General features: G+C 74.7%; 51 protein-coding genes, 1 tRNA gene and 1 pseudogene (1 of these 53 cut by a window edge). 39 read left to right on the top strand and 14 right to left on the bottom strand.

Annotation, left to right across the window (positions count from 1 at the left end):
* Together IEW07_RS15510 and IEW07_RS15505 are read left to right on the top strand one after the other, a co-directional pair.
* A protein-coding gene (locus IEW07_RS15510) for an NAD(P)H-dependent glycerol-3-phosphate dehydrogenase (protein ID WP_188538857.1) crosses the window boundary here: on the top strand, positions 1-927 show its 3' portion. The gene continues 189 nt to the left of window position 1, outside the view; the window shows 927 of its 1,116 coding nt (coding positions 190-1,116); its start codon lies beyond the left edge, outside the window; its stop codon occupies positions 925-927.
* Complete coding sequence (locus IEW07_RS15505) at positions 924-2,072, top strand: D-alanine--D-alanine ligase family protein (RefSeq protein WP_188538855.1); 1,149 nt, start codon at positions 924-926, stop codon at positions 2,070-2,072. Before IEW07_RS15510 ends, IEW07_RS15505 begins: the two co-directional genes overlap by 4 nt.
* A 56-nt stretch (positions 2,073-2,128) precedes the next feature.
* Here IEW07_RS15505 and IEW07_RS15500 read toward each other — a convergent pair whose 3' ends face one another.
* Entirely contained in the window at positions 2,129-2,425 is a 297-nt protein-coding gene (locus tag IEW07_RS15500; protein ID WP_188538853.1) for a hypothetical protein, read from the bottom strand.
* Positions 2,426-2,572: 147 nt separating this feature from the next.
* On the opposite strand from IEW07_RS15500, the pseudogene IEW07_RS15495 reads away from it, so the two are divergent.
* A pseudogene (locus IEW07_RS15495) lies at positions 2,573-3,292 on the top strand (SDR family NAD(P)-dependent oxidoreductase); the annotation flags it as partial.
* 185 nt (positions 3,293-3,477) lie between these two features.
* Here IEW07_RS15495 and IEW07_RS15490 read toward each other — a convergent pair.
* Positions 3,478-3,975: a DUF3515 family protein gene (locus IEW07_RS15490; RefSeq protein WP_188538851.1), complete on the bottom strand. Its 498-nt coding sequence runs from the start codon at positions 3,973-3,975 to the stop codon at positions 3,478-3,480.
* A gap of 64 nt (positions 3,976-4,039) precedes the next feature.
* On the opposite strand from IEW07_RS15490, the gene thiL reads away from it, so the two are divergent.
* The 6 genes from thiL to IEW07_RS15460 all read left to right on the top strand — a co-directional run bounded on the left by thiL (position 4,040) and on the right by IEW07_RS15460 (position 11,296).
* Positions 4,040-5,170, top strand: coding sequence for a thiamine-phosphate kinase (gene thiL, locus IEW07_RS15485; RefSeq protein WP_188538849.1), 1,131 nt, complete (start codon positions 4,040-4,042; stop codon positions 5,168-5,170).
* On the top strand, positions 5,160-6,146 hold the full coding sequence (locus tag IEW07_RS15480; RefSeq protein ID WP_308738236.1) for a DAK2 domain-containing protein: 987 nt from the start codon (positions 5,160-5,162) through the stop codon (positions 6,144-6,146). The genes thiL and IEW07_RS15480 overlap by 11 nt, the downstream gene beginning before the upstream one ends.
* Before the next feature lie 12 nt (positions 6,147-6,158).
* On the top strand, positions 6,159-8,450 hold the full coding sequence (locus IEW07_RS15475) for an ATP-dependent DNA helicase RecG (RefSeq protein WP_188538847.1): 2,292 nt from the start codon (positions 6,159-6,161) through the stop codon (positions 8,448-8,450).
* A gap of 13 nt (positions 8,451-8,463) precedes the next feature.
* Positions 8,464-9,051, top strand: a complete 588-nt coding sequence (rsmD, locus tag IEW07_RS15470; RefSeq protein WP_188538845.1) for a 16S rRNA (guanine(966)-N(2))-methyltransferase RsmD — start codon at positions 8,464-8,466, stop codon at positions 9,049-9,051.
* A gap of 147 nt (positions 9,052-9,198) precedes the next feature.
* Complete coding sequence (locus tag IEW07_RS15465; RefSeq protein ID WP_188538843.1) at positions 9,199-10,563, top strand: UDP-glucose dehydrogenase family protein; 1,365 nt, start codon at positions 9,199-9,201, stop codon at positions 10,561-10,563.
* Between the two features lie 94 nt (positions 10,564-10,657).
* Positions 10,658-11,296 carry an FMN reductase gene (locus IEW07_RS15460; RefSeq protein ID WP_188538841.1) on the top strand — a complete coding sequence of 213 codons (639 nt, stop codon included), beginning with the start codon at positions 10,658-10,660 and terminating at the stop codon, positions 11,294-11,296.
* 151 nt (positions 11,297-11,447) lie between these two features.
* On the opposite strand, the gene IEW07_RS15455 is transcribed toward IEW07_RS15460, so the two are convergent.
* The gene (locus IEW07_RS15455; RefSeq protein ID WP_229741896.1) at positions 11,448-12,674 is read right to left on the bottom strand and encodes an aminotransferase class I/II-fold pyridoxal phosphate-dependent enzyme; all 1,227 of its coding nucleotides are present in this window, start codon (positions 12,672-12,674) and stop codon (positions 11,448-11,450) included.
* 51 nt (positions 12,675-12,725) lie between these two features.
* On the bottom strand, positions 12,726-14,006 hold the full coding sequence (locus IEW07_RS15450) for a wax ester/triacylglycerol synthase domain-containing protein (RefSeq protein WP_188538838.1): 1,281 nt from the start codon (positions 14,004-14,006) through the stop codon (positions 12,726-12,728).
* Between the two features lie 94 nt (positions 14,007-14,100).
* On the opposite strand from IEW07_RS15450, the gene coaD reads away from it, so the two are divergent.
* From coaD to mutM, 5 genes are all read left to right on the top strand, one after another.
* Positions 14,101-14,568, top strand: a complete 468-nt coding sequence (gene coaD, locus IEW07_RS15445) for a pantetheine-phosphate adenylyltransferase (protein ID WP_188538836.1) — start codon at positions 14,101-14,103, stop codon at positions 14,566-14,568.
* Between the two features lie 182 nt (positions 14,569-14,750).
* Complete coding sequence (locus IEW07_RS15440) at positions 14,751-15,263, top strand: YceD family protein (RefSeq protein WP_308738235.1); 513 nt, start codon at positions 14,751-14,753, stop codon at positions 15,261-15,263.
* A gap of 2 nt (positions 15,264-15,265) precedes the next feature.
* Positions 15,266-15,469: a 50S ribosomal protein L32 gene (rpmF, locus tag IEW07_RS15435; protein ID WP_162459331.1), complete on the top strand. Its 204-nt coding sequence runs from the start codon at positions 15,266-15,268 to the stop codon at positions 15,467-15,469.
* A gap of 5 nt (positions 15,470-15,474) precedes the next feature.
* Positions 15,475-16,173 carry a ribonuclease III gene (rnc, locus tag IEW07_RS15430; protein ID WP_188538832.1) on the top strand — a complete coding sequence of 233 codons (699 nt, stop codon included), beginning with the start codon at positions 15,475-15,477 and terminating at the stop codon, positions 16,171-16,173.
* Positions 16,174-16,180: 7 nt separating this feature from the next.
* Positions 16,181-17,122, top strand: coding sequence for a bifunctional DNA-formamidopyrimidine glycosylase/DNA-(apurinic or apyrimidinic site) lyase (gene mutM / locus IEW07_RS15425; RefSeq protein WP_188538830.1), 942 nt, complete (start codon positions 16,181-16,183; stop codon positions 17,120-17,122).
* A gap of 12 nt (positions 17,123-17,134) precedes the next feature.
* On the opposite strand, the gene IEW07_RS15420 is transcribed toward mutM, so the two are convergent.
* The 3 genes from IEW07_RS15420 to IEW07_RS15410 form a co-directional block, all read right to left on the bottom strand.
* Positions 17,135-18,304 (bottom strand): NAD-dependent epimerase/dehydratase family protein, encoded by a 1,170-nt coding sequence (locus IEW07_RS15420; protein ID WP_188538828.1) that lies wholly within the window; start codon positions 18,302-18,304, stop codon positions 17,135-17,137.
* Positions 18,301-21,018, bottom strand: a complete 2,718-nt coding sequence (locus IEW07_RS15415; RefSeq protein ID WP_188538875.1) for an alpha/beta fold hydrolase — start codon at positions 21,016-21,018, stop codon at positions 18,301-18,303. The genes IEW07_RS15420 and IEW07_RS15415 overlap by 4 nt, the downstream gene beginning before the upstream one ends.
* A 132-nt stretch (positions 21,019-21,150) precedes the next feature.
* Positions 21,151-22,176 (bottom strand): 3-oxoacyl-ACP synthase III, encoded by a 1,026-nt coding sequence (locus IEW07_RS15410; protein WP_188538826.1) that lies wholly within the window; start codon positions 22,174-22,176, stop codon positions 21,151-21,153.
* Positions 22,177-22,407: 231 nt separating this feature from the next.
* Here IEW07_RS15410 and IEW07_RS15405 point away from each other — a divergent pair, with 231 nt between their 5' ends.
* On the top strand, positions 22,408-26,136 hold the full coding sequence (locus IEW07_RS15405) for a chromosome segregation SMC family protein (RefSeq protein WP_188538824.1): 3,729 nt from the start codon (positions 22,408-22,410) through the stop codon (positions 26,134-26,136).
* A 47-nt stretch (positions 26,137-26,183) separates the two neighbouring features.
* On the opposite strand, the gene IEW07_RS15400 is transcribed toward IEW07_RS15405, so the two are convergent.
* The gene (locus tag IEW07_RS15400; protein WP_188538822.1) at positions 26,184-27,464 is read right to left on the bottom strand and encodes an MFS transporter; all 1,281 of its coding nucleotides are present in this window, start codon (positions 27,462-27,464) and stop codon (positions 26,184-26,186) included.
* A gap of 91 nt (positions 27,465-27,555) precedes the next feature.
* Here IEW07_RS15400 and ftsY point away from each other — a divergent pair, with 91 nt between their 5' ends.
* The 20 genes from ftsY to IEW07_RS15300 all read left to right on the top strand — a co-directional run bounded on the left by ftsY (position 27,556) and on the right by IEW07_RS15300 (position 46,167).
* Positions 27,556-28,701 (top strand): signal recognition particle-docking protein FtsY, encoded by a 1,146-nt coding sequence (gene ftsY / locus IEW07_RS15395; RefSeq protein ID WP_188538820.1) that lies wholly within the window; start codon positions 27,556-27,558, stop codon positions 28,699-28,701.
* Positions 28,702-28,975: 274 nt separating this feature from the next.
* The gene (locus IEW07_RS15390; protein WP_188538818.1) at positions 28,976-30,292 is read left to right on the top strand and encodes an ammonium transporter; all 1,317 of its coding nucleotides are present in this window, start codon (positions 28,976-28,978) and stop codon (positions 30,290-30,292) included.
* Between the two features lie 46 nt (positions 30,293-30,338).
* Positions 30,339-30,677 (top strand): P-II family nitrogen regulator, encoded by a 339-nt coding sequence (locus IEW07_RS15385; protein WP_188538816.1) that lies wholly within the window; start codon positions 30,339-30,341, stop codon positions 30,675-30,677.
* Between the two features lie 213 nt (positions 30,678-30,890).
* Positions 30,891-32,477 carry a signal recognition particle protein gene (gene ffh / locus IEW07_RS15380; protein ID WP_188538814.1) on the top strand — a complete coding sequence of 529 codons (1,587 nt, stop codon included), beginning with the start codon at positions 30,891-30,893 and terminating at the stop codon, positions 32,475-32,477.
* Positions 32,478-32,484: 7 nt separating this feature from the next.
* Positions 32,485-32,970 (top strand): NUDIX domain-containing protein, encoded by a 486-nt coding sequence (locus IEW07_RS15375; protein ID WP_188538812.1) that lies wholly within the window; start codon positions 32,485-32,487, stop codon positions 32,968-32,970.
* Between the two features lie 84 nt (positions 32,971-33,054).
* Positions 33,055-34,344: a hypothetical protein gene (locus IEW07_RS15370; RefSeq protein ID WP_188538810.1), complete on the top strand. Its 1,290-nt coding sequence runs from the start codon at positions 33,055-33,057 to the stop codon at positions 34,342-34,344.
* Positions 34,345-34,526: 182 nt separating this feature from the next.
* The gene (gene rpsP / locus IEW07_RS15365; protein ID WP_188538808.1) at positions 34,527-34,961 is read left to right on the top strand and encodes a 30S ribosomal protein S16; all 435 of its coding nucleotides are present in this window, start codon (positions 34,527-34,529) and stop codon (positions 34,959-34,961) included.
* 2 nt (positions 34,962-34,963) lie between these two features.
* Positions 34,964-35,209, top strand: a complete 246-nt coding sequence (locus IEW07_RS15360) for an RNA-binding protein (RefSeq protein WP_188538806.1) — start codon at positions 34,964-34,966, stop codon at positions 35,207-35,209.
* A gap of 129 nt (positions 35,210-35,338) precedes the next feature.
* Positions 35,339-35,965, top strand: coding sequence for a ribosome maturation factor RimM (gene rimM, locus IEW07_RS15355; protein ID WP_188538804.1), 627 nt, complete (start codon positions 35,339-35,341; stop codon positions 35,963-35,965).
* Complete coding sequence (gene trmD, locus IEW07_RS15350) at positions 35,965-36,816, top strand: tRNA (guanosine(37)-N1)-methyltransferase TrmD (RefSeq protein ID WP_188538802.1); 852 nt, start codon at positions 35,965-35,967, stop codon at positions 36,814-36,816. Before rimM ends, trmD begins: the two co-directional genes overlap by 1 nt.
* 198 nt (positions 36,817-37,014) lie before the next feature.
* Entirely contained in the window at positions 37,015-37,404 is a 390-nt protein-coding gene (gene rplS / locus IEW07_RS15345; RefSeq protein WP_188538800.1) for a 50S ribosomal protein L19, read from the top strand.
* Positions 37,405-37,418: 14 nt separating this feature from the next.
* Positions 37,419-38,099: a signal peptidase I gene (gene lepB, locus IEW07_RS15340; RefSeq protein WP_188538798.1), complete on the top strand. Its 681-nt coding sequence runs from the start codon at positions 37,419-37,421 to the stop codon at positions 38,097-38,099.
* 71 nt (positions 38,100-38,170) lie between these two features.
* A complete protein-coding gene (gene lepB, locus IEW07_RS15335; RefSeq protein ID WP_229741895.1) occupies positions 38,171-39,088 on the top strand; it encodes a signal peptidase I in 918 nt (305 codons plus the stop codon).
* Positions 39,078-39,839, top strand: coding sequence for a ribonuclease HII (rnhB, locus tag IEW07_RS15330; RefSeq protein WP_188538796.1), 762 nt, complete (start codon positions 39,078-39,080; stop codon positions 39,837-39,839). The genes lepB (IEW07_RS15335) and rnhB overlap by 11 nt, the downstream gene beginning before the upstream one ends.
* Positions 39,836-40,180, top strand: a complete 345-nt coding sequence (locus tag IEW07_RS15325) for a DUF2469 domain-containing protein (RefSeq protein WP_188538793.1) — start codon at positions 39,836-39,838, stop codon at positions 40,178-40,180. Before rnhB ends, IEW07_RS15325 begins: the two co-directional genes overlap by 4 nt.
* 173 nt (positions 40,181-40,353) lie before the next feature.
* Entirely contained in the window at positions 40,354-40,722 is a 369-nt protein-coding gene (locus IEW07_RS15320) for a YraN family protein (RefSeq protein WP_188538791.1), read from the top strand.
* Positions 40,723-40,830: 108 nt separating this feature from the next.
* Positions 40,831-42,306 carry a hypothetical protein gene (locus IEW07_RS15315; protein ID WP_188538789.1) on the top strand — a complete coding sequence of 492 codons (1,476 nt, stop codon included), beginning with the start codon at positions 40,831-40,833 and terminating at the stop codon, positions 42,304-42,306.
* Between the two features lie 218 nt (positions 42,307-42,524).
* A complete protein-coding gene (locus IEW07_RS15310) occupies positions 42,525-44,060 on the top strand; it encodes a YifB family Mg chelatase-like AAA ATPase (RefSeq protein WP_188538787.1) in 1,536 nt (511 codons plus the stop codon).
* 60 nt (positions 44,061-44,120) lie between these two features.
* Entirely contained in the window at positions 44,121-45,335 is a 1,215-nt protein-coding gene (gene dprA / locus IEW07_RS15305; RefSeq protein WP_188538785.1) for a DNA-processing protein DprA, read from the top strand.
* A 328-nt stretch (positions 45,336-45,663) separates the two neighbouring features.
* Positions 45,664-46,167 (top strand): DUF3145 domain-containing protein, encoded by a 504-nt coding sequence (locus tag IEW07_RS15300; protein WP_188538783.1) that lies wholly within the window; start codon positions 45,664-45,666, stop codon positions 46,165-46,167.
* Between the two features lie 153 nt (positions 46,168-46,320).
* Here the strand turns inward: IEW07_RS15300 and IEW07_RS15295 are convergent, their stop codons facing one another.
* The 6 genes from IEW07_RS15295 to aceE form a co-directional block, all read right to left on the bottom strand.
* Positions 46,321-47,580, bottom strand: a complete 1,260-nt coding sequence (locus IEW07_RS15295; RefSeq protein WP_188538781.1) for a beta-ketoacyl-[acyl-carrier-protein] synthase family protein — start codon at positions 47,578-47,580, stop codon at positions 46,321-46,323.
* 113 nt (positions 47,581-47,693) lie between these two features.
* Positions 47,694-47,939, bottom strand: coding sequence for an acyl carrier protein (locus IEW07_RS15290; protein ID WP_017833742.1), 246 nt, complete (start codon positions 47,937-47,939; stop codon positions 47,694-47,696).
* A 198-nt stretch (positions 47,940-48,137) separates the two neighbouring features.
* Positions 48,138-49,205, bottom strand: a complete 1,068-nt coding sequence (locus IEW07_RS15285; protein WP_188538779.1) for a beta-ketoacyl-ACP synthase III — start codon at positions 49,203-49,205, stop codon at positions 48,138-48,140.
* Positions 49,206-49,322: 117 nt separating this feature from the next.
* Positions 49,323-50,237 carry an ACP S-malonyltransferase gene (locus tag IEW07_RS15280; protein WP_188538777.1) on the bottom strand — a complete coding sequence of 305 codons (915 nt, stop codon included), beginning with the start codon at positions 50,235-50,237 and terminating at the stop codon, positions 49,323-49,325.
* Positions 50,238-50,315: 78 nt separating this feature from the next.
* Positions 50,316-51,605 (bottom strand): PucR family transcriptional regulator, encoded by a 1,290-nt coding sequence (locus IEW07_RS15275; protein WP_188538775.1) that lies wholly within the window; start codon positions 51,603-51,605, stop codon positions 50,316-50,318.
* A gap of 158 nt (positions 51,606-51,763) precedes the next feature.
* On the bottom strand, positions 51,764-54,502 hold the full coding sequence (gene aceE, locus IEW07_RS15270; RefSeq protein WP_188538774.1) for a pyruvate dehydrogenase (acetyl-transferring), homodimeric type: 2,739 nt from the start codon (positions 54,500-54,502) through the stop codon (positions 51,764-51,766).
* A 436-nt stretch (positions 54,503-54,938) separates the two neighbouring features.
* On the opposite strand from aceE, the gene IEW07_RS15265 reads away from it, so the two are divergent.
* The 4 genes from IEW07_RS15265 to IEW07_RS15250 all read left to right on the top strand — a co-directional run bounded on the left by IEW07_RS15265 (position 54,939) and on the right by IEW07_RS15250 (position 57,052).
* Positions 54,939-55,355, top strand: coding sequence for a DUF3052 domain-containing protein (locus IEW07_RS15265; RefSeq protein ID WP_188538772.1), 417 nt, complete (start codon positions 54,939-54,941; stop codon positions 55,353-55,355).
* 107 nt (positions 55,356-55,462) lie between these two features.
* A complete protein-coding gene (locus IEW07_RS15260) occupies positions 55,463-55,921 on the top strand; it encodes a peroxiredoxin (RefSeq protein ID WP_188538770.1) in 459 nt (152 codons plus the stop codon).
* Positions 55,922-55,946: 25 nt separating this feature from the next.
* Positions 55,947-56,849: an NAD-dependent protein deacetylase gene (locus IEW07_RS15255; RefSeq protein ID WP_188538768.1), complete on the top strand. Its 903-nt coding sequence runs from the start codon at positions 55,947-55,949 to the stop codon at positions 56,847-56,849.
* Between the two features lie 130 nt (positions 56,850-56,979).
* Positions 56,980-57,052, top strand: a tRNA-Val gene (locus IEW07_RS15250).
* The last annotated feature ends 96 nt before the right edge of the window (positions 57,053-57,148 follow it).

The following is a 57,148-nucleotide window of genomic DNA, read 5'->3' as shown; positions in this document are numbered from 1 at the left end:
GCGATGGACCACGCCGCACGGACCCACGTCAACGACCGCTACGTCCCCGGGATCCGCCTGCCCGAGCGGCTCGTGATCACCTCGAACCTCGCCGCCGCCGTCACCGGGGCGGCCCTCGTGGTCCTCGCCGTGCCCGCCCAGTCCCTGCGCTCGCAGCTGCCCGCCGTGGCCGAGCACCTCGGGCGCGACGCCGTGGTGCTCTCCCTGGCCAAGGGCCTCGAGCAGGGCACGGGGCTGCGGATGAGCGAGGTCGTCGCCGAGGAGCTCGGCCGCGCCACCGGCCTGGGCCCGGAGCACTGGCAGGCGCGCACCTGCGTGCTCTCCGGCCCGAACCTGGCCATGGAGATCGCCGAGGAGCAGCCCACCGCCTCCGTCGTGGCCGCCCCCGACGCGGAGCTCGCCACCTGGGTGGCGCGCGCCTGCCGCACCGGCTACTTCCGCCCGTACACGAACACCGACGTGGTGGGCACCGAGATCGGCGGCGTGGTCAAGAACGTCATCGCCCTGAGCGTGGGCATCGCCGACGGCCGCCACTTCGGGGAGAACTCAAAGGCGTCCATCATCACCCGCGGCCTGGCCGAGACCACCCGGCTGGCCCTCGCCCTGGGCGGGAAGCTCGAGACCCTCTCCGGCCTGGCCGGGATGGGCGACCTCGTGGCCACCTGTTCCTCGCCGCTGTCCCGCAACCGCACCGCGGGGCGGCTGCTGGGCCTGGGCAAGTCCCTCGCCGAGGTGCAGGAGGAGATGACGCAGACGGCCGAGGGGATCAAGTCCGCCCCGGCCGTGCTGGCCCTCGCCCGCCGGCACGACGTCGACATGCCCATCACGGAGGCCGTGGTGGCGATCCTGCAGGAGAAGATCGACGTCGACGACCTGGCCCCGCTGCTGCTGGGCCGCGAACTCAAATCGGAAGGGACCGACTCATGACCCCCCGCGACACCCCGGTCCAGGACGCCCCCGCCCGGCCCTGCGTCGCCGTCCTGTTCGGCGGCCGCTCCAGCGAGCACTCCATCTCCCTGATCACCGCCCGCGGCGTGCTGCAGGCCATCGACCGGCAGCGGTGGGACGTCGTGACCGTGGGCATCTCCACCACCGGCGAGTGGTTCCTGTACCCCCAGGACGAGCTCGAGGCGCTGCTCGAGGAGAACCCCATCGCCGAGCTGCCCGTCGGCGAGGAGCTCGTGAGCCTGCCCCTGAAGGTGGGGGAGAGCGAGCTGATCGTGCGCCGGGACGGGCCCTGCGGCGAGACCGTCACCCGCGACCGGCACGTCGACGTGGTCCTGCCCCTGCTCCACGGCCCCTTCGGGGAGGACGGGACCCTGCAGGGCCTGCTCGAGCTCGCCGACCTGCGCTACGTGGGCTGCGGCGTGACGGCCTCCGCCGTGGGCATGGACAAGCACTTCATGAAGCTCGCCTTCGAGGCCGCCGGCCTGGAGGTCGGGCCCTACACCGTGGTCACCGACCGCCAGTGGGCGCTCGACCCCGCCGGCGTGCGCGAGCGCATCGCCGGCCTGGGCTTCCCCGTCTTCGTGAAGCCCGCCCGGGCCGGGTCCTCCTTCGGGATCACGAAGGTGGACGAGCCCGAGGGCCTCGACGCCGCGATCCGCACCGCCCGGGAGTTCGACCGCAAGCTCGTGGTGGAGGCCGGGATCCAGGGCCGGGAGATCGAGTGCGCCGTCCTCCAGGGCCGCGGCACCGACCCCGCCCGCACGTCCATGCCGGGGGAGATCGAGATCGTGGACGAGCACGCGTTCTACGACTTCGAGGCCAAGTACCTCTCGCAGGCCTCCGCGCGGCTCAGCTGCCCCGCGGACCTCCCGCAGGAGGCGACCGACGCGATCCGCGCCGGCGCCGTCACCGCGTTCGAGTCGCTCGACGGCGAGGGCCTGTGCCGCGCCGACTTCTTCTACACCCCCGACGGGCGCGTGGTGATCAACGAGGTCAACACCATGCCCGGGTTCACGCCCATCTCGATGTACCCGCGGATGTGGGCCGAGTCCGGCCTCGACTACGGGGAGCTGATCGACGAGCTGCTCACCCTCGCGCTGGAGCGGCCGGTCGGCCTGCGCTGAGCGAGGGGCACGAGCACGGCACGACGAGCACGGCACGACGACGGCACGCCGGCTGCTCAGCGGGCGGGCCCCGGCTCCTCGCCGCCGGCCTCGCGCCGCATGAGGTCGGTGGTGAACGGCGCCCAGAGCTGGAACCGGTGGTCCAGGAGCGCGTTGGCGGCCTGCGCCAGGAGGTCGCGCTCGGCGGGCGAGAGCCTCAGACAGCGGTAGAGGTAGGCCTCCACCTCGAGGGGGCCGAGGGCCCCGCCGAGGCCGGCGTAGTGCGACCACAGCCGCCGGGGCGGGATCCCTGCCCGCTCGAGGGCCCGGTGCAGCAGGCGGGCCTGCTCGTGGCCCAGTGCGTCGTCGTTCATCGCCGTCTCTTCCGGGCAAAGGATCGGTGGTGCCGGGGCGCGCTCAAAGGAGCTTTCCCGCGGTCCGGCGCCGGGCCGCGGGCCTGCTTGCCAGACACGGTAGGACGGCGGCCCCGGGATGACAAGAGGGGTCGTCGCGGCGCGGCCATGTGTCCTCCACCGTGTCCTCTACGGACGATGCTCCTGCATGGATCCTTGCCGCCCGCGCCCCGGTCGGTGATCCTTTCAGCACGGCGGGGTCCGGGACGGACCCCCGGGGCGGCGCGGGGGTCCGGGATGGGACGTGTGGAGGGGAAGGTGGCGCTGGTCACCGGCGCGGCGCGGGGCATCGGGGCGGCCATCGCCGTCCAGCTCGTCGAGGAGGGCGCCCGGGTGATGCTGGCGGACGTGCTGCCGGAGACGGACGTCCGGCCGGCGCTGGGCAGCCACGCCGAACGGGTGCACCTGGACGTCACCGACGCCGGGGGCTGGGCCCGCGCCGTCGCCGCGACCGAGGAGGCCTTCGGCGGGCTGGACGTCCTCGTCAACAACGCCGGGATCGTGGACTTCGCCGGCGTCGCCGACTGCTCGCGGGAGTCCTGGGACCGGGTGCTGGCCGTGAACCTCACCGGGGTGCTCCTCGGGATCCAGGCGGTGGTGCCCGTCATGCGCGCCCGCGGGGGAGGGTCGGTCGTGAACATCTCCTCCATCGCGGGGCTACGGGGCTACGAGCGGCTCGCGGCCTACACGGCCGCCAAGTTCGGCGTGCGCGGGCTCACGAAGGCCGCGGCCCTGGACCTCGCGCCGGACGGCGTCCGGGTCAACTCGGTCCACCCCGGGTTCATCAGCACGCCGATGACCGAGGGCCTGAGCCCCGACGTCGACCACGTCGCCCTGGCCCGCGCGGGCCGCCCGGAGGAGGTCGCGGCCATGGTGCTGTACCTGGCCCTCCGAGGAGTCCGCCTTCGTGACCGGCGCCGAGTTCGTCATCGACGGCGGCGAGACCGCGGGAACGGCCCACAACCCGGTCACGGCGTGAGCCCCTCCGCCCGGCGCAGCCGGCGCCGGCGCGCTCAGAGGCCCTCGACGACGTCCTCGAGGTCCAGGCACTGCCGCTCGGCCGGGATCTGCTCCACCGGGGAGCCCAGCTCCACGAGCAGCGTCGAGGACGCGATCGCCGTGCTGTCGAAGACCACCTCGACCGCGGGGTCCCGCCCGTAGGTCGTGGCGGTCCAGGTGTTCTCCTCCTCCGGGTCCTGGCGGAGCAGCCAGTCCACGCCGTTGACCGACGAGCACGGGTCCGTGGTCGGGCCCGGCGGGGTCACGCCGCAGCGCACGACCGCCGCCGTGGGTTCGCCGTAGGCCGTCGTGGCCTGGCTCGTGGTCTCCCGCCGCTCGTGCTCGCCGATCGTCTCCGGCATCGCGACCATCGCCGGTGCGCAGCCGGGGTCCGCGGCGTTCTCGGCGGGCTCCACGGTCACCGCGGGCGTGCACCCGGTCAGCGCCGTGGCCAGCGCTCCGGCGGCGAGCAGGGTGCGGGCGGGACGGGGAAGGAGGGGGAGCGAGGGCATGCCCCCAGCGTAATCCGGGGGCGCACCGGTCACGGCGTCCGGGCCCCTCGTTAGGATGGGCGGCATGAGCCGGCCCCCCTCGGACGTTCCCCCGACCACCCCTGCCGCGCCGCAGCCCGCGGCGCACCGGCCGGCACAGCCCGGGGACCCGCGCGCGGGGACCATCGTCGGCGACCTCTCCGAGGCGGAGCTGCTGGAGCGGTTCCTGCCCCTGCTGGCCCGGCCCGGGGCCGAGCACGTGCTCCTGGGCCCCGGGGACGACTGCGCCGTCGTCGCCGCCCCGGACGGCCGCTTCGTCATCACCACCGACACCCAGGTCCAGGACCAGGACTTCCGCACGGCCTGGCCCAGCGGGGTCGTCCCCACCGGCTTCGACACCGGCGTCAAGTGCGCCGCGCAGAACCTCGCCGACGTCGCCGCGATGGGCGCGGTGCCCACCGCCGTCGTCGTCTCCCTCACCCTGCCCCCCGGGACCCCCGTGGCCTGGCCGGAGGACTTCGCCCGCGGTCTCGTGGCCGGCTTCGAGGACATGGGCGCCGCGCGCTGCGCGGTGGTCGGCGGGGACCTCGGCGCCGGGCGGGAGCTGTCGGTCACCGCCACCGTGACCGGGGACCTCGAGGGCCGGGAGCCGGTGCGCCGCTCCGGCGCGCGGGAGGGCGGCGTCGTCGCCCTGGCCGGCACCACCGGGCGCGCCGCCGCGGGGGTCGCCCTGCTCGACGACACCCGGTACCGGCCCGGCGCCGACCCCGCCCTCGACGAGCTCGCGCGGGCCCAGCTGCGCCCGTGCGCGCCGGTGCCCGCCGGGCCGGTGGCCGCCCGCGGCGGCGCCACCGCCATGATCGACCTCTCCGACGGGCTGCTGCGCGACGCCGGCCGGGTCGCCGCCGCGAGCGGGGTCGTCGTCGACCTCGACGCCGGCGCCGTCGCCGCGCTCGCCGAGCCGCTGCTCCCCGCCGGCCTCCTGCTCGGCACGGACCCCCGGGACTGGGTGCTGGGCGGCGGGGAGGACCACGGGCTGCTCGCCGTCTTTCCACAGGGCGTCCCGCTGCCCGCCGGGTTCCGTGCGATAGGCTCGTGTGCGCCCGCACCACCCGCGCACGACGGCCCCCACCCCCGGGTGCTGCTCGACGGACGAGCGCCGCACCTCGCCCTCGGGCACCCGGTCGGCGAAGGATGGGATCACTTTGAACCATAGGATCGGATCGAACGCGGCCGTCATGCGGCGGTGGCTCGACCTGGCCCACCGCGAGCTCGTCCGGCACAGCCCCGTCCTCAACGCCCTCAACGTCTTCCCGGTCGCCGACTCCGACACCGGGACGAACCTGGCCCTGACCGTCCGCGCCGCGTCGGAGGCCGCCTCGGTGATCGAGACCGGCGACGTCGGGGAGCTGCTGGCGCTGGCCGGCCAGGCCGCCCTGGAGGAGGCCCGCGGCAACTCCGGCACCCTCTTCTCCGTCTTCCTCACCGCGGTCGGCCAGTCCCTCGAGGGCCGGACGCGGATGACCGCGGACACCGCGAAGACCGCCCTCCACGCCGGGCACGTGCGGGCCTGGAGCGTGCTCACCGACCCGGTGGCGGGCACCATGCTCTCCGTCCTGGAGGCGGCGGCCGACGTCCCGGTCCCGCACGACGTCGAGGACGGGTCCAACCAGCAGCTCAAGGAGTTCCTCAGGGACGTCGGCCGGGCGGCCCGCGCCGCCGTCCTCGCCACCACCGAGCAGCTCGAGGTGCTGCGCGAGACCGGCACAGTGGACGCCGGGGCCCTGGGCATGCTCGTCGTCTTCGACGCCCTCGCCCGCACGGTGGGCGGGGACGACCTCGAGGAGGACGCCGCGCTGGAGCTGCTGATCGCCGCCGCCGCCGCGCAGGCCCCCCGGCCGCTGGACGCGCCCCACGCCGTGCACGGCGGCGTCGAGGTGATGTGCACCGTGGAGCTGTCACCGCTGGACGCCGCCGAGCTGCGCCACGAGCTCAGCGAGGTGGGCAGCAGCGTGATCATGAGCGCCGTCACCGAGCGGGGCGAGGCCTACCGGTGGCGCGTGCACGTGCACGTCGCGCGCTCCGAGGACGCCCTCGCCGTGATCGGTGCCCGCGGGAAGCCCGTCAACCTGACCGTGACGTCCCTGGCCGAGGCCTCCGGGGCTTCCGGGGCCGACGGGCACGCCGGTTGAGGACCGCCTGAGATGATCCGCTCCCACGGCGGGGCGTTCCCCGACGCGGTCCCCGAGCTCGACCAGCCGCTCGCCCGGCTGCTGGGCCGGACCACCGCGGACCAGCTCGCCCGGCAGCTGGACGTCACCACGATCGGGCAGCTGCTCGACTACTTCCCCCGCAAGTACATGCCCCGCGGGGAGCTCACGCCGTTCTCGGAGCTGAGCATCGACCAGCAGGTGACCATCGTGGCCGAGGTCGTCCACGCCTCCACCCGCCAGATGCGCTCCCGCCGCGGGTCCATCACCGACGTCGTGATCACCGACCGCGTCTCCGCCGACCCGCACCGGCTCTTCGAGGACGGGGACCCGGGGCCCGGGCGGACCATGCGGCTGAGCTTCTTCAACGCCTGGACCGCGGCCAAGGACCTCCCGCCGGGCACCCACGCCCTGTTCTCCGGGAAGGTGGGCCTCTACAACGGGTCCGTCACCATGACCAACCCGCACTACGCCATCCTCGACCCGGACGCCCCGGAGGCGGGGGAGTCCGCGGAGGAGCGGGCGGGCCGGCCCATCCCCATCTACCCGGCCACGGCCAAGCTGACCACCGACAAGATCGCCCGCGCCGTGCACTCGCTGCTGCCCGTCGTGGACTTCGGCGCCGTCCCGGACCCGCTGCCGGACGGCATCCGCGAGCGGGAGGGGCTCATGGGCCTCGAGGAGGCGTACTGGCAGGTGCACCGCCCCCGGGACACGCGCGCCCACGGCGAGGCCCGCCGCCGGTTCCGCTACCAGGAGGCGTTCCTGCTCCAGTGCGCGCTCGCCCGCCGCCGGATCGAGCTGGCCGCCCACCCCACCACCGCCCGCCCCGGCGCGCCGGACGGGATCCTGGCCCGGTTCGACGCCGCGCTGCCCTTCGAGCTCACCGCCGGCCAGCGGAGCGTCGGCGAGGAGCTCGCCGCCGAGCTCGCCGGCACGCACCCCATGAACCGGCTGCTGCAGGGCGACGTCGGCGCCGGCAAGACCCTCGTGGCGCTGCGGGCCATGCTCCAGGTCGTGGACTCCGGCGCACAGGCGGCCCTGCTCGCGCCCACCGAGGTCCTCGCCGCCCAGCACCACGGCTCCGTCGTGCGCTCCCTCGGCCCGCTCGCGGAGGGCGGCCGGCTCGGCGGCGACCCGGACGGCACCCAGGTGGTCCTGCTCACCGGCTCGATGGGCGCCGCCGCCCGCAAGCGCGCCCTGCTGAAGATCGCCTCGGGGGAGGCCGGGATCGTCATCGGCACCCACGCGCTGCTCTCGGACGTCGTGCAGTTCGCCGACCTCGGCCTGGTCGTGGTGGACGAGCAGCACCGCTTCGGCGTGGAGCAGCGCGACGCCCTGCGCGACAAGGCCGGGCGCCCCCCGCACCTGCTCGTCATGACGGCCACGCCCATCCCGCGGACCGTGGCGATGACCGTCTTCGGGGACCTGGACGTCTCCGTCCTCGACCAGCTGCCGGCGGGGCGCAGGCCCATCCAGACCCACACCGTGGGGCTCGTGGAGCACCCCGCGTGGGAGCAGCACCTGTGGCGGCGGGCCCGCCAGGAGATCGACGCCGGCCGCCAGGTCTACGTGGTGGCGCCCAAGATCGGCGACGACGACGAGCCCCCGCCCTACGGATCGCTCGCCGAGAGCGCCCGCGCTGCGTCGGAGGACGAGGAGTCCGAGGCCTCGATGGCCTCCGTGACCTGGGTCGCGGAGCTCGTCGGGCGGCAGCCCGTGCTCGAGGGCGTGCGCGCGGAGATCCTCCACGGCCGGCTCGACCCGGACCGGAAGTCGCGGGTGATGCAGGAGTTCGCCGAGGGCGCCGTCCAGCTGCTCGTGTGCACCACGGTGGTCGAGGTCGGCGTGGACGTCCCCAACGCCACCCTCATGATCATCGTGGACGCCGACCGGTTCGGGATCTCCCAGCTGCACCAGCTGCGCGGGCGGATCGGCCGCGGCGGCCACGCCGGGACCTGCCTGCTCGTGACCCGCCGCCCGGCCGAGCACCCCTCGCGGGAGCGGATCGAGGTGGTGGCGGCGTCCACCGACGGCTTCGAGCTCGCCCGCGCGGACCTGGAGCTGCGCCGCGAGGGCGACATCCTGGGCGCGGCCCAGTCGGGCGGCCGGTCGACCCTGCGGCTGCTGCGGGCGCTCGACGACGCCGAGCTGATCGAGCGCGCCCGCCGGGACGCCGTGAGCATCCTCGGGGAGGACCCGCAGCTGCTCGAGCACCCGGAGCTCGCCGAGACCATCGAGCGCTACCTCGACCCGGACGCCGAGGCGTTCCTGGACCGGGGCTGAGAGGAGCCGCGCCGTGAGCAGGATCATCGCCGGGGCCGCCGGCGGGCTGCGGCTGCAGTCCGTGCCCGGCCAGGGCACCCGCCCCACCACCGACCGCGTCAAGGAGTCCCTCTTCGCCCGCCTCCAGGCGTGGGGGATGCTCGACGACGCCCGGGTCCTCGACCTGTTCGCCGGCTCCGGGGCCCTCGGCTGCGAGGCGGCGAGCCGGGGCGCCGCCGCGGTGACCCTCGTGGAGCGGCACGCGCCGGCGGTCCGGGTCTGCCGGGCCAACGCCGCGGTCGTGCACCGGGCGCTGGGCCGCGACGACGTCGTGCAGGTCCGGCAGGGATCCGTCAACGGCTATCTCGCGGACCCCGCCGTGGGCCCCTGGGACCTCGTGCTGGCCGATCCGCCCTATCCCCTGACCGAGGCGGAGCTCGCCGAGACGCTCGCGCTGCTGGCTGGGCGGCTGCGGGAGGGCGGCGTCGTCGTCGTCGAGCGCTCCTCCCGGTCCCCCGAGCCGCGCTGGCCGGCGGGGCTGCGCCGCTTCGAGCACAAGCGGCACGGGGAGACCGTCACCTGGTTCGCGGAGCCGGACGCCACGGAACCGACCCCCGACTGACCCCGGACGCCACGGACCGGTTCCTCACGAGAAATTCATCCGGCTGTTCCACACTGGTGCCCGGGACGAGCCGCGGCACGCCGCATGCTCGTCCTGCACGCTCGCATCGCACGACGGGCCGCGCGCCCGGGAGAACGGAGGACGTCCATGAGGATCACGGTGCTGGGGACGGGGTATCTGGGGGCCACGCACGCCGCGGCGATGGCGGAGCTGGGCTTCGAGGTGCTGGGCGTGGACGTGGACCCGGTCAAGGTCGACGCGCTCTCCCGTGGTGAGCTGCCCTTCCACGAGCCGGGCCTGCCCGAACTGCTGCGCAAGCACACGGGCACCGGGCGGCTGCGCTTCACCACCTCCTACGAGCAGGCCGGGGCCTTCGGGGACGTGCACTTCGTCGGGGTGGGCACCCCGCAGCGGCCCGGCTCCCAGGCCGCGGACATGTCCTACGTGGAGGCGGCGGTGACCGCGATCGCGGCCGCGGCCACCAGGGACTGCGTGATCGCCGGGAAGTCCACCGTGCCGGTGGGCTCCGCCCGCCGCCTGGCCGCCCTGGCCGCCGAGCACGCCCGGGACGGGGTGTCGGTGGAGCTGGTGTGGAACCCGGAGTTCCTGCGCGAAGGGTTCGCCGTGGCCGACACCCTGTCCCCGGACCGGATGGTGCTGGGGATCGCCGACGACACCGGCGGGGCGGCCGCCGAGGCCGTGCTGCGCCAGGTCTACGCCCGGCAGCTGGGCTCCGGGGTGCCGCTGATCGTCACCGACTACGAGACCGCCGAGCTGGTCAAGGTCGCAGCCAACGCGTTCTTGGCCACGAAGATCTCCTTCATCAACGCCCTGTCGGAGATCACCGAGACCGCCGGCGGGGACATCCGCACCCTGGCCGATGCGATCGGGATGGACGAGCGGATCGGGCGGAAGTTCCTCAACGCCGGGGTCGGCTTCGGCGGCGGGTGCCTGCCCAAGGACATCCGCGCCCTGCGGGCACGGGCCGCCGAGCTCGGGGTCGGGGAGTCGGTGCGGTTCCTGGCCGAGGTCGAGGACATCAACACCCGCCGCCGGGAGCACACCGTGGCCACCGTCACCGAGATGCTCGGCGGGTCGGTCGTGGGGGCGCAGGTGGCGGTGCTGGGGGCGGCGTTCAAGCCCGACTCCGACGATGTGCGCGACTCCCCGGCCCTGGACATCGCCGCGCGCCTGCACTCGATCGGCGCCGAGGTCGCCGTGGTCGACCCGCAGGCCAACGCCAACGCCGCCGCCCGGTACCCGCGCCTGGACTACGTGGAGTCCCTGGAGGCGGCGGTGGCCGGGGCCGAGGTCGTGGTGCTGCTCACCGAGTGGGCCCGGTTCAAGGCCATGACCCCCGAGGAGCTCGCCCCGCTGGTGGCGGAGAGGCGGATCCTCGACGGGCGCAACGTGCTGGACCCGGCCCGGTGGACCGACGCCGGCTGGGACTACCGCGCCCTGGGCCGCCGGGCCACCCCCGCCGGGGTGCCCGAGGCCGTGCTGCAGGAATAACGGCGGGCCATGCCGCCTTCTACCGGATAGTGATGTATCAACATCCTCGGTGGCGGGCCCTCCGTCGCCGCGGTACGCACGCAGGAGGCGCAGCATGGACCGGACCGATCACACCTACACCCTCGCCGTGGTGAGCGCGGGGCTCGGGGAGCCCTCGAGCACCCGGATGCTCGCGGACGCCCTGGCGGCCGCGACCGAGCAGGCCCTGCGCGAGCGCGGTCACGAGGTGCGCACCGAGGTGGTGGAGCTGCGGGAGCGGGCGGTGGACATCGCCCACAACTTCGTGACCGGCTTCGCGGCCCCGCCCCTGCAGGCGGACCTCGACACCGTGGTGGGCGCCGACGGGATCGTGGCGGTCACCCCCGTGTTCAGCGCCTCCTTCTCGGGACTGTTCAAGTCCTTCTTCGACGTCGTGGAGCACCGCGCGCTCACGGGCAGGCCCGCGGTCATCGGGGCCACCGGCGGCAGCGAGCGCCACTCGCTCGTGCTGGAGCACGCCGTGCGCCCGCTCCTGTCCTACCTGCGGGTGCTGGTCGTGCCCACCGCCGTCTACGCCGCCCCCGGCGACTGGGGCAGCGGCGGCGCCGGCGACGGCGACCTCCAGGCCCGGGTGCGCCGGGCGGGGACGGAGCTGGCCGAGCTGATGGTCGCCCGCGGGCCCGCCCCGGCTGTGGACACCGTGGGGGAGTCGCTGCCCTTCGAGCAGCTCCTCGCCGGGGTCTTGGCCGGCTGACCCGCCCGGCCCCCTGCGGCGTGAGGTCTCCTTCCGCCGACCCCCAGCGCCGGAGGAGTCGCTTCCTGCCGGAACTCCGCGCACATTCCGGCACGACGCGACTCCTCGGCGGTTGCCGGGGTCGAGCGCGGCCTTCGGGCGGCTGCGCAGCTCAGCCGGCCAGGCGCCCCATGGCCTGCTCGAGCACGTCGGTGCGCTTGCAGAACGCGAAGCGCAGCCAGTCCCGGTAGACGTCCTGCTGCGGGGCCGGCACGAAGGCGGTGACCGGGATCGCGACCACCCCGGCCGCCTCCGGGAGCACCCGGGACAGGGCCGCCGCGTCCGGGACCCCGTGCCGGGCGCAGAGCGCGCCGACGTCCGCGACCACGAAGAAGCTGCCCTGCGGCTCGAACGCCTCCGCGCCCGCGGCGGCCAGGCCCGCCAGCAGCACGTCCCGGCGCCGCCGGTAGTCCTCCAGCAGCCCCGCGTAGAACGCGTCCGGCAGCGCGAGCGCGGCGGCGGTGGCGGCCTGCAGGGGAGCCGCGGCGCTGTGCGAGAGGTACGCCTTGGTGGCCTGCACCGCGCGCAGCAGAGGGGCCGGCCCGGTCACCCAGCCCACCCGCCAGCCCGTGGCGGAGAAGGTCTTGCCCACGGAGGACACCGTCAGCGTGCGCTCCGCCGCGGCGGGGCGGCACGCCAGCGGACGGTGGGCGCCGGTGTAGCGCAGGTGCTCGTAGACCTCGTCCGTCACCACCACGCAGTCGTGCTCCTCGGCGAGCTCGGCCACCAGCTCGAGCACGGCGTCGTCGAGCACGGCTCCGGTGGGGTTGTGGGGGTCGTTGAGGATCACCATGCGGGTGCGCGGGCCGAAGGCCGCGCGCAGCCCGTCGGGGTCGGGGGCGAAGGCCGGCGGCAGCAGCGGGACCGTCACGAGGCGCGCGCCGGCGAACTCGACGACCGCCCCGTAGGCGTCGTAGTGGGGCGCGAAGGTCACGACCTCGTCGCCGGGCTCCAGGAACGCCAGGAGGCTCGCGGCGAGGCCCTCCGTGGCGCCCGCCGTGACGACGACCTCGGAGGCCGGGTCCAGCCCGATCCCGTAGAACCGGCGCTGGTGCTCGGCGACCGCCTCCCGGAGCACGGGCAGCCCGGCGATGGGCGCGTACTGGTTCACGCCCCCGCGCAGGGCCGCGGCGGCGGCCTCCAGCATCTCGGGCGGGCCGTCCACGTCCGGGAAGCCCTGGCCGAGGTTCGTCGCGCCGGTGCGGGCGGAGAGGAAGGACATCTCCTCGAACACGGTGGAGGACAGCTCCCCGGCGGCGTCGAGGAGGCCTCCGCCGTGCGCCATCCGCTCCCAGGGGAGGGCGGGGAGCGGGGGTGCTGCGGGGTGGTGGGTGTCCATGGCGGCCAGTCTAGGCGTGCGGCACCCGTCCGGGGCCGCGGCCAGGTAGCGTCACGGCCCCGTGGCGCCGAGCCGGTCGAGGGCCTCCGCCGTGCCCGCCGCGAAGACCGCGACGTCCGGGACCGCCTCGGCGTCGGCCACCACGTCGAGGTTCAGCGCCCCGGCGTAGGACAGGACGCCCACGCCCAGCGCCAGGTTGCCCTGGACGGCGCCCACCTGGAAGAGCTCCCGCACCCGTGCCCCCGCGAACTCCAGCGGGCGCTCCGGGCCCCGCAGGTTGCTCAGGAGCAGGTTCACGAGCCGCTGGCGGTCCATGACGTGCACCATCCACCGCTGCGCCACCCGCCCGCCCGGACGGTAGGGCGGGCGGCGGCGCTGCGCGGAGGTCGTCGCCGCGATCCGCCGCAGCCGCTCGTGCGGGTCCGGCTCCCAGACCGGCACGGGCACCACGCGCACGCCCACGCGGTTGCCGCCGCCGGCGTCCCCGGGGGGCCGCAGGGAGACGGCCACGGAGACCTTGAGCACCGTGCCGGGGCCCAGCTCCCCGCGAGCGGCCAGCAGCCGGCGGGCGCCGCCGGCCACGGCGGCGAGCACGACGTCGTTGACCGTCCCGCCGTGGCGGTGGGCGACCTCCTTCGCGGCGGCGAGGTCGGCGCGCAGCAGCACCAGCCGGCGGTGCGGGCCGACCGGGCGGTTGAAGGACACCTGCGGGGCCCGCCCCTCGCGCGCCGCCGCGACCAGCTGCCGGAGGGGCGCGGTGACGAGCGCCCCGACCCCCGGCCGGGGCGCGCCGGGCGAGGCCGGCGGGGTGGCCGGGGGTGCGCCGGCCGGCTGGTCGAACAGCGGCGCGAACAGGGCCAGGGCCGCGAGGCCGTCGGCCACCACGTGGTGCCAGCGCAGGAGCAGGCCCACCCGCCCGTCCGCGAGGCCCGGCAGCAGCCACAGCTCCCACAGCGGCCGGTCGCGGGCGAGGGGCCGCTCGTCGAGCGCGCAGCACTCCCGGAGCAGCGCGTCCTCGTCGCCCGGGGCGGGCACCGGACGGACGTGCACGTGCCGGGCGGGGTCGAAGCCGGGGTCCTCGCGCCAGCGGAGCCGCCGCCCGGGGCCGGCGGGGACCAGGACCTGGCGCAGCCGGCCGGCCGGGATCCGCGCCCCGACGTGCTCCCGCAGGGCGGGCAGGCGCAGCTCGCCCCGGGCGTCGCGCAGCGGTGCGCCGTCGACGAGCGCGAGTGCGGCCACGTGCATGGGAACGCCCCGCTCCTCGACCCGCAGGTTGCTCAGGTCCAGGGCGCTGAGCCGGTCGGCGCGCCCCGGACGCCGGGTCCTGGCCATCCGCCACCTCCGGTGCGACCGTGTTCTCCTGAGGGGCATGCTACGCCGGTGGGCCGGCGCCGCGCCCCGGGATCGCGCCCCTAGGATGGGGCGCATGCACCGAGCGATCTGCCCCGGCTCCTTCGACCCGATCCACCACGGCCACGTGGAGGTCGTCGCGCGCGCCGCGGCGCTCTTCGACGAGGTCGTGGTCGCCGTGTCGACCAACCCGCGCAAGCGCTACCGCTTCGACGAGGCGCAGCGCCTGGCGCTGGTGGAGGAGAGCCTCGCCGGGATCGGCGGCGTCGTCGTCGAGCCGATGGGGCAGGGCCTGCTCGCCGAGTACGCGGCGCGCCGCGGCGCCGTGGCGCTGGTCAAGGGCCTGCGCTCGGGCGAGGACTACGAGTACGAGGTGCCCATGGCCACCATGAACCGGCACCTCAGCGGCGTGGAGACCGTCTTCCTGCCGGGGGACCCGCGCTTCCTGCACGTCTCCTCGACGCTCGTCAAGGAGGTCCAGGGCCTCGGCGGGGACGTCTCCCCGTTCGTCCCCGAGCCGGTGCTGCGGGCCTTCGGCGGCTGACCCGCCGCGGGCTCGCCGCGACCCCTCCCCGCCGCGCCGGAAGCCGTCGCGGTTGAGAACGCGCGGCCGGGCACGCTAACATGGCCTGTCGGCCAGAATTTCACCAGGAGATCGTCATCAGTCGCGAGAACAGTTCGCCCCTCATCATCGATGTCAGGGACCTCGAGCACCGCCCGGGGACGATGCGACGACTGGAGAAGGTCGTGCCCGTGCCGAAGGACTTCGGCAACGCACTCATCGGCGCCCCGGAGGGCTCGGACATCGAGCTGGACCTCCGGCTGGAGTCCGTCCACGACGGGATCCTGGTGTCCGGCACGGCTGCCGTGGACATCCACGGCGAGTGCAGCCGCTGCCTCGACCCGATCGACTACGATCTGGACGTCGACGTGCAAGAGCTGTACCTCTTCGACGCCACCACCGCCGGTGGGGAGGACGTCGAGGACGACCAGATGTATGAAGTTCAGGACGAGACGATCGACCTCGAACCCATGCTTCGGGACGCAGTGATCACTCAGCTGCCGTTCCAACCGGTGTGCCGGGAGGACTGCCAGGGGTTGTGCGCCCAGTGCGGCGCGCGCCTGGAGGACGACCTGGGACACCACCACGAGGTGCTCGATCCTCGCTGGAGCGCCCTGTCGGGGCTGCTCGAGCAGGACACCTCGGAGAAGACGACCGATACGAGAGAAGAGAGATAGCCGTGGCTGTTCCGAAGCGGAAAATGTCCCGTGCCAACACCCGTGCACGCCGTGCGCAGTGGAAGGCGACCGCGCCAAAGCTGGTCAAGACCGTCGAGAACGGCAAGGTCACCTACAGCCTGCCGCACCAGGCCAAGGTCGTGACCGACTCCGCCGGGACCGCGCTGTTCCTGGAGTACAAGGGCCGCAAGGTGGCCGACGCCTGAACACGGTGAACACCACCGCGAACCGTCAGGACCTGCTGGAGCGTCTCGGCGTCGACATCGACGCCGAGACGCTTCGTCTTGCCCTCACCCACCGCTCGTACGCGTACGAGCACGAGGGGGAGGGGCACAACGAGCGGCTCGAGTTCCTCGGCGACTCCGTGCTGGGCCTGGCCGTCACCGACGAGATCTACCACCGCTACCCGGACGACTCCGAGGGCAACCTGGCCAAGATCCGGGCCGCCATCGTGAGCGCCCGGTCGCTGGCGGACCTCGCCCGCTCCCTGGACCTGGGCCCGCACATCCGCCTGGGCAAGGGCGAGATCCGGACCAACGGCCACGAGAAGGCCTCGATCCTCGCGGACACCATGGAGGCGCTGATCGGCGCGGTCTACGTGTGCTCGGGGCTCGAGCCCGCCCGCGCCTTCGTGCTGCGGCTGGTCGTCCCCCTGCTGGAGGACGGCTTCGTGGTCACCGAGGGCCGGGACTGGAAGACCGAGATCCAGGAGCTGGCCGCCGCCCGCGGCCTCGGCCCCGTCCGCTACGCCGTGGAGGGCACCGGCCCCGACCACGACCGCCGCTACGAGGCGCACGTGCTCGTGGGCGGCAAGGACCGCGGCACCGGCAACGGCACCACCAAGAAGGAGGCCGAGCGCTCCGCCGCCGCGCAGGCCTACGCGGCGCTGGCCGCCCACAGGGGGGCCTGACCGGACCGTGCCCGAGCTGCCCGAGGTCGAGGTCGTCCGCCGCGGCGTGGAGCGCTGGGTCGTCGGCCGCCGGATCGAGTCCGTGCAGGTGCTCGACCCCCGCTCCCTGCGCCGCCACGAGGCCGGCCCCGTCCACTTCGCCCAGGAGCTGGTGGGCGCCGTGGTCTCCGACGCCGTGCGCCGCGGCAAGTTCCTGTGGCTGCCCCTGGCCGCCGCCCCCGGCGCCGCCCCCCGCGACGCGCTGCTCGTCCACCTCGGGATGAGCGGGCAGCTGCTGGTCAAGGACCCGGAGCTGCCCGACGAGAAGCACCTCAAGGTCCGCCTGGAGCTCTCCGAGCGCCCCGGCACCCCCTCGGAGCTGCGCTTCGTGGACCAGCGGATCTTCGGCGGCATGGTCCTGGACCTGCTCGTGCCCACGGACGACGGCGCCCCGGGCGGGCTGTCGGCGACCGGCGCCCCGCTGGTGCCCGCCCGCGCGGCCCACATCGCCCGGGACCCGCTGGACCCCGCCTTCGACGCCGACCGCCTCCACGACCGGCTGCGGCGCCGCCGGACCGGGCTCAAGCGCGCCCTGCTGGACCAGTCCCTGGTCTCCGGGATCGGCAACATCTACGCGGACGAGGCCCTCTGGCAGGCCGGCCTGCACTGGGCCCGGCCCACCGACACCCTCCGCCGGCCCGAGACGCACCGCGTGCTCGAGGCCGCCCGGGCCGTGATGGAGCGCGCCCTGGCCGCCGGCGGGACGAGCTTCGACTCCCTCTACGTCAACGTCAACGGGGAGTCCGGGTACTTCTCCCGCTCCCTCACCGCGTACGGGCAGGCCGGCCGGCCGTGCCCGCGCTGCGCCGCGGAGGGACGGGCGTCGCTGATCGTGCGGGAGCAGTTCATGAACCGCTCGTCCTACCGCTGCCCCGCCTGCCAGCGCACGCCCCGCAACGCCCGGTTCTGACGGGCGCCGGGCTCAGGCCCGGTCCGCCGCCGTGGAGCCCGTGGCGGGCACGGGGGCGTCGTGGGCGCCCAGCGGGTGCGTCCGGTAGTACGCGGCCAGCCGCTCGAACCCCTCCTCGATGCCCACCGCGGGCCCCCAGTCGAGCACCTCGCGGGTCTCGCGCTGGTCGAACCAGTGCGCTGTGGACAGCTGCTCGGCGAGGAACTCCGTCATGGGCGGCTCGTCCGCGCCCGGGCACAGGGCCCACGCCTTCTCGATCACCCGGCCCGCGACGCGCGCCAGCCTCCCGGGCACGCGGCGGGTGGGCGGCTCCACGCCCGCGGCGCGGCACATCCCGCCGATCAGCTCCGCCACCGTGCGGGGCTGCCCGTTGGTCACCACCAGGGCCCGGCCGTGGGCCCACTCGATCCGCTCGAGCGCCCGGACGACGGCCTCCGCGGCGTTGTCGACGTACGTGGTGTCGATCAGCGCGGCGCCGTGGTCGAGCAGCGGCAGCCGGCCCCTCCCCGCGCGGTCCACGACGCGCTCCACGAGCTGGGTGTCGCCGGGGCCCCAGACGATGTGCGGGCGCACGGCCGTGACCCGGAAGCCCGGCGCGTCGGCCTCGAGCGCCAGCAGCTCGGCCGCGGCCTTGGACCGGGCGTAGTTCCCGCGCGCGTGCTCCGGGTCCGCCCGGCGGGCGGGCTCGCCCACGATCGAGACCCCGGCGTGCGCGACGGACGGGGAGGAGACGAACACGACGTTCTGCACCCCGGCCTCCCGGGCGCTCTCCAGCACCACCCGGGTGCCCGTGATGTTCGTCAGCACGAACTCGTCCCAGTCCCCGGCGAAGGAGACCTTGGCCGCGAGGTGGACGACGTCGTCGACGCCCTCCACCGCCCGGGCCACGGCGTCCGGGTCGGTGACGGAGCCCAGGACCTCCTCGACGCCGGCCTGCTCGGCGAGGCGCGCATGGCGGCGCTGCAGCAGCCGGACCGTCCAGCCGCGGGCGACGAGCAGCGCGGCCACGTGCTCCCCGAGCATGCCGGAGGCGCCGGTCACCAGCACGGTGCGGCCCTTGCCGCCGAGCTCGCGGGGCCCGCGCTCGACCTCGTGGCTGCCGGTGTCCGCCGGCGGGGCGCCCTCCACGACGGAGGCGTCGAACGCCGGGGCGTCCCCGGACTTGCGGTGCTTGCCGTTCACGGGTTCCTGATCCTTCCTCCGGCCAGGGCGGCGTCCGCCCACCCGGCCAGCAGGGCTCGGTCGATCTTGGAGTTGTGGCGGATGTCGGTGGGGTGCTCGGGGACCACGAGGACGGCGGCGAGGTCGAGGCCGGTGGCCTCGCGGACGGCCGCCCGCACGGCGGTCGTGAACGAGGGGTCGGCGGGGCCGGCGCGCCGGGCGGGCGGGACGGTCTCGGCGACCGCGACGGGCACCTGCGCGCCCCGCGGCCCCACGCCGACGACGGCCACGCGGCCCGCCCCGGGCACGGTCTGGGCGGCGTGCTCCGCCGCGACCGGCGTGAGCACGCCCTGCCCGGCCACGATCACGTGGGCGAGACGGCCCTCGACCCACAGCCGGCCGGCCGCGTCGAAGTGGCCCACGTCACCGGTGCGGTGCCACCCGGGAAGCCGGGTGCTGAGGTGCTCGGTCCACCAGAGCCGGTCGTAGCGGTCCTTGACGTGCGGGGCGCGGGCCACGATCTCCCCGGTGACCCCCGGCTCGGTCGTGATCTCGTCCGCGGGCGTGCCGTCGGGGCCCAGGGCCGTGACGCCCAGGGCGGCCCCGTGCACCGGGGTGCCCACGCACACGCCGTTGCCGGCGCCGGCCACGCCCGGGTGGCCGACCAGGTCGTCGGCCGTGGTGGCCGGGAGCCCGTCCTGCCGGCCCTGCCGGATCATCGCGAGGGTGACGTCGGTGAGCGGCAGGCCCTCGGTCATCCCGTAGGGGGTGTGCAGGACGGCCGCGGGCATGAGCAGCTGCAGCTCCTCCAGCAGGGGCTCCGGCAGCGGCGCCCCGGCGGAGAGCATGAGGGAGACCTCGCCGAGGGCGCGGCGCTGCTCCTCGTCGAGCTCGCCCTGGGTGGCCAGGACGTTGGCGATGGCCGCGGGGGAGAGGAACACCGCGGTCGCCCGGATCGCCCCCGCGGCGTCGGCCAGGGCCCGCGCCGTGAGCGTCCTCGGCGCCGTGACGTCCATGTCCGGGGTCACCGAGGTGGCGCCCAGGGCCGGTCCCAGCAGGGCGAAGGGGGCGAAGCCCGCCACGAGGCCCGTCCCCGCGGCCAGGCCGTAGGTGCCGCGGACGGCGTCGCGCATGGCGGAGAGCTGGCGGTGGGTGTAGACCACGCCCTTGGCCGGGCCCGTGGACCCGGAGGTGAACAGCACCGCGGCGTCGGCGTCCGGCTCGGGGGCCGGCAGGTCCGTGCGCGGGGCGGAGCCGAGCAGCCCGGGCACGGTGTGCGCGACGCCGAGGGCGCGGCGGGAGACGGGATCCAGGTCCTCGAGGCAGATCCTGGTGCCGGGCCAGCCGAGCGCGCGCCCCGCGACGAGGGCCTTGCGGATCCCCACGAGCCACGCCGGCGCCGCGCCCTTGAGCGCGCGGGTCAGGCCCCGGACGCCCAGGCCGGTGTCGGCCACCACGATCACGGCGCCGATCCGCAGGCAGGCGTAGATGAGGGCGGTGAGGTCGGAGCCCGGCGGGACCATGAGGTTGACCCGGTCGCCCGGGCGCACGCCCGCGCCCACGAGGCCGGCGGCGAGGCGGTCCACGCGCTCGGCGAGCTGCGCCCAGCTCAGGCTCGCCCGGACGGGCGGCACCCGCGCCCCCGCGGCGGCGTCGCCCGGGGAGGGCGCCATGTCGACGACGGCGAGCCCGGGGTCCCCGCGGCGCTCGTCGAGCTCGGCGTGGAAGGGGACGAACGGGTCCCCGGCGTGGGCGCGGGCCTGCTGGTGCAGCTCGCGGCGGGTGGGGCCGGGGCCGAAGCGGTCCTCGAGCCACGCCATGACGGGGGTGGCGATGTCCCGGGACTCGGCGAGCAGGTGCTTGGCGCCCTCGAAGCGGTGGACGTCGGCGTGCGGCATCCGCCGCACCAGGTCTTGGAGGTAGCGCTCCTGGAAGACGGGGTCGCCGGTGCCCCACAGGAACAGGGCGGGCACCTGCAGGCCCGCCACGCCGGCCGCGATCTGCTCGTAGCGCTCGTGGGAGGGGTGGCCGGGGGCCGCGGGGATGTCGGCCACGAACCCGCGGACCGCCTCCCGGCGCTCGCGGGTGCCGTAGGGGGCGAGGAAGGCCCAGCGGACCTCGGGGGACAGGGGCGGGTCGGCCAGGCGCATGGTGACGTCCAGGAACGCCGTGGTGGTCTGCGTCAGCACTCCGTGGGCGGCCGGGGCCAGCGCCAGGCGCAGGGCCGCGGGGATCTCCTCCGCGTTGTCGTGGTGGACCGCCGTGTTGGTGAGGACCACGCCGCGGTGCACCCCGGGGTGCTCGAGGGCCCAGCCGGAGGAGATGAGCCCTCCCCAGTCGTGGGCCAGGGTCACCACGGGCGTCGTGGCGTCGTCGAGGCCGAGGGCCGCGGTGAGGTCCGCGAGGTCCCGCACGCGGTCGTCGAGGCGGCGCTCCAGCCCGGTGCGCTCGGAGAAGCCCATGTCGAGCTGGTCGACCGCGACCACGCGCCACGGGTTGCGCGCGTCCACGCCCGCGGCGACCACGGTGCGCCACAGGTAGGACCACGTGGGGTTGCCGTGCACGGCCAGGACCGTGCCCCGCGGGGTCAGCCCCGCGGCCTCCAGGGAGACCAGGTTGTCCAGCAGGTGCCAGCGCCTCCGGCGGCCCGGGACGGGCTCGACGGGGGCCGTCGAGGGCACGGAGACGGTGCGCGACCACGCGGGGTCCACCCCGGGCAGCGGCACCTCCGTCATGGGCAGACGGGCCGCGCCCGGCCCTCCGTGCTGCGGGGTCGTGGACGGTCGTCTGCGTGCCATGGGCATGAGCTCCTCGGGGCTGCGGTCGTGCGGGGGCGGTCGTGCGGGACGCGGCTCAGGGCCGGCGGCTCACCACTCGATCTCCATGTACGTCGAGTTCAGCCCGGAGCCCACGCCCAGGCACAGCACGCGCTGGCCGGCCTCCAGCCGCTCGGCCTCCAGGGCGAGGGTCATGGGCAGGGCGGCGGCGGCCACGTTGCCCCAGAACGGGAAGGTCAGCGGGAACCGCTCCGGGTCGATCCCCACGTCCTCGAACAGCTTGTTGGTGTGGGACATGGAGACCTGGTGGCCGATGTAGCGGTCCATGTCGGTCCAGTCCCAGCCGTCCTCGTGGGCGTCGTGCCACGCGTCCACGAGCAGCCCCACACCGTGCTTGAGCAGCCCCGTGGCGTCGGTGTACATGCCGTCGAAGCCGCCGATGCACAGGCCGTGGTGCTCCGTGGCGGAGCGTGCCACGGACCCCACGATGCGGTGGCCCTCCGGGTGCCGGTCGGCGCGGCCCACGACGGCCGCGGCCGCGCCGGAGCCCAGGGTGAGGGTCGCGAACTCGCGCACGACCTGCTCCCGGGTGACGTCCGGGGCCTGGAGCCGCTCGTAGGTGTCGCGGTGCCACGGGCTCGGGTCCTCGCCGGCGATGACGACGGCGTACTCGATCGCGCCCGCGTCGACCATGGTCGACGCGATCGTGACCGCGTTGACGAAGCCGAGGCAGGCGTTGGTGACGTCGAAGTTCAGGGCGGAGGAGGGCAGGCCGAGGCGGTGGTGCGCGGCGACGGAGACGGCGGGCTCGTAGCCGTCGCGGGTCACCGACGCGTTGATCAGCAGCCCCACCTGGTCCGGGCGCACGCCGGCCTGCGCCAGCGCCGCCTCGCCCGCCTCCACGGCGCCGTCGGTGAAGTGGCGCCCCGGGGCCCACTCGCGCCGCTCCTTGACGCCCGCGAGCCGCTCCAGCAGCCCCTTCGGCATCTTCAGCCTCGCGAAGGTCTCCTCGAGGATCTCGTCGGCGCGCGACGAGGGGACCACCTCGTCGGCCTCCACCTTCGTGATGGCCAGAAGGGCGGCGTTGCGGTGACGGATGGTGGAATTACCGGTCAAGGTCTCTGGCTTTCGTTAGGGTCTCGCCGACGGCCCGGCCGGCCGGCGGAGGGCGCGGCCGCGGGGACGGACAGGTGGTGCTGGTCGCGGTCAGTCTAGTGCTCGGCCCTGGGGGAGCCCCCAGGGCCCGCGTCCGGAGTTCTCTGCAGGCTGATCATCTCATGGGCGCGCGCCGCCCCGAGGGTAGAATCGTGGGGTCCGCCCGCCCCCGCTCCAGGAGACCGCGCCCCCGTGCACCTGAAGACCCTCACCGTGCGCGGGTTCAAGTCCTTCGCCTCCGCCACGACGTTCGAGTTCGAGCCCGGGGTCACCGCCGTCGTCGGCCCCAACGGCTCGGGCAAGTCCAACGTGGTCGACGCCCTGTCCTGGGTCATGGGGGAGCAGGGCGCCAAGTCCCTGCGCGGCGGGAAGATGGAGGACGTCATCTTCGCCGGGACCGCCGGGCGGGCCCCGCTGGGCCGCGCGCACGTGTCCCTGACCATCGACAACGCCGACGGCGCCCTGCCGATCGAGTACTCCGAGGTCACGATCTCCCGGACGCTGTTCCGCACCGGCGGCTCCGAGTACGCCGTCAACGGCCGGGCCTGCCGCCTGCTCGACATCCAGGAGCTGCTCTCCGACTCCGGCCTGGGGCGCGAGATGCACGTGATCGTGGGCCAGGGGCAGCTGGACCGGATCCTGCACGCCACCCCGGAGGAGCGCCGCGGGTTCGTGGAGGAGGCCTCCGGGATCCTCAAGCACCGGCGGCGCAAGGAGCGCACCCTGCGCAAGCTCGAGGCGATGCAGGCGAACCTGGACCGGCTCGAGGACCTCGTCGGGGAGCTCCGCCGCCGGCTCACGCCGCTGGGCCGCCAGGCCGAGGTCGCCCGCCGGGCCCAGCGGATCCAGTACGACGTCCGCGACGCCCGGGCGCGGCTGCTCGCCGACGACCTCGTCCAGGCCCGCACCACGCTCGCCGTCGACGAGGACGCCGAGCGCCGCCTGCGCGCCGAGCGGGCCGGTGCGGAGCAGGCCCTCGACGCCGTCCGCGCCCGCCAGGCCGACGTCGAGGCGCGCGCCGCCCAGGCGACCCCCGCCCTCAACGCCGCCCGGGACACCTGGTACGAGCTCACCGCCGTCCGGGAGCGGTACCGCTCCCTGGCCTCCCTGGCCGCCGAGCGTCGCCGCCTGCTCGGCACCGCGGCCGAGCCCGCGGACCCGGGCCGCGACCCCGACCGGCTCGCCGCGCAGGCGGCCCGCACCCGCGAGGAGCAGGCCCGGCTGCTCGAGCAGGTCGAGGACGTCACCGACGCCCTGGCGGGAGCCATCGAGGACCGCGAGGCCGCCGAGGCCGCCGCCCGCGCCCAGGACGCGGTCGTCACCGGGCTGCTGCGCGCCGCCGCCGACCGCAGGGAGGGCACGGCCCGGCTCACCGGGGCCGTGGCCGCCGCCCGCTCCCGGGTGGAGGCCGCCGAGGACGGGCTCGCCCGCCTGCACGCCACCCACGCCGACGCCGGGCAGCGCCGGATCCGCGCCGAGGCCGAGGCCGGGAGCCTCGCGCTCGCAGCCGAGGACGCCGCCGCGGGCGTCGCGGCGGCCCGGGCCGAGCACGAGCGGGCCGCCGAGGCCGCCGCCGGCACGCGCGCCGCCGCCCGGGAGGCGGAGGCCGCGGTCCAGGAGCTGCTGCGCGCCCACGACGCCCAGGCCGCCCGCGCCGAGACGCTGCGCGCCGGCCTGCGCCAGCCGGACGGCACCGCCGCCGTCCGGGCCCGGCACGCCGAGACCGTGGTGGGCGCCGTCGCGGACCTCGTCGGCGTCGAGCCCGGCTGGGAGCGGGCCGTCACGGCGGCCCTGGGCCCGTTCGCCGAGGCGCTGGCCGTGCGCTCCCACGGCGCGGCGGTCGCGGTCTTCGAGGCCCTGCGGGCCGAGGGCGTGGGCCGCGTCCACCTGCTCGTGCCCGGCGGTCCCGGCGCCCCGGAGCAGCCCGCCCCCGGACTGACCGCCCCGGAACTCTCCGCCCCGGAGCTGCCCGCCGCGGTGCTCGGGCGGCCCGGCGTGCGGCCCGCGGTCTCCGTCCTGCACCCCGGGGCCGGCGCCGCCGGCGGAACGGACACGGCCGGTCCTCGGGACGCCGCCGCGGTGCTCGCCGGCGTCCGGGCGCTGCTGGCGCGCACCGTGCTCACGGAGGACCCCGCCACCGCGGCCCGCGTCGTCACCGCCGCACCCGGCCTCACCGCGGTGACCCGGAACGGGGACGTGCTCACCGCCGTCACCGCCCGGGGCGGCGCCGCCGAGGCCGCCGGCACCCTCGAGACCCGCGCGGCGGCCGAGCGCGCCGAGGCGGAGCGCGCCGAGCTCGCGGCGTCCCTCGAGGCCGCCCGCGCCACGGCCCGTGCCGCCGGGGCGGCGCGCGACGCCGCCCGGGCGCGCGCCGAGGAGACCTCCGCGGCCCTGCGCGGCGCCGAGCGCGCCGCCGACCGCGCCGCCGCCGAGCTCGCCCGGGTCCGCGCCGTCCTGAGCTCCGCCGAGGCCGAGGCCGGCCGCTTCGGGACGCAGGTCGCCGCCGCCCAGGAGCACCTGGCGAAGGAGCAGGGGCGGCTGCGCGAGGCCGTGGACCGCCTGGAGGCGGCCGGCGACCTCGACGCGGCGGACGACGAGGAGGTCCACCTCGAGGCCGCCGCCCGCCGCGACGCCCTGCACCGGGACGCGACGGCGGCCCGCGCCGCCGAGACCGAGGCCCGGCTGGCCCTGCGCTCCCTGGAGGAGCAGGCCCGCGCCGTCGGCAGCCGCGCCGCCTCCCAGGAGCGGGCCGCGGCGACCGAGCGCCGCGCGCGGGAGGAGGCCGCCCGCCGGGCGGAGCGCCGCCGGCTGCAGGCCCGCACCGCCGAGGCCGTGCTCGCCGCCGCCGAGCAGCTGCTCGGGCGCGTCGAGGCGTCCGTGGCCGAGGCCGCCCGGGAGCGGGACCGGGCCGAGGCCGTGCGCGCCGGGCTCGACGCCGAGCTGACGGACCTGCGCGCCGCCAACGACCGGCTCGCCGCCCGCCTCGCCGAGCTCACCGACTCGGTGCACCGCGACGAGCTCGCCCGCACCCAGCAGCGCGGCCGGGTCGAGGCCCTCGAGGCCCGCTCCCTCGAGGAGCTGGGCCTCACCCCGGACGCGCTCGTGGACAACTACGGCCCCCACCTGCTGATCCCGGACCCGGCGGCCCCGGCCGGGCCCGACGGGGCCGGCGAGCAGGAGGCGGGGGCGTCGTCGCCGGGGGCGGACGACGGGCAGGACGCGCTGTTCGGGACCGCGCCCGGGACCCCCGAGGGCGCGCCGTTCGTGCGCGCCCAGCAGGAGAAGCGGCTGCGCCGGGCCGAGAAGGAGCTGGCCTCGCTCGGGAAGGTCAACCCGCTGGCGCTCGAGGAGTTCGCGGCGCTCGAGGAGCGGCACCGCTTCCTCGTGGAGCAGCTCGAGGACCTCAAGCGCTCCCGCCAGGACCTGCGCAGCATCATCAGGGACGTCGACGAGCACGTGGAGCGGGTCTTCGCGGAGGCCTACGCGGACACGGCCCGGGAGTTCGAGGGCGTCTTCGCCACCCTCTTCCCCGGCGGGGAGGGGCGGCTGCGGCTCACGGACCCCACCGACATGCTCAGCACCGGCATCGAGGTGGAGGCCCGCCCCGCCGGCAAGCGGATCAAGCGGCTGTCCCTGCTCTCCGGCGGCGAGCGCTCGCTGACCGCCATCGCCCTGCTCGTGGCGATCTTCAAGGCCCGCCCCTCGCCCTTCTACGTCATGGACGAGGTGGAGGCCGCCCTCGACGACCGCAACCTCGGGCGGTTGCTGACCATCTTCAAGCAGCTGCAGGAGACCTCGCAGCTGATCATCATCACGCACCAGAAGCGGACCATGGAGATCGCCGACGCCCTCTACGGGGTCGCCATGCGCGGGGACGGCGTGACCACGGTGGTCGGGCAGCGGCTCGCCGAGCTGCGCTGAGCCCTACCGGGCCGTGCCCCGGGCCGTTCCGCGGGTCGCCCCTCGGCTCACTCCCCGGGACGGCCCCGGCGCGCTCCGCGCCGGGGCCGCGTCCGGCGCACCGGGCCCGCGTCCGGCCGCTCCAGGGTGTCCTGCACGGGCAGCCACGCCCCGGCCGCCAGCAGGACGAGCGCCCCCGAGACGCCGAGGGCCCAGCCGAAGCCCGCGGCGTCGGCGAGCGCTCCGGCGACCAGCGGGCCGAGGATCTGCCCGGCGTCCGCGCTCATCTGGTACCTGGCCAGGACGGGCCCGCCCGCCCGGTCCGGGCCGATGACGTCGGCCACGGCCGCCTGCTGGCCGGGGTTGAGCGTGCCCGAGCCCATGCCGGCCACGAGCGAGAGCACCACGAACCACGGCACGTCCTGGGCGAGGCCCAGCGCCATCGTCGCGAGCCCGTTGACGGCCAGGCCCGTGATCACCAGGGGCTTGCGCCCGAAGCGGTCCGTGAGCCGGCCCGTCACCGTGAGCGCCAGGGCGTTGCCGGCCGCGTAGACCGCCAGGGCGAGCCCGGCCACGGCCGGCCCCGCGCCGAGCACGGCGACCGCCATCAGGGGCACGAGCGCCACCCGGATCCCCTGGGAGCTCCAGCCGTTGACGAAGCTGGAGACCAGGGCCGAGCGGTACGCCCCCCGGGACCAGGCCTCGGCCACGCTCATGGTGGGCCGGGTGCCGGTGGAGCCGGTCTCGCGCAGGACCTCGTCCTTGAGCCGGAAGTGCACCACCGCGACCGCGACCAGCAGGGCGGCCGCGTAGATGAGGAACGGCGCCTGCATGCCGAAGCCCGCCAGCAGGCCGCCCACCACCGGGCCGAGCACCCCGCCGACCAGGAACGCCGACGAGTAGTAGCCCGAGATCCGCCCGCGCATCCGGGGCGGGGCCAGGCGCACGATGAGGCCCATCGCGGAGATGGTGAACATCACGGAGCCGATCCCGCCGAGACCGCGGAAGACGATGAGCTGCCAGTAGGTCTGGGCGAAGGCCGTGGCCGCGGAGGACGCCGCCACGATCAGCACCCCGATCAGGTAGGTGGGCCGCTCGCCGATCCGGTTGAGGATCCGCCCGCCCGCGGGGGCGAAGACCAGCCGGCTGAAGGCGAACGCGCTGACCACGGCCGAGGCGGCGGCCACGCCGACTCCGAAGGTCGTGGCGAACTGGGGCAGGACGGGGGCCACGATCCCGTAGCCGATCGCGATGACGAAGGCGGCGGCGATCAGGACGGTGATCTGCTGGGGCACACGGTCCTGGTCGGCCGCCGCGCCGGGGGCGGGAGGAGGGGGCTGAACGGGCACGCGTCGAGTCTAGGACCCCCGCCGGGCCCGCCGGTCCCGGGGGCGGTGGCGCTCGGGGACCGGGCCGGGGTCGTGTGACAGACTTCTGTCCGTGGATTCGATACCCGTCATTGTTTACGTGCTCATCGCGGTGGTGGTCCTGGGTCTGCTGGGCCTGGTGCTGCTGCGCGGCCCCAAGGCGCCCCGCGGCGGCTACGCCTCCACGCGCGACGCCGACGACCTCGAGGGCGGCCCGGCCGAGGCCCCCGGCGACCTGCGGCCCGGCACCGCCGAGGCGCCGGAGGAGCCGTCCCGGCCGGCCCTGGACCGGCCCGAGTCGGCGGCCTCGCGCATGGCGCGCCTGCGCGGGCGGCTCGCGAAGTCCAACAACGTCTTCGGCAAGGGCCTGCTGGCCCTGCTCTCCCGCGACCGGATCGACCAGGACGTCTGGGACGAGATCGAGGAGACGCTGCTGCTCGCCGACCTCGGCACGGACGCGTCCATGGAGCTCGTCGACGTCCTGCAGCGCCGCGTCAAGGTCGAGGGCGCCGACGACCCCGCCCACGTCAAGGCCATGCTCCGGGAGGAGCTCGTGAAGCTGGTCGACCCCACGATGGACCGGTCGCTGGCGGTCGAGCGCAAGGACTCCGTCCCCGCCGTCGTGCTGGTGGTCGGCGTCAACGGCGTCGGCAAGACCACCACCGTCGGCAAGCTCGCCCGCGTGCTCGTGGCCGAGGACAAGGAGGTCGTGCTGGGCGCCGCGGACACCTTCCGCGCCGCCGCCGCCGACCAGCTCTCCACCTGGGGCGCGCGCGTGGGCGTGCCCACGGTCCGGTCCGACGTCGAGGGCGCCGACCCCGCCTCGGTGGCCTACGACTCCGTGGTCGCCGGCATCGAGGAGGAGGCCGACGTCGTGATGATCGACACCGCCGGCCGGCTGCAGAACAAGGCCGGGCTGATGGACCAGCTCGGCAAGATCAAGCGCGTCGTCGAGAAGGCCGCGGCCGTGGACGAGGTGCTGCTCGTCATCGACGCGACCACGGGGCAGAACGGCATGACCCAGGCCCGCGTGTTCTCCGAGGCCGTGGACGTCACCGGCATCGTCCTCACCAAGCTCGACGGCACGGCCAAGGGCGGGATCGTCGTGGCCATCCAGCGGGCCCTGGGCGTGCCCGTCAAGCTCATCGGCCTCGGGGAGGGCCCCGACGACCTCGCGCCCTTCGACCCCGAGAGCTTCGTGGACGCGCTGCTCGACTGACGGGCGCGCCCAGCGCGGCCCACGGCACCCCGTTGCGGGACGGCGGAGGGGGCCCACCCGGTCGGACCGGGTGGGCCCCCTCCGCCGTCCCGCGGGAGTTTAACCTCCCGGAAACGCCGGTGAGACCGGCGAAACATGCCCGCAACGCACCGCGGCGGCAACGGAAACATCTCTTGCGGACACTCGAAGGGAACGGTGAGCACCGGACGGCCCCATGGGGAAGCGGGCCAGTGACACCGGTGAACGACCAACCTGAAAAAGAGAGGTGCAGATCGTGGAAATCACAGCTGGACACGTCTGGACGATCGTCGCGGCGGCCATGGTCTTCTTCATGACCCCCGGCCTGGCCCTGTTCTACGGAGGCATGACCCGCGCCAAGGGCGTCCTCAACATGATGATGATGAGCTTCATCTCCATCGCCCTGGTGACCGTGGTCTGGGTGCTGTGGGGCTACTCCATGAGCGGCGGGGACCCGCTCCTGGGCGGCGTCACCGGCAGCCCGGTCCCGTCCTTCGCCCTGGGCGACCTGATCGGCACCGAGGACCTCCTGGGCGCCGCCTACGGCGGGACCTTCGCCATCATCACCGTCGCCCTGATCTCCGGGGCGATCGCCGACCGCGCGCGGTTCGGGGCGTGGGTCGTGTTCGTCCCCGTCTGGGCCACCCTGGTCTACGCCCCGCTGGCCTTCATGGTCTGGGGCGGCGGGCTGCTCTCCGAGGAGGGGGCCATCGGCTCCGCGATCGGCGAGGCCATCGACTTCGCCGGCGGCCTCGTGGTGCACATCAACGCCGGCGTCGCCGCGCTCGTGCTCATCATGATCGTCGGCGCCCGCCAGGGCTTCGGCAAGGACCCGAGCCAGCGCCCGCACAACCTCCCGCTCGTCATGCTCGGCGCCGCCATCCTGTGGTTCGGCTGGTTCGGCTTCAACGCCGGCGCCGCCGCCACCGCCGAGCAGGCCGGGCTGATCTGGATCAACACCCTCGCGGCGCCCGCCGCCGCGATGCTCGGCTGGCTGCTCACCGAGCGGATCCGCGACAAGCACGCCACCTCCCTGGGCGCCGCCTCCGGCGCCGTGGCCGGCCTCGTGGCCATCACTCCCGCCTGCGCCAACGTCACCCCCGTGTGGGCGCTGGGCATCGGGCTCGTCGCCGGCATCTGCTCGGCGCTCGCCGTCGGCCTGAAGTACCGCATGGGCATGGACGACTCCCTGGACGTCATCGGCGTCCACCTGGTCTCCGGCATCGTCGGCACCGTGGCCCTCGGCTTCGTGGCGCTGCCCTCCGAGGGCACCGCCGGGCTGTTCTACGGCGGCGGGTTCGGCCTGCTGCTCACCCAGATCGTGGCGGTGCTCGTCTCCGTGGTGTACTGCGCGGTCCTGACCTTCGTCATCGCGATCGTCATCGACAAGACCATCGGCTTCCGGATCCCGGAGCGGGACGAGATCGACGGCATCGACATCACCCAGCACGCCGAGACCGGCTACGCCCTCTCCGGCGACGCCACGGGCTCCTTCACCCCGGGCCGCCACGAGGAGGCCCAGGCCGGCGCCGGGGCCTTCGAGCCCGGCCGCGCCGAGACCGTGCACAGCTGAGCCGGCCGCGTCCGCCCGTCCCACTCCCATGAAAGGCATCCTCTCCATGAAACTCGTCACCGCGATCGTGCGCCCCGAGAAGTTCAAGGACATCAAGTCCGCGCTCGAGGCCTACGGCATCCAGGGCATGACCGTCCAGAACGTGCACGGCTACGGCCAGCAGCGCGGCCACACCGAGGTCTACCGCGGCGCCGAGTACACGGTGGACCTGCTCGAGAAGGTCCGGATCGAGATCCTCGTCGACGACCACCAGGCCCGGGACATCGTGGACGTCATCGTCTCCTCGGCCAACACCGGCCGGGCCGGCGACGGCAAGGTGTGGGTGACCGACGTCTCCGAGGCCGTGCGCGTGCGCACCGGCGAGCGCGACGAGACGGCCCTGTAGCTCCGCCCGCGGCCTCCCCCTCCGGCGACGGCCGGTCCCCGCCCTCCCGGCGGGGACCGGCCGTCGCCGTCCCCGGGCCGCGGCGCGGCGGGTCCGCGCCGCCCGGAAGTTGCTAACCTTGGACACTGACCCGCCACACCGGGCCGGGCCACGCCCCGCGGCGCCGACCGCGGCGCACCGGCCGCCTCCCTCGACGAAAGCAGCTTTCGACCCGTGTTCAATTCACTGTCCGACCGGTTGACCGCCACCTTCAAGAACCTGCGCGGCAAGGGCCGCCTGACCGAGGCGGACGTCGACGCCACCGTGCGGGAGATCCGCCGCGCCCTGCTCGACGCCGACGTCGCCGTCCCGGTCGTGCGCGAGTTCACCGCCGCGGTCAAGGAGCGCGCCCTCAGCCTCGAGGTCTCCGAGGCGCTGAACCCCGGCCAGCAGGTCGTGAAGATCGTCAACGAGGAGCTGCAGAACATCCTCGGCGGCCAGACCCGCCGGATCCGGATGGCCAAGACCGGCCCCACGGTCATCATGCTCGCCGGCCTCCAGGGCGCGGGCAAGACCACTCTGGCGGGCAAGCTCGGCAAGTGGCTCAAGGGCCAGGGCCACCGCCCCCTGCTCGTGGCCTCCGACCTCCAGCGCCCCAACGCCGTGACCCAGCTGAAGGTCGTCGGCGAGCGCGCCGGGGTCCCCGTCTTCGCCCCCCACCCGGGCACCACCTCCGAGTCCGACGACCCCACGGGCGATCCCGTGCAGGTCGCCCGCGACGGCGTGGCCCAGGCCCGCGCGCGGCTGCACGACGTCGTCATCGTCGACACCGCCGGCCGGCTCGGCATCGACGAGTCGCTCATGGCCCAGGCCCGCGACATCCGCGACGCGATCCAGCCCGACGAGGTGCTCTTCGTCATCGACGCCATGATCGGCCAGGACGCGGTCAACACCGCCCAGGCGTTCAACGAGGGCGTCGACTTCACCGGCGTGGTGCTGTCCAAGCTCGACGGCGACGCCCGCGGCGGAGCCGCCCTGTCGGTGGCCTCGGTGACCGGCAAGCCCATCATGTTCGCCTCGACCGGCGAGAACGTCGACGACTTCGAGCAGTTCCACCCGGACCGCATGGCGTCCCGGATCCTCGACATGGGCGACGTCCTCACGCTGATCGAGCAGGCCGAGAAGCAGTGGGACAAGGCCGAGGCCGAGAAGATGGCCCGGAAGTTCACGGACCAGGAGGACTTCACCTTCGAGGACTTCCTCAACCAGATGCAGCAGCTGCGCAAGATGGGCTCGATGAAGAAGATGCTCATGATGATGCCGGGCGCCGCCGGCATGCGCGAGCAGCTCGAGAACTTCGACGAGCGCGAGATCGACCGCGTCGAGGCCATCGTCCGGTCCATGACCCCGCACGAGCGGGTCGCCCCGAAGATCATCAACGGCTCCCGCCGCGCCCGCATCGCCAAGGGCTCGGGCGTCACCGTCTCCGAGGTCAACCAGCTCATGGAGCGCTTCGCCCAGGCCCAGAAGATGATGAAGCGCCTCGCCCAGGGCAAGGGCGTCCCCGGCATGCCCGGCGGGATCCCCGGCATGCCCGGAGCCGCCGGCGGTGGGGCCAAGAAGGGCAAGGGCAAGGCCCCCGCGAAGAAGAGCGGCTCCCGCTCCGGCAACCCGGCCAAGCGGGCGCAGGAGAACGCCGCGCTGGAGCAGCAGCGCAAGCAGAAGGCGCCCACCGGCGCCGCCTTCGGCTCCGGTGCCCAGGAGCTCGACGCCGCGGACCTGAACCTGCCCAAGGGCTTCGAGAAGTTCCTGGGGAAGTGAGGACGGCGTGACCTCCTACCTCTCCGAGCCCGAGCTGCTGCGGTTCATCTCCTCCCTGCCCACCCGCCGGCTGGCCGCCGAGGCGCTCATCCGCGACCCCGACGGGCGGGTGCTCCTGGTGGAGCCCAACTACAAGTCGGACTGGACCGTCCCCGGCGGCACCGTGGAGGCGGGGGAGGACCCCCGCACCGGGTGCTTCCGGGAGGTCGTGGAGGAGGTCGGCCTGCACCTGCCCGAGGGCCGGCTCCTCGTCATCCACCACGGCGTGTCCCAGGGCGTCTGGGGCGACTCCGTCTCCTTCGTCTACGACGGCGGGGTGGTGCCGGCCGGCACCCCCATCACCGTCCAGGAGGAGGAGCTGCTCAGCCACCGCTGGACGGCCCCCGAGGAGCTCGACCGGTACCTGCGCCCCGCCCTGGCCCACCGCCTGCGCCAGGGCCTCGCGGCGCTGGCCGACGGCACCGTCGCCGAGCTCGTCGACGGGCCCCGCTGAGCACCTGCTCCCGCGCCCGCCGGGCCGTCGCCGGCCCCCGTCCGCTCCCCGGACGGGGGCCGGCGACGGCGTAGCATGGTGGGCATGACCCCTCTCCCCGCCGACGACGTCGCCTCCCCGACCTCCGCGTGGGACCTGGTCCCCGCCACGGTGCTCTGCGCCGCGGAGACCACGGGCTCGGACGCCTCCGGGCTGCGCCCCACGCTGGAGGGCATGCGCAAGATCATCGCCCACCACCGCCTCATCGGCGCCTACTCCGAGGGCCCCCACGCCACGCAGCTGATGTTCCTCGCCGACGACCGCGGCCGGCTGGCCCGCGCGGGCGAGGACGGGGGAGTGGAGCCGGGCTGCACCCTGGACGAGCTGTCCGCGACCCTCACCCGGATCACCGGCCAGCGGCTCCAGCCCGAGCACCCCTCCCTGCGCCGGGTGCTGCTCGTCCACCTCGACGCCCCGGAGCTGCCCGTGCTCGCCGCGCTCTCCGGCACCGGGTTCACCGCCGTGTCCCGGCACGGGTGGTCCGTGGTCGTCTTCGACGACGAGGTCGACTTCTGGACCGTGCGCACCGGCCTGGGGGAGACCGCCGTCGCGCTCTCCTCGGACGGCGCCACCCGTTCCTTCGAGGTCCTGCTCGCGGGGGAGGACCCCGCGGACGTGACCGAGCTCGAGGCCGCCGACGCCGTGTGCTCCCTCGAGTGGGGCCCCGAGTGGTTCCCCGCCGGCGGCGTGGCCACCGAGGTGGAGCAGACCCCGGCCGCCCGGTTCGAGCGCGAGCTCGTCCGGCTGTGCGCGGGCCGCACCTCGGAGCTGCAGATCGAGTCCGTCGCCTCCGTCTTCGACCTGGACCCGGCCGAGACGAACCGGCTGCGCAACTACGTGGCCGGGGAGTCGACCGAGCTCGTCCTCGAGTCCGTGCTGCAGCTGGTCGGGCTGCCCGTGCTCGCCGCGAAGATCGTGGAGGGCCGGCGCGAGCTCGCCGACCTCGACGACGCCGTGCACTACGAGCCGACCGCGGTGGGACAGGCCGTGCTGCGCGGGCTCACCCTGGCCCCCACCGGGGACGGGCTGCTCGACCGGTACCAGCGGGCCCTCGTGCGGCGGCCGGAGCTGCTGCTGGCCATCGCCGGCACCGAGACCGCCCTCGGGGTGGGCCTGGCCGGGGCCGCCCGCCGCGGCGGGGCGGGCGCACGGGTGCTCGGCACCCTCTCCGCGGCCCTGCTGGCGGACGCCGCCGCGGAGGGCGCCTACTACGCGGCCCTGCGCAGCGCCCGCCGCACGGGTGCTGTCCCGCCGCCCGCGGCGCCGGGGACGCAGCCCGGGGCCGCCCGCTCCCGGGACCGGTGGCGCCGCTTCTTCGGCCTCGGCCGCGGCTGAGCGGACGGGGACCGCGCCCCGTCCGCCGGACTTGACCGCGTCTGGCATACTGGACGGGTACTCGATGCGTGCGGTCCCTCTTCCCGCACGTTTCTCGTGTCCACAGAACCCTGCGACCGGCCCGCCCCACGGGAGCGAGACCAGGCGTTCGCATCATCCAAGAACCAGGAGAGTCCACACCAGTGGCTGTTAAGATCCGACTCAAGCGCATGGGCAAGATGCGCGATCCCCGCTACCGCGTCGTCGTCGTCGACTCCCGCAAGAAGCGCGACGGCCGCGTCATCGAGGAGATCGGCAAGTACCACCCGACCGAGCACCCCTCCTACATCGAGGTCGTCTCCGATCGGGCCCAGTACTGGCTCGGCGTCGGCGCCCAGCCGTCCGAGGCCGTCGCCGCGATCCTCAAGGTGACCGGCGACTGGCAGCGGTTCAAGGGCGAGGAGGGCGCCGAGGGCACCCTGCGGCAGCCCGAGGCCAAGGGCGCGTTCGTGGCCCCGGACAAGGGCTCCGTGATCATCCCCGAGGCGATCACCCCGAAGGCCGAGAAGGCCGAGGACGAGACCCCCGGCGCCCAGTCCGACGACGCCCCCGCGGCTGACGCCGAGAAGGCCGAGTAGTCGTGCTCGCCGACGCGTTGGAGCACCTCGTCCGCGGCATCGTGGACAGCCCCGATGACGTCGACGTCCGGCTCAAGAGCGGGCGCCGCGCCGAGACCCTCGAGGTCCGGGTCCACCCGGACGACCTCGGCCGGGTCATCGGCCGGCAGGGCCGCACCGCGAAGGCGCTGCGCACCGTGATCGGCGCGCTCGCCGCGGGCGAACCCGTCCGGATCGACGTCGTCGACACCGACCGCCGCACCCGCTGAGGCGGTCCGGGCACCACGCGTCCGGCCCGCCGCCCGCACGGTCCCCGCATCCCACCGGATGCGGGGACCGTGCGCTTTCCACCCCGCACCGGTTCCCCGCCCGGTCCCGCCGACACCCCCAGGAGCAGCATGAAGGTCCAGGTCGCCCGCATCGGCAAGCCCCACGGCATCCGGGGGGAGGTCACCGTGCAGCTATTCACCGACGCCCCCGAGGAGCGCTTCGCCCCCGGCGCCCGGCTGCAGCTCGAGCCCGCCTCCCCGCTCGCGCCCGAGGGCACGGTCACGGTGCGCTCCGCGCGCTGGAACAAGACCGTGCTCGTGGTCGGGCTCGAGGAGGTGCCCGACCGCAACGGCGCCGAGACCCTGCGCGGCTCGCGCCTGTTCGCCGAGGCGCTGGAGGACGACGAGGACGACGACGAGTGGTACGAGCACGAGCTCGTCGACCTCGAGGTGCGCACGGGCCCCGAGGACGGCAGCGGCCCGCGGATCGGCGTGGTCACCGGCCTGCGCACCATGCCGGTCCAGGACCTGCTCGAGATCGAGCTGGACGAGGACGGCCGGGCCGCCGTTCTCCCGTTCGTCGAGGAGATCGTGCCCGTCGTCGACCCGGAGGGCGGCTTCGTCGTCGTGACCCCGCCCCCGGGGCTGCTGGAGCTCGGTCTCGAGACGGAGGCCGAGGACACGGCCCCCCGAACTCCCGAAGCCCCCGAATCCCCTGACACCCCCGGCGGCTCCGGGCCGGAGGGCGCGCGCTGATGCGGATCGACGTCGTCAGCATCTTCCCCGAGTACCTCGCCGCCCTGGACCTCTCCCTCATCGGCAAGGCCCGGCTGCAGGGGCTGCTGGAGCTGTCCGTGGAGGACCTCCGCCGGTACACGACCGACCGCCACCGCACCGTGGACGACACCCCCTACGGCGGCGGCGCCGGGATGGTCATGAAGCCCGAGCCGTGGGCGCTGGCGCTCGAGGACGTGCTGGAGCGGGGCGCCGCGGCCCCCGGCCCGGCCGCGCCCGGCGCCGGGACGCCGCCGGGGGAGCGGCCCGTGCTGGTCGTCCCCTCGCCGGCCGGCGAGGTCTTCACCCAGGCCGTGGCCCGCGAGCTCGCGGAGCGGGAGCACCTGGTGTTCGCGTGCGGGCGCTACGAGGGCATCGACGAGCGCGTGGTCGACTGGGCCCGGGAGCGCTTCGAGGTCCGCCCCATGAGCCTCGGCGACTACGTCCTCAACGGCGGCGAGGTGGCCGTGCTGGCCATGGTCGAGGCCATCGGCCGGCTCGTGCCCGGGGTGATCGGCAACCCCGAGTCCCTCGTCGAGGAGTCCCACTCCGACGGTCTGCTGGAGTACCCCGTCTACACGAAGCCCGCCCTGTGGCGGGACCGGCCCGTCCCCGAGGTGCTGCTCTCCGGCCACCACGGCCGGATCGCCCGCTGGCGCCGGGACCTGCAGCTGCGGCGCACCGCGGCCCGGCGGCCCGACCTCGTCGCGGCGCTCGACCCCGCGGCGCTCGACCGCGCCGACCGCGCGGTGCTCGCCGAGGCGGGCTGGACCGTGGCCGGGGACCGCGTGCTGCGCGCGGGACCGGACGCCCCCGCCGGACCTGTGGCATAATGTTCAGCTGTGTGTCTGCTGGGCACGCCCCCGCCGCAGGGGGATGAGCGACCAACAGCAGGCACCCGGTGGCCCCGCACGGGGCGCCGGACACCACGTCTTGCGATTCCGCACCCGCGCCGGGTCTCCTCCCGGGGCGCACCACGGAACCGTGCCGATCCACGTGAGCGACCTGCGGCGTTCACCAGGAGGAACACCATGAACATCCTCGACCAGCTCGACGCCAAGTCCCTGCGCGACGACGTCCCCGACTTCCGCCCGGGCGACACCCTCAACGTGCACGTCAACATCGTCGAGGGCAACCGCTCCCGCGTGCAGATCTTCAAGGGCTTCGTCATGGGCCGTCAGGGCGCCGGCGTCCACGAGACGTTCACCGTCCGCAAGGTCTCCTTCGGCGTCGGCGTGGAGCGCACCTTCCCGGTGCACTCCCCGGTCATCGAGAAGATCGAGGTCCTGACCCGGGGCGACGTCCGCCGCGCGAAGCTGTACTACATGCGCGACCGCCACGGCAAGGCCGCCCGCATCCGCGAGAAGCGGGACAACACCCCCACGGGCAAGGCCGCCAAGGGCGCCAAGTCCGGCAAGTAGGACCCCGCACGCCGGTGCAGACCGAAGCCTGCGCCCGGGACCGGGCCACCACCGGGTCCCTCGCCGTGCCGCGCGAACGCCAGTCCCGTCTCCGGGGCTGGCGTTCCGTCGTCCTGGCCCTGCTCGTCGCCGCCGTGCTGACGGGTCTGCTCCGCGCGTTCGTGGTGGACGTCTACTGGATCGGCTCGGACTCGATGCAGCCCACCGTCGAGCCGGGGGACCGGGTGCTGGTCAGCAGGCTCGTCGACGAGACGCAGCTCCAGCGCGGGGACCTCGTCGTCTTCGACGGCCGCGGCAGCTTCGCCCCGCTGCACAGCGACGACCCCTGGCCCCTCCAGGCCCTCGGCGCCCTGGGCCGCTGGAGCGGGCTGGCCGGGTCCGACACCGTGTACCTCAAGCGGGTGATCGGGGTGCCCGGCGACACCGTCGAGTGCTGCGGTCCGTCCGGCCGGCTCCTGGTCAACGGCGAGGAGACCGACGAGGGCTACGTCTTCCCGGGCGACGCGCCGAGCGAGGTCGAGTTCACCGCCGTCGTGCCGGAGGGCCGCCTGTGGCTCATGGGCGACCACCGCTCCGTGTCGGTCGATTCGCGCAGTCTTCTGGGCGCGCCGGGCGGCGGGCTGGTCCGAGCGGATAAGGTCGTCGGAGAACCCGTTGCTGTCCTGTGGCCCCCGGGCCGGGCAGGGCAGCTCTGACCCGAGCCCCGGCGCACCCGCCGGGGGCCCCGGACCCGGACGCGATCGCACGTCCAGGAAGGACGAGAGCAGTGGCCGACAGGACCCAGCCCGCCGGAGACGGCGCGGCCCAGGAGGACGGCGCCCCCGTCGGGACGGGCGCGCCCCGCCCCGTGCCCGCCGACGCGGAGCGCACGGCGGCGGCCGCGGCCCCGGCGGACCCCGCCCCCTCCGACGACGGGACCCCTGACGACGCGGCGGCCGACGGGCGCCGCAGCGGTCGCCGGTCGGCCGGCGGCTCCCGGAAGCAGCGGCCCGACACCCTGTGGGGCTCGGTCCGCGAGATCATCCTGGTCCTCGTCTGGGCTGTGCTCATCGCCTTCGTCGTGAAGACCCTCCTCGTGCGGGGCTTCTACATCCCGTCGGGCTCCATGGAGAACACCCTCCAGCTCAACGACCGGATCTTCGTCAACGTGGTCGAGCCGACGTTCGGTCCGCTCGAGCGCGGGGACATCGTCGTCTTCGAGGACTCCAAGGGCTGGCTGCCCGAGCAGCTGGCAGGGGCGGGAGGTCCCGGGGACGCGGTCTACGACGCCCTCGCCTTCGTGGGCGTCCTGCCCGACCGGACCGACCAGCACCTCATCAAGCGGGTCGTCGGCACGGGCGGGGACCACGTCGTGTGCTGCGACGCCTCCGGGCGCGTGACCGTCAACGGGGAGGCCCTCGACGAGCGCGACGCCTACCTCTTCCCCGGGGCGGCGCCCTCGGAGATCCCGTTCGACCTGATCGTCCCGGAGAACCACTACTTCGTGCTCGGCGACCACCGCAACGCCTCCGCCGACTCCCGCGTCCACCTCGCCGACCTGACCGAGAACGCGGCCTTCATCAGCCACGACGACGTCGTGGGCACCGCCTTCGTCATCGCCTGGCCCCTCGACAGGTTCGAGCTCCTGCAGAACCCCGCCGAGGTGTTCGCGGACGTCCCGGACTCTGCCTCCGGTGGCTCCTGACCCGCGCCGCCCCCGCACCCTCCGGGGCGCCGCCCCGGGCCTGGCCGTGGAGCGCGAGCTGTCGGCCTCCGGCGCGCTCGTGGCCGGGATGGACGAGGTGGGCCGGGGCGCACTGGCCGGACCCGTGACGGTCGGGGTCGTGGTGCTGCGCCCGGGGACTGCACTCGGCGTGCCGGGTCTGCGGGACAGCAAGCTCCTGAGCCCCGCGCGGCGGGAGGAGCTCGTGCCCCGCATCCTCGCCTGGTGCGCCGCCGGCGGGGTGGGCCACGCCTCCCCGCAGGAGATCGACGGGCTGGGCCTGACGGCCGCCCTGCGACGGGCCGGCCACCGCGCTCTGACCGCGGCCGGGCTGGGCGCGGCGCCGCCCGACGTCGTGCTGCTGGACGGACGGCACGACTGGCTCTCCCGGCCCGCGGAGCCCTCCCTCCTCGACGCCCTCGGCCCGGCCGCCGGTGCCGCGGACGAGGAGGCCTGGTCCGGCAGGGTCGTCCCCCGCGTCAAGGCCGACCTGACGTGCGCGAGCGTCGCGGCGGCGAGCGTCCTCGCGAAGGTCGAGCGGGACCGGATCATGGGGGAGCTCTCCGGGGACTGGCCGCAGTACGGTTGGGGCAGCAACAAAGGCTACGGTGCCGCCGAGCACCGCCGCGCCCTCGCGGACCGGGGGCCCACGCCGCACCACCGGCTCAGCTGGCGGCTCACGCAGCCGCCGGTGCCCGGAGGCAACGGCACGAGCGGAGACGAGACGACATGAGCGCCGAGGAACTCGAGAACTTCGAGACCGATCTGGAGCTGCAGCTCTACCGGGAGTACCGGGACGTGGCCAAGCTGTTCCAGTACGTCGTGGAGACCGACCGCCGGTTCTACCTGGCCAACTCGGTGCGGATCGAGCCCGTCGAGACGAAGAACGGGCTGTACTTCGACGTGGAGCTCAAGGACGCCTGGGTGTGGGACATCTACCGCTCCGCGCGGTTCGTGAAGCACGTGCACGTCATGAGCTTCCGGGACGTCAACGTGGAGGAGCTCACCCACGCCGACCCCTTCTCCCTGCCCGGGGGGCCCGGCCAGGCACCGGGCGGTCCCCACGCCCCCTGAGCGGGGCCGTGCCCGCGCAGCCGCCTCACGGCCGCACCACCGCACCTTCACTGAGCTCGCACTGCACCCGCACTGCACATCCACGGTCCGGCGCTCCGGCGGCAGGCGGCGCTCCCGCACGATGGACGTGCGGCGCGGTCCTCGTGCCGCGGGCCGGACGACGGGGGTGTCCTGTGGACGGGGGACTCGGAGCGTACGGGGAGCGGCTCGCCGCCGCGCACCTGGCTGAGCGCGGGTACCGGATCCTGGAGCGCAACTGGCGTGCCGTGCCCGGCCGGGACGGGGTGCGCGGGGAGGCGGACATCGTCGCGGAGCACGACGGACTGGTGGTCGTGGTCGAGGTGAAGACCCGTTCCGGGACGGGGTACGGCCACCCGTTCGAGTCCATTACGCCGCAGAAGACGGCGCGCCTGCACCGGCTCGCGGCGGCCTGGGCCCGCGCCCACGGCCGGGACCCCCGCCTGATCAGGGTCGACGCCGTCGCCGTCGTCGTCCGTCCTGGCACCGCACCCTCCCTGGAGGTGTTGTTGCAATTGCAATGAGACGCGGCGCGATGACGGCGGCGTGACATGCCCCCGAGGACGTGCCACTGTGGTGACGTCTATGACAGGGGATGACGACGGAGGTGCGCGGTGGTCACATCCGGGCGGGTGGTTGCTTCACGACGTGCCGCCCTGCTGGCCTCTCCACGACGCGCCGCACTGCTGGCAGCCACCGCGCTCGTGGCGAGCGGGTGCAGCGCCTTCGGCGGGGACGAGCCCGAGGCCGTCGCACGTCCCGGCACGGTGACCAGCGCGGAGTCCGGCCTGCGCCAGGGGCCCTACGCCATCGAGACCTCCGCGGGCGCCGTCATCACGTTCGACCTCCCCACCGACCCGGCCCCCGACCAGGAGGTCGAGAAGCTGAGGCAGGACCTGCGCGTCGAGCCCGTCACCTACGTCGCGGTCCACATCGACAACACCAAGGGCACCCGCACGGTGGAGATCTCGGACCTCAAGGTGATCAGCCACGAGGGCGGGCTCTTCCCGTTCGAGACGGCCGCCGAGGTGCTGGCCGAGTGGGACCCCGACCGTTCCGTCGACGGAGGCTTCTCCCTCGCCGACGGCACCGACCCCGGCTCCGAGAAGGGCGCGGAGCTGGACCGGCGCACCCACGAGCTCATGGCGTCCTACCCCGGCACCGTTCCCGCCGGGGGCACGGGGGAGGAGCTGCTGATCGGGGACTTCGCCCGCCTCCCGGCCACCTTCGACGACGTCGAGCTCACCGCCTACGCCAACGAGCGCGCCGAGGATCCCGCCCCGGTGGGCCACGGGCCCGAGGAACTGCGCTACAGGGCGCAGCCGGGGGGCCCGGAGGTCCCGGAGCGCGAGCCCGCAGAAGCCGCCGCGCCGGCGCCCATTGCACCGGAACCCGTCGCGCCCGAGCCGGTGGCACCGGAGCCGGTCGCGCCCGAGCCGGTGGCACCGGAGCCGGTCGCGCCCGAGCCGGTGGCACCGGAGCCCCTGGAGGGCGCCGGCGTTGCCCCGGAGCCGGCGGCGGACGACGACGTCGTGCCCGAGCCGGCTCCCCTGCCCACGTCCCCGGCCGAGGCGCCCGCATCCCCACCGGCGCCCACGCTGCCCATCGAGGACCCGGTCGTCCCGGCCCCGCCCCCGCCGGGACCCGGCCCGGAGCCTGTCACGGAACCGACGCCTCCCCCGTCGCAGGAGCCGACCACCGCCCCGCTGCCCATCGACCCCGGTCCGGCCCCGGGGCCGGGCCCGGTGCTGCCGGAGACCCCGGCGCCCACGGAGCTCCCCACCGCGGGCAACGCGCCGACCACGCCCACCACGCCCACGCCTGACACCTCCACGGGGGCGTCGGGCCCGGACCCGACGGCGTCCGCGAGCGCCGCCCCCACGGTGTCGGCGAGCGCCACCCCCACGGTGTCGGCGAGCGCCACAGCCTCGGCTGACGCGACAGCCACGGCGATCGCGACAGCCACGGCCGGCGCGACAGCGGACCCCACCTCGACGAGCACGCCGTCGCCTGCTCCGTCGGCCACCTCGACGAGCACGCCGTCTGCCACACCGTCGGCCACCCCCTCCCCGGCGGCCTCGCTCCCCATCGCGCTCGAGCAGGCCTGACCGCCCGTCCCCGTCCACAGGCGGGCTGACCCCGGCCGTCCCGCGCCCAGCAGCGGCGCAGCATGGGGCCAGGAGGTCCCCGTGCACGCTGCCCACCCCGTCCTTTCCCTTCCGGCACATCCCGCCGTGTCCACCCTGTCCGCCCGTGCCGTCCTGTCCGGACAGGGCGCGCCGCTCCCGGGCCGTTCGGGCGCCCCGTGCCGCGGGAGGGCGGGCTGATGGGCTTCGCACGGACCTGGGCCGTGGCGCTCGTCGGCCTGGACGGGGCCATGGTCGAGGTCGAGGCGGACATCGGCCAGACCCTGCCGGCCTTCTCCATCGTGGGCCTGCCGGACGCGGCCCTCAACGAGGCCCGGGAGCGCCTGCGGGCGGCGGCCCGCAACAGCGGGATGCCCCTGACCGCGCGCAAGATCACCGTCAACCTGACCCCGGCCACGCTGCCCAAGCGCGGCTCCCTCTTCGACCTCGCGATCGTCGTGAGCGCCCTGCAGGCGGGCGGGACCGTGCCCCGGACCGGCACGACCGTCTTCCTCGCCGAGCTCGGCCTCGACGGAGCGCTGCGACCCGTCCGCGGCATCCTGCCGGCCGTCATGGCCGCGGTGCGGGCCGGCCACGACCGGATCGTGGTGGCGCAGGCCAACGCCGCGGAGGCGGCGCTGGTGCCCGGTGCCCGGGTCGAGGGCCACGCCTGCCTGGCCGACGTCCTCGCCGCAGCCGGTGCGGACCCCGCCGGGCTGCTGCGGCCGCGCCGGCCCGCTCCCCGGGCCGGGACCCTGCCGGCGCCGGCCCCCGCGAGGCCCCCGGACCTCGCGGACGTCGCGGGGCAGGCCGACGGCCGGCTCGCCCTGGAGATCGCGGCCGCGGGCGGGCACCACCTGCTGATGGTCGGCCCGCCCGGGTCGGGCAAGACCATGCTCGCCGAGCGACTGCCCGGCCTGCTGCCGGACCTCGAGGACGACGCCGCCATGGAGGTCACCGCGCTGCACTCCCTGCACGGGTCGGGCCCGCGCACGGCGCTGGTGCGCCGCCCGCCCTTCGAGGCCCCGCACCACACGGTCTCGGCGGCCGCCCTGTTCGGCGGCGGGTCCGGCATCCCCAATCCGGGCGCCGCGTCCCGCGCCCACCGGGGCGTCCTCTTCCTCGACGAGGCGCCGGAGTTCGACCGCGGGGTGATCGACGCCCTGCGGCAGCCCCTGGAGAGCGGGACGGTGACGATCGACCGGTCCACGGCGTCCGCGACCTACCCGGCACGGTTCCAGCTCGTGCTCGCGGCCAACCCCTGCCCCTGCGGGCAGGCGGGCGGACGCGGCGCGGAGTGCACGTGCACCCCGCGGGAGCGCCGCGCCTACTTCGGCAAGCTCAGCGGCCCCCTGCTCGACCGCGTGGACCTGCAGATCGCCGTGCCGAAGGTCTCCTACGGGGAGCTCGCCGCGGGGGCGGGCCAGGGGGAGCCCACCGCCGCCGTCGCCCGCCGGGTGGCCGCGGCCCGGGCCCACCAGGCCGAGCGGTTGCGCCCGCTCGGCGCGCGCACCAACGCCGAGCTCGGCGGCGGCCTGCTCAACGGCGTCCTGCGCCCGCCCCGCGCCGTGACCGTCCCGCTGGAGCGCGCCATGGACCGCGGATCCCTCACCGCCCGCGGCTACCAGCGCGTGCTGCGCGTCGCGTGGACCCTCGCCGATCTCGAGGGCCGGCCCGGGCCCACCGCCGACGACGTCGACACCGCGCTGTGGTTCCGGTCCCTCGTCCCCGCCTGAGCGGGCCCGCCAGGACCGCCGTCCCGACCCGAACGCCCCGAACGCCCCGGAGGAGATCCCATGGACACCGCCCCGACCGCACCCGCCGGCTCCGACCTGGACCGGGTCCGGGTGGCCCGGGCCGGGCTGTGCCGGCTCGTCGAGCCCACCGACGCCGCGGCGATGCTCCTGCTGGCGGTGCTCGGCCCGGTGGCGGCCCTCGAGGTCGCCGCGGGGCACCGTCCCATCGGCCCCGCCGAGCACGCGGCCTTCGTGCGGGCCGCCGCCGACGCGGGACTCCGGCCGCACCAGGTGCAGATCGGCCGCTGCCGGGAGCGGTGGGCGGCCCGCGCCCGGTCCCTCGACCCCGGGGCGGACCTCGGGACGGCTGCCCGGCACGGCGGCTGGTTCGCCGTGCCGGAGGACCCGGACTGGCCCGGGGCCCTCGCCGACCTGGGGCTGTCCGCGCCCGTCGGCCTGTGGGGCCGCGGCGACCGGCGGCTGCTGCCCTTTCCCGCCGGCCGGGCGATCGCCGTGGTCGGCTCCCGCGACTGCTCGACCTACGGCAGGCAGGTCGCCCTGGACCTGGCCGGGTCCCTCGCCGGGCGCGGCTGGACGGTCGTCTCCGGCGGGGCCTACGGAATAGACCAGGCGGCCCACGCCGCGGCACTGGCCGCGGGCACCGGCTTCCCGCCCACCGTCTCGGTCATGGCCGGCGGGATCGACCGCCTGTACCCGCGGGGCAACGACGCGCTGCTGCGCGACGTGGAGGCACGCGGCCTGCTGCTGTCCGAGGTCGCGCCCGGCTGCACGCCCAGCCGCTACCGGTTCCTGCAGCGCAACCGGATCATCGCCGCCCTGACCGCCGGCACCGTGGTGGTCGAGGCGCGCTGGCGGTCCGGGGCGCAGAGCACCGCCCACCGCGCCGACGCCCTGAGCCGGCCCGTCGGCGCGGTTCCCGGCAGCGTCCACGCGGGCACCTCCGCCGGGTGCCACCGGCTCGTCAGGGAGGGCGCCGCCGTCCTCGTCACCGACGCCGACGAGGTCCTGGAGCTGGTCGCGCCGCTGGGCGCGGCACTCACCCCCGAGCGGACGTGCCCCGCCGCCGACGTCGACGGTCTGTCCCACCCCGACCGCAGGCTGCTGGACGCCCTGCCGCTCACGGCCGGGAGCCGCCCGGACCGGCTGGCCGCCGTCGCCGGTCTCTCCCCCCGCGAGGTGCTCGGGGGGCTGCACCGGCTCGAGGAGCGCCGCCTCGCCGAGCGGGCGGGGGAGGGCTGGCGCCGCCGCCGCTAGACCGGCGCTGCGGCCCGGCGAGTCGGAACCGGGCGGAAACACACGGAAACACGGCGGTCACGAGGCTACCGGCGGGTTGACGCCCCCTGATGCTTGCAGAAGAATGAGCTGGGCACTGCATCCGCGGTCCCGGACGCCCTGACGGGCCGGTACGGCGGGTGCGTCAACCGGGCCGACCGGTCGTCGCGCGGGCCTCGAATCCCCGCGGCGCGTCGGGCGGCCCGGACAACTGCATGGCTCGGGTGCGGCCCCGGGCCGTGACCGGTGGGCGGACCGCTGAAGTGCAGGGCGTTGGGGAAGACGTACCTACACGACGGAGGAACAGGTCATGTCTTCACCCACCACGCGCGGCGTGCTCTACGTGCACTCCGCCCCGCGAGCGCTGTGCCCGCACATCCAGTGGGCACTGGAGTCCGTCGCGCGTCAGCGAACGGACCTCGAGTGGACCCCGCAGAACGCCGAGCCGGGCTCCGTGCGGGCCGAGCTGGAGTGGTCGGGCCCCGCCGGCACGGGCGCCCTGCTGGCCTCCGCGCTGCGGACGATGGGCCGAATGCGCTTCGAGGTGACCGAGAACCCCTCCCGCGGCCACGACGGCGCCCGCTGGTCCTTCACCCCCGACCTCGGCATCTTCCACGCCACGACCGACGCCGCCGGGAACATCATGGTCTCCGAGGACCGGATCCGCTTCGCGTACGAGACGGCCGCCGGCAACCCTCTGCTGGTCATCAACGAGCTCTCCCTCGCCCTGGGGGAGGCGTGGGACGAGGAGCTCGAGCCTTTCCGGCACGCCGCCGAGGGCGCGCCGGTGCGCTGGCTGCACCGCGTCGGCTGAGCGCTCCCGGGCCGCCTCCCGCCTCCCGCCTCCGGGGACGGCGACCCGGACGAGGACGTCCGGACGACGCCTGCCGGACGACGGCTGCCGGACAATGACCGAGGGCCGCCCCGCGACGCGGGGCGGCCCTCGGTGCTGCCGGGGTGCCGGCGGTCAGACCGTCCGGAACGCGGCGACGGCGTTGTGCCCGCCGAAGCCGAAGGAGTTGGACACGGCCACGAAGTCGCCCGAGGGCAGCTCGCGCGCGTCCGTGACGACGTCGAGGTCGATCTCCGGGTCCTGGTTCTCCAGGTTGATGGTGCACGGGGCGAGCCGGTGGTGGACCGCCAGGATCGTCAGCACGGCCTCCACGGCGCCCGAGCCGCCCAGCAGGTGCCCGGTCATGGACTTGGTCGCGGACACGCACATGCCGTCCACGGCGGAGCCGAACGTCCGGCGCAGGGCCCCGGCCTCGGGGGCGTCGCCCTTCGGGGTCGAGGTCGCGTGGGCGTTGACGTGCTTGACGTCGGAGGCCTGGAAGTCCCCGGTCTCCATGGCCTCCACGAGGGCGCGGGCGGCGCCGCGGCCCTCCTCGTCGGGGGCCGTGATGTGGTAGGCGTCGGAGGTGAGCCCGGCGCCGGCGAGCTCGGCGTAGACGCGCGCGCCGCGGGCCCTGGCGAACTCCTCGGACTCGAGGACCACGGCCCCGGCGCCCTCGCCCATGACGAAGCCGTCGCGGGCGGTGTCGTAGGGGCGGGAGGCCCGCTCGGGCTCGTCGTTGCGCTTGGACAGGGCCTGCATCGAGGCGAACGCGGCGATCGTCACGGGGTGGATCGCGGCCTCTGCGCCGCCGACCACGACCACGTCGGCCTTGCCGGAGCGGATCAGGTTCATCCCCTGGTAGAACGCCTCGGTGCCGGAGGCGCACGCGGAGACGGGCGTGATGGATGCGGCACGGGCCTTGAGGTCCATGCCAACGGCCGCGGCGTTGCCGTTGGGCATCAGCATGGGCACCGTCAGGGGCATGACGCGGCGGGCCCCGCGGCTCTTCAGGGTGTCGTAGGCGTCGAGCAGGGTCCACACGCCGCCGATGCCGGTGCCGAAGGCGACGGCGAAGCGGTCCGGGTCGACCTCCTCGGAGTCCTCGGCGTTGCCCGCCGAGAAGCCGGCGTCGGCCCACGCCTCGCGTGCGGCGATGACGGACAGCTGCCCGGACGGGTCCAGGCGCTTGGCCTCGACGCGGCTGAGGACCTCGCTGGCGGGGGTGGAGACCGTGGCGGCGATCCGCACGCTGAGGTCGTAGGTGTCCACCCAGTCGTGCTCGATGGCGCGGACACCGGAGACGCCCGTGGTGGCGTTGCGCCACAGCTCGGGGACGGTGCCGCCGATCGGCGTGGTGGCGCCGAGTCCGGTGACGACTACTTTGCGGGTCATGACTGCACTTCCTCGTGTCCTGGGGTGATGCGACGGGCGGCCCGCCCGGGTGTGCGCCGGCGCGGGCGCGGCGGTCCGTACGGACCGCCGCGCCCCGCGGCCGGCCGGCCGGATCAGGCCTGGGCGTTGTCGATGAAGTTGACGGCGTCCTCGACGGTCTTCAGGTTCTTGACCTCTTCGTCGGGGATGGTCACGTCGAACTTCTCCTCGGCGTTGACCACGATGGTCATCATCGAGATGGAGTCGATGTCCAGGTCCTCGGTGAAGGACTTGTCGAGCTGGACGGCCTCGGTCTCGAGCCCGGTCTCCTCGTTGACGATCTCGGCCAGGCCGGTCAGGATTTCCTCTTTGCTCGCCATGGTGGCTTCCTTTCTCTGCGGCTGCCGGAGCAGCCGGTGGTGACGGGCGCCCCCGGGAAGTGCCGGGGTGCATCGGTCCCGGTCAGGCCGTGCGGACGGACCGGGGGACTACGGGTGTGCTGTCCAACCCTACGACGACTCGCGAGGCCCGCTGACGGGACCGACACGTCGCCGGAGGGGCGGACCGGGCACGGTTCGTCAGGGCAGGACGACGACCTGGGCGCCGTAGACGAGGCCCGCGCCGAAGCCGATCTGCAGGGCCAGCTTCCCGGAGAGCTCCGGGTGCTCGGCCAGCAGGCGGTGGGCGGCGAGGGGGACCGAGGCGGCGGACGTGTTGCCGGAGTCCGCGATGTCCCGGGCCACGACCACGGAGTCGGGGAGCTTCAGGGTCTTGACCATCTGGTCGATGATCCGCATGTTCGCCTGGTGCGGGACGAACGCGGCGATGTCCTCGGGCTGCACGCCGGCCACGTCCATGGCCTCCTGGGCGCGCTTGGCGACCTCCCAGGACGCCCAGCGGAACACGGTCTGGCCGTCCTGGCGCAGCGTGGGCCACAGCGTGGCGTCCTCGCGCATCTGCCCGGTCTCCTTGTCGTGCAGGTCCGGGGAGTCGGCGCGGGGACGGCCCTCCTCCACGGCACGGATGTCCGTGAGGGGGTGGGTCATCCGGATGGCGTCCCACTTGGACCCGTCGGAGCCCCACACCGAGGGGCCGATGCCCGGCTCGTCGGAGGGGCCGATGACCGCGGCGCCGGCGCCGTCCCCGAGGAGGAAGGAGATGGAGCGCTCGCTGTTGTCGATGACGTCGGAGAGCTTCTCCACGCCGATCACCAGCACGTACTGCGCCGCGCCGGAGCGCACGAGGGCGTCCGCCTGGGCGATGCCGTAGCAGTACCCGGCGCAGGCCGCGGAGATGTCGAAGGCCGGGGCGGGCGTGGCGCCGAGGCGGTCGGCCAGGGCGGCGGCCGCGGAGGGCGTGAGGTACGGGAAGGAGATCGTGGAGACGATCACGGCCCCGAGCTGGGACGCCTCGATGCCCGCGGCGGCCAGGGCCTCCCGGGCGGCGTGCTCGGACATGTCCAGCACGCTGACGTCGGCGCCCGCGCGGTGGCGGGTCCTGATGCCCGTGCGCTGCTGGATCCACTCGTCCGAGGACTCGATCCACTGGCAGATGTCGTCGTTCGTGACGATGACGTCGGGCCGGTAGGCGCCGAGGCCGAGGATCCGCGAGTGCGCGTTGGGCTGGTTCTGCTTGAGGGTCACCACAGGTGTCCTTGCTCCTTCGTTCGGCCGGACACGTCGCAGCAGCCCCGGGCGGCGGGGCGGGCGCGTTCGGCTGGTGCGTCTCCCGGGAGGGAGCCGCGGGTGGATCGCGGGCGGGCGTCAGCCAAGAATACTCCTGGCCTGCTCCAGCTCCGCGGCCGAGTTGACGGCGAGGGCCGGAACGCCCTTCATGCCCCGCTTCGCGAGGCCGGCGAGGGTGCCGGCGGGAGGCAGTTCGATGAGCTGCTCGACGCCGCGCTCCAGCAGGGTCTGCATGCACAGGTCCCACCGCACGGGGCGGCAGACCTGGGCCACGAGCGACTCGAGGTTGGCCGCGCCGGAGGCGACGGGGGCGCCGTCGGTGTTGGAGAGGAGCGGGTGCACGGGGTCCGCGGGGCTCAGCCGCGGCGTGAGCTCGCGCAGGGGCTCCAGGGCGGGCGCCATGTGCTCCGTGTGGAACGCCCCGGCCACCTTCAGCGGGATCACCCGGGCGCGGGCCGGCGGGTTCTCGGCGAGGGCGGCCAGCTGCTCGAGGGTGCCCGCGGCCACGACCTGGCCGCCGCCGTTGGCGTTGGCGGGGGTGAGTTCGGCGGCCTCGATCGCGGCGAGGACTTCGTCCTCCTTGCCGCCGAGCACGGCGCTCATGCCGGTCGGGGCTGCGGCCGCGGCCTCGGCCATCGCGTTCGCGCGGGTGCGGACGAAGGCCATGGCGTCGGCCTCGGTGAGGGCGCCGGCCAGGGCGGAGGCGGTGATCTCCCCGACGGAGTGCCCGGCGAAGACCAGGTCCTCGCGGCCGGGGCCGATCCGGTCGGCCAGCAGCCGTCCCGCCACGAGGCCGGCGGCCACGATCAGGGGCTGGGCCACGGCGGTGTCCTTGATCGTCTCCTCGTCGGCCTCCGTGCCGTAGTGCACGAGGTCGAGGCCGGCGGCCTCGCTGAGCCGCTCGAGGTGGGCGCGCACGCCCTCGAGCGCGAGCCACTCGACGAGGAAGCCTGGTTTCTGGGAGCCCTGTCCTGGGCAGACGATCGCGATCACCGTCCCAGCTTCCCAAGAACGGGCCGTGGCGTGCGGGGGCCGACACCACCAAGCCGCGCGGCCGTGTTTGTAGGGAAGCTACAAGACGGGGGCCGCAGAGGGACCCGAGGTGTCGATCGGGGCGCAGGAGTCGGCCAGTCGTCCCGCCACCAGGGCGCAGTGCAGGACGAACGCGTCGCGCGGGACGAGCGGGTCCCAGCCGGTGAGGTCGCAGATCCGGCGCAGCCGGTAGCGCACGGTGTTCGCGTGCACGAACAGCTCCCGGGCGGTGGCCTCGAGCGAGTGGCCGACGGCCACGTAGGTCGAGAGGGTCTCGATCAGCCCGGTCGCCGAGCGGGTGAGGGGCCGGTAGACCCTCTCCACCATCGCCGCGCGCGCGGCCTCGTCCCCGGCCATGGCCCGCTCGGGCCACAGGTCCTCGGAGTGCACCGGACGGGGCGCGGCGGGCCAGGCGGGGGCCACCGACAGGGCGGCGTGGGCGAGCCGCGCCGAGCGGCCCGCCTCGAATATGGTGGGCGCCTCGGGGCCGTGCACCACGGGGCCCGGCCCGAACGCGGCCGTGAGCTTCTCGAGGGCGAGGTCGCGGTCCGTCACCCCGCCGAGGATCAGGATGAGGCGGTCGCCCTGGATGGAGACCAGGCAGTCCTGGGCGTAGCGGCCGGCGAGCCGGCGCAGCCGGGCCACGGAGGCCGGCCCCGGGGCCTCGGGGGCGGAGCCGGTGAGCACGGTGACGGGACCCGTCGAGGCCCAGCCCAGGGCCGCGATCCGGGAGCGCAGCGAGTCCGAGTGCTCCCCGCGCAGGAGGCCGTCGACCACCAAGGACTCGAGCCGGGCGTCCCAGGAGCCCCGGTTCTCGGCGGCGCGGGCGTAGACGTCGGCGGCCGCGAACGCGACCTCCCGGGAGTACCGCAGGACGGCCTCCCGCAGGGCGGCCTCGTCGTGGTGCTTCGCGAGCTCGGGGACCTTCTCCTCGACGACGTCGACGACGATCCGCAGCAGCTGCAGCGCGTGCTGGAGGGAGATGGAGCGGGTGAGCTCCGTGGGGGCGGAGCGGAAGACCTGGGTGAGGACCCACAGCGGCTCCTCCGGGTCCTCGTACCAGCGCACGAACGAGGAGATCCCGCGCTGCGCCACGAGGCCCAGCTCGGAGCGCTCGTCGGCGCGCAGCCGCTGGAACCACTCCAGGTCCGTCTCGAGCCGGCGCACCGCCACGGTGGAGATGGGGCCCAGGTTCGCCTTGAGGTTCTCCAGGGTCTTGGGGTGGGGCGGGGCCGCGGGACGGTTCCGCGCCTTCTCCGCCGTCCCGGCGGGCCGCTTGCGCGGCGCGCGCAACCAGCGAGAAGTGGGGGTCCCGTCCTGTCCAGCCATGTCGTCGAGCTTAGAGCAACCGGGCGCCCCGGCCGGGTCCGCGGGCGCGCCGGGGGCCGGGACGGGCGTGCTCCCCGTCCCGGCGCCGGGGACGGCGACGGCGCCCCGGCCCGCCCCGAGGGGCAGGAGGGGCGCCGTCGTGCCCGGGAGAGGCCGGCTCAGGCGTCGCCGCCGGCGTTGCCGGTGGTGCCGGCGTTGACGTCGAGCAGGGCGTACTTCTCGATCGCCTCGCCGGGGGCGCGCCAGTCGATCTCGCCGCGCTTGGCGAGCATCTCCAGGGCCCGCACCACCATGGAGTGCGAGTCGATCTTGAAGAACCGGCGGGCGCCGGCGCGGGTGTCCGAGAAGCCGAAGTCGTCGGCCCCCAGGGACGCGAACTCGTTGGGCACGAACTGGCGGATCTTGTCCGGCAGGTCCGAGCTGAAGTCCGACACGGCCACGATCGGGCCCGTGGCGCCGGCCAGCTGCTGGGCGACGAAGGGGGTGCGGGTCCCGTCGCCGGGGTTCAGGAACGACTCGCGCTCGGCGGCCAGGCCGTCGCGGCGCAGCTCGATCCAGGAGGTCACCGACCACACGTCGGCGGAGACCCCCCAGTCCTCGGCCAGGAGGCGCTGGGCCTCCAGCGCCCAGGGCACCGCCACGCCGGAGGCGAGCAGCTGGGCGCGGGGCCCGTCGTTCTCGGCCGGCTTGAGCAGGTAGATGCCCTTGAGGATGCCCTCGACGTCGACGTCCTCCGGCTCGGCCGGCTGCTGGATCGGCTCGTTGTACACCGTCAGGTAGTACATGACGTTGTGGTCCTCGTCGCCGGTCCCGTACATGTGCTCCAGGCCGCGCTCGACGATGTGGGCGATCTCGTAGCCGTAGGCCGGGTCGTAGTGGATGACCGCGGGGTTGGTGGCCGCCAGCAGGGGCGAGTGGCCGTCGGCGTGCTGGAGGCCCTCGCCGGTCAGCGTGGTGCGCCCGGCGGTGGCGCCGATGATGAAGCCGCGGGCCATCTGGTCGGCGGCGGCCCAGAAGGAGTCGCCGGTGCGCTGGAAGCCGAACATCGAGTAGAAGATGTAGACCGGGACCATCGGCTCGCCGTGGGTGGCGTAGGCGGTGCCCGCGGCGGTGAAGGCCGCCGCGGAGCCGGCCTCGTTGATCCCGGCGTGCAGGATCTGGCCCTGCGGGGACTCCTTGTAGGCCAGCATCAGCTCGCGGTCCACGGAGAGGTAGTTCTGCCCGTTGGGGTTGTAGATCTTCGCCGTGGGGAAGAACGAGTCCATGCCGAAGGTCCGCGCCTCGTCCGGGACGATCGGCACGATGCGCTTGCCGAACTCCTTCTCGCGCAGCAGGTCCTTGAGGATGCGGACGAAGGCCATGGTGGTGGCCGCCATCTGCTTGCCGGAGCCCTTCTTCGCGGACTTGTAGGCCGCCTCCGAGGGCAGCGGGATCTCGGGCTGCTCGTGCCGGCGCTCCGGGACGAACCCGCCCAGCTCCCGCCGGCGCTCGAGCATGTACTTGATCTCGGGGGAGTCCTTGCCCGGGTGGTAGTACGGGGCGCCGTAGAGGTCCGACTCCAGCTCCTCGTCGGAGACCGGGATGCGCAGGTGGTCGCGGAAGGTCTTGAGGTCCTCCAGCGTCAGCTTCTTCATCTGGTGGGTGGCGTTGCGGGCCTCGAAGTGCGTGCCCAGGCCGTAGCCCTTGATGCCCTGCGCCAGCACGACGGTCGGCTGGCCCTTGTGCTCCACCGCGGCCTTGTAGGCGGCGTAGACCTTCTGGTAGTCGTGCGCGCCGCGCTTGAGCTCCCAGATCTCGTCGTCGGTCATGTCCGCGACGAGCTCCTTCGTCTTCGGCGACTTCCCGAAGAAGTGGTCGCGCACGAACCCGCCGGACTCGGCCTTGTAGGTCTGGAAGTCGCCGTCGACGGTCTCGTTCATGATCCGGACCAGCTCGCCGTCCTGGTCCTTCTCCAGCAGGGCGTCCCACTCGCGGCCCCAGAGGACCTTGACGACGTTCCAGCCCGCGCCGCGGAAGAAGGCCTCGAGCTCCTGGACGATCTTGCCGTTGCCGCGCACCGGCCCGTCCAGGCGCTGGAGGTTGCAGTTGACCACGAAGGTGAGGTTGTCGAGCTTGTCGTTGGCGGCCAGCTGCAGCAGACCGCGCGACTCCGGCTCGTCCATCTCGCCGTCGCCCAGGAACGCCCACACGCGCTGGTCGGAGGTGTCCTTGATCCCGCGGTTGTGCAGGTAGCGGTTGAACTGGGCCTGGTAGATCGCGTTCATCGGGCCGAGGCCCATGGACACGGTCGGGAACTGCCAGAAGTCGGGCAGGTTGCGCGGGTGCGGGTAGGAGGGCAGCCCGTTGGGGGCCTTGGTCTTCTCCTGCCGGAACCCGTCCAGCTGCTCCTCGGTGAGCCGGCCCTCGAGGTAGGCGCGCGCGTAGTTGCCCGGGGCCGAGTGGCCCTGCCAGTAGACCTGGTCCCCGCCACCGGGGTGGTCCGGGCCGCGGAAGAAGTGGTTCAGGCCGACCTCGTAGAGGGTCGCGACACCGGCGTAGGAGGAGATGTGCCCGCCCACGCCGATCTCGGGGCGCTGGGCCCGGTGCACCATCACGGCGGCGTTCCAGCGCAGGAACGCCCGGTAGCGCCGCTCGATCTCCTCGTCACCGGGGAACTCCGGCTCCTGGTCCACCGGGATCGTGTTCACGTAGTCCGTGGTGGTGACCATCGGGACGCCGACGCTCTTCGCACCCGCGCGCTGCAGCAGCGAACGCATGATGTACTGCGCCCGAGCCGTGCCCTGCGTCTCGATGAGGTCCTCGAAGGACTCGAGCCACTCCTGCGTCTCCTCGGTGTCGGAGTCATGCAGGTTGTTGGTCAAGCCACTGAGGATGTGGTGGTTGCTGGATGAAGGCACGATCAACCTCTCTTCGGGGAGTTGCCTGGAACGACCCGGGCGGGCACGCGCGCGAAGGCGCAGCCGGGCGGTCCGACATCTCAAGCTACCCGGCGACCGCTGCGGGGCCCGGGGTGACACCTGTGGTGGTGGTCACCCTGGCGACCGTCCCGACCGGCGGGTCTCGCCGGCGGGGAGCACGGGCACGCGGGGTGTCTGTTGGCACCATGTTTTCACACCGGGAGCGGCGCGTCACACGTTGGTCCGGCGGGAGGCCCGAGGAGGCGAACCGGGGGGCGGAGCTTGATCGGAGCCCTGATCCGGTGTTGTCTGGACGGTGAAGCCGGTTTCCGGCCCGCCACCGTGCCCCCGCGGTGCACCGACGGGCAGGCGGACCCAGCACCGGTACGCAGTACGCGGTCGTCGATGGTCGACCCGATCCCAGAAGGAGCAAGAAGTGAGCGAGGCCAAGACCACCGCGGACGACGCGGTAGTCCAGCTCGGTTTCAAGGATGGCGACTACATCCAGGAATTCGGATATGACGAGGACGTCGACTTCGCCCTGCGGGACGGCATCGAGGACCTGATCGGGTCGGACCTCCTCGACGAGGAGGACCAGGAGGTCGTGGACGCGGTCCTGCTGTGGTTCCGCGAGGGCGACGGCGACCTCGTGGACGTGCTCGTGGACGTCCAGACCACCCTCGACGACGGCGGTGTCGTCTGGGTCCTGACCCCCAAGGCGGGCCGCGACGGCTACGTGCCGCCCTCGGAGGTGCAGGAGGCGGCGCCGACGGCGGGACTGCACGTCACCACCACCGCGCGCGTGAGCGCCGACTGGGCCGCGACCCGGCTGATGCCCAAGCGGAACATCTGAGCGCGGCGCACGAGCCCGCACCCCGGCCGGCCCGCGCCGGCCGCCCTACGACGCGCTCCGCCCGCCCCGTGCGGGCGGCGGCCGTCCCCCGACCCAGGAGATCCTCCATGCCCGAGATCGGCGCACCCGCACCGGACTTCACGCTCGACAACCAGTTCGGCGAGCCCGTCTCGCTCAGCGGCCTCCGGGGCCGGCCCGTGGCGCTGGTGTTCTTCCCGTTCGCCTTCTCCGGGGTCTGCACCGGGGAGCTGTGCGAGCTCCAGGACAGCCTCTCGGTGTTCGAGGACGCCCGGGTGAAGCTGCTGGCCGTGTCCGTGGACTCGAAGTACGCCCTCCGCGCGTTCGCCCGCGAGGAGTCCTTCGACTTCGACCTGCTCGCCGACTTCTGGCCCCACGGCGCGGTGGCCCAGCGCTACGGGGTGTTCGACGCCGAGTCGGGCATGGCGGAGCGTGCCACCTTCGTGATCGACGCCGACGGCACCGTCGTCGACGTCTTCCGCTCCGAGCGCGGGACGCCCCGGCAGCTGGACGCCTATCGCGCGGCCCTGGCGAAGCTCTCCGCCTGAGCCGGACCACGGACCGGACACGCCGATGCGCACCGTGCGCGCGGGGTACGGGGTCCCCGACTCCCCGGACCAGTTCCCCGACCCCGACGCCGCCGACCTCGCCACGGGCCTGGTCACGGCGGTCGAGCTGCTGCGCGGGCGCCGGACCGCGGTCCTGACCGGCGCCGGCATCAGCACCGACTCCGGGATCCCGGACTACCGCGGACCCGGCTCCACCCCGCGCACCCCCATGACGTTCCAGGAGTTCATGGGCAGCGCCGCGAAGCGCAGCCACTACTGGGCGCGCAACCAGTACGGCTGGCGGCACCTGGCCGAGGCGCAGCCCAACGCCGGCCACCTCTCGCTCGCCCGGCTCGAGGGGGCGGGGGCCGTCACCGGGATCGTCACCCAGAACATCGACCGGCTGCACCAGGCGGCCGGCTCCCTCAACGTGGTGGACCTCCACGGCCGCTACACCCAGGTCCGCTGCATGGCCTGCGGCACCCGCATTCCCCGGGCCGTGCTCTCCGACCTCCTCGACGAGCTGAACCCGGGCTTCTACGACTCCCTCTCGTCCCCGGCGGACATCGAGTACGCCCCGGACGCCGACGCCGTCATCACGCGGACGGCGGGCTTCCGGGTGCCCGACTGCCCGGTGTGCGGGGGCGTCCTCAAGCCCGACGTCGTGTTCTTCGGGGAGAACGCGCCCCGCCACCGGGTGCTGCGGGCGCTGCGCATGGTGGACACCGCGGAGGCCCTGCTGGTCGTCGGGTCGTCGCTGACCGTCAACTCCGGCCGCCGCTTCGTCCGCCACGCCGTGCGCCACGACCGGCCCGTGGTCATCGTCAACCACGGACGCACCAGGGGGGACGCCGCGGCGCGGCTGAAGATCGACGCCCGGTCCACGGAGTTCCTGGTCCGCCTCGAGCAGGAGCTGACACGCCCGTAGAATGGTGCCGAGGACGTGACGAATGTCACTCGGCTCCCGGGCGGGAGACGGTGTTACTGATAAGTAACTGCTAGTAGCCTGTTCGGGACCCGGGTGCCGGCGGTTGCGCAAACCGCCCACCCGGTTCTCAGGGTCTTTAGCTCAGCTGGTAGAGCGCCACGTTTACACCGTGGATGTCATCGGTTCGATCCCGGTAGGACCCACCGCGCATCCCATCCCGCCCTCGGGGTTTGTAGGCTGGGGTCATGCCTGAAGACATGATGAAAGCTCAGATCGGTGTGACCGGACTTGCGGTCATG

The organism is Kocuria dechangensis (assembly GCF_014636775.1).
In the GTDB taxonomy this organism is placed as follows: domain Bacteria; phylum Actinomycetota; class Actinomycetes; order Actinomycetales; family Micrococcaceae; genus Kocuria; species Kocuria dechangensis.
The sequence above is the reverse complement of the archived record's forward strand: the minus strand, read 5'-3'. Positions and strand labels throughout refer to the sequence as shown.

What these genes read in the sequence shown, in the direction of transcription:
- IEW07_RS15450 (WP_188538838.1), bottom strand. Translation starts at nt 14,006, where the DNA reads ATGGCCAGGACCCGGCGTCCGGGGCGCGCCGACCGGCTCAGCGCCCTG.
- IEW07_RS15295 (WP_188538781.1), bottom strand. Translation starts at nt 47,580, where the DNA reads ATGACCCGCAAAGTAGTCGTCACCGGACTCGGCGCCACCACGCCGATC.
- IEW07_RS15440 (WP_308738235.1), top strand. Translation starts at nt 14,751, where the DNA reads ATGCGACGACTGGAGAAGGTCGTGCCCGTGCCGAAGGACTTCGGCAAC.
- IEW07_RS15275 (WP_188538775.1), bottom strand. Translation starts at nt 51,605, where the DNA reads ATGGCTGGACAGGACGGGACCCCCACTTCTCGCTGGTTGCGCGCGCCG.
- IEW07_RS15490 (WP_188538851.1), bottom strand. Translation starts at nt 3,975, where the DNA reads ATGCCCTCGCTCCCCCTCCTTCCCCGTCCCGCCCGCACCCTGCTCGCC.
- IEW07_RS15500 (WP_188538853.1), bottom strand. Translation starts at nt 2,425, where the DNA reads ATGAACGACGACGCACTGGGCCACGAGCAGGCCCGCCTGCTGCACCGG.
- IEW07_RS15460 (WP_188538841.1), top strand. Translation starts at nt 10,658, where the DNA reads ATGGACCGGACCGATCACACCTACACCCTCGCCGTGGTGAGCGCGGGG.
- IEW07_RS15385 (WP_188538816.1), top strand. Translation starts at nt 30,339, where the DNA reads ATGAAACTCGTCACCGCGATCGTGCGCCCCGAGAAGTTCAAGGACATC.
- IEW07_RS15310 (WP_188538787.1), top strand. Translation starts at nt 42,525, where the DNA reads ATGGGCTTCGCACGGACCTGGGCCGTGGCGCTCGTCGGCCTGGACGGG.
- dprA (WP_188538785.1), top strand. Translation starts at nt 44,121, where the DNA reads ATGGACACCGCCCCGACCGCACCCGCCGGCTCCGACCTGGACCGGGTC.
- IEW07_RS15255 (WP_188538768.1), top strand. Translation starts at nt 55,947, where the DNA reads ATGCGCACCGTGCGCGCGGGGTACGGGGTCCCCGACTCCCCGGACCAG.
- rimM (WP_188538804.1), top strand. Translation starts at nt 35,339, where the DNA reads ATGAAGGTCCAGGTCGCCCGCATCGGCAAGCCCCACGGCATCCGGGGG.
- IEW07_RS15300 (WP_188538783.1), top strand. Translation starts at nt 45,664, where the DNA reads ATGTCTTCACCCACCACGCGCGGCGTGCTCTACGTGCACTCCGCCCCG.
- IEW07_RS15455 (WP_229741896.1), bottom strand. Translation starts at nt 12,674, where the DNA reads ATGGACACCCACCACCCCGCAGCACCCCCGCTCCCCGCCCTCCCCTGG.
- IEW07_RS15370 (WP_188538810.1), top strand. Translation starts at nt 33,055, where the DNA reads ATGACCCCTCTCCCCGCCGACGACGTCGCCTCCCCGACCTCCGCGTGG.
- trmD (WP_188538802.1), top strand. Translation starts at nt 35,965, where the DNA reads ATGCGGATCGACGTCGTCAGCATCTTCCCCGAGTACCTCGCCGCCCTG.
- IEW07_RS15415 (WP_188538875.1), bottom strand. Translation starts at nt 21,018, where the DNA reads ATGACGGAGGTGCCGCTGCCCGGGGTGGACCCCGCGTGGTCGCGCACC.
- thiL (WP_188538849.1), top strand. Translation starts at nt 4,040, where the DNA reads ATGAGCCGGCCCCCCTCGGACGTTCCCCCGACCACCCCTGCCGCGCCG.
- IEW07_RS15325 (WP_188538793.1), top strand. Translation starts at nt 39,836, where the DNA reads ATGAGCGCCGAGGAACTCGAGAACTTCGAGACCGATCTGGAGCTGCAG.
- rplS (WP_188538800.1), top strand. Translation starts at nt 37,015, where the DNA reads ATGAACATCCTCGACCAGCTCGACGCCAAGTCCCTGCGCGACGACGTC.
- IEW07_RS15505 (WP_188538855.1), top strand. Translation starts at nt 924, where the DNA reads ATGACCCCCCGCGACACCCCGGTCCAGGACGCCCCCGCCCGGCCCTGC.
- IEW07_RS15475 (WP_188538847.1), top strand. Translation starts at nt 6,159, where the DNA reads ATGATCCGCTCCCACGGCGGGGCGTTCCCCGACGCGGTCCCCGAGCTC.
- coaD (WP_188538836.1), top strand. Translation starts at nt 14,101, where the DNA reads ATGCACCGAGCGATCTGCCCCGGCTCCTTCGACCCGATCCACCACGGC.
- IEW07_RS15465 (WP_188538843.1), top strand. Translation starts at nt 9,199, where the DNA reads ATGAGGATCACGGTGCTGGGGACGGGGTATCTGGGGGCCACGCACGCC.
- IEW07_RS15260 (WP_188538770.1), top strand. Translation starts at nt 55,463, where the DNA reads ATGCCCGAGATCGGCGCACCCGCACCGGACTTCACGCTCGACAACCAG.
- IEW07_RS15290 (WP_017833742.1), bottom strand. Translation starts at nt 47,939, where the DNA reads ATGGCGAGCAAAGAGGAAATCCTGACCGGCCTGGCCGAGATCGTCAAC.